48 protein-coding genes and 3 pseudogenes are annotated in these 57671 nt (G+C 59.8%); 24 read left to right on the forward strand and 27 right to left on the reverse strand.

The genetic code is table 11. The features are described 5' to 3' along the window. Window positions 1-225: 225 nt before the first annotated feature. Complete coding sequence (gene nadA, locus AC07OG_RS06360; protein WP_060539653.1) at window positions 226-1284, forward strand: quinolinate synthase NadA; 1059 nt, start codon at window positions 226-228, stop codon at window positions 1282-1284. Between the two features lie 137 nt (window positions 1285-1421). Here the strand turns inward: nadA and AC07OG_RS06365 are convergent, their stop codons facing one another. The 12 genes from AC07OG_RS06365 to arcD (AC07OG_RS06420) form a co-directional block, all read right to left on the reverse strand. After that, window positions 1422-1910 (reverse strand): RDD family protein, encoded by a 489-nt coding sequence (locus tag AC07OG_RS06365; RefSeq protein ID WP_060539654.1) that lies wholly within the window; start codon window positions 1908-1910, stop codon window positions 1422-1424. Between the two features lie 95 nt (window positions 1911-2005). Next, window positions 2006-2218 (reverse strand): cold-shock protein, encoded by a 213-nt coding sequence (locus AC07OG_RS06370; protein ID WP_007977299.1) that lies wholly within the window; start codon window positions 2216-2218, stop codon window positions 2006-2008. A gap of 405 nt (window positions 2219-2623) precedes the next feature. Next, entirely contained in the window at window positions 2624-3748 is a 1125-nt protein-coding gene (gcvT, locus tag AC07OG_RS06375) for a glycine cleavage system aminomethyltransferase GcvT (RefSeq protein WP_495066486.1), read from the reverse strand. Window positions 3749-3787: 39 nt separating this feature from the next. Further along, a complete protein-coding gene (locus AC07OG_RS06380; protein ID WP_495066487.1) occupies window positions 3788-5164 on the reverse strand; it encodes an L-serine ammonia-lyase in 1377 nt (458 codons plus the stop codon). 206 nt (window positions 5165-5370) lie between these two features. Next, complete coding sequence (gene gcvP / locus AC07OG_RS06385; RefSeq protein ID WP_495066488.1) at window positions 5371-8223, reverse strand: aminomethyl-transferring glycine dehydrogenase; 2853 nt, start codon at window positions 8221-8223, stop codon at window positions 5371-5373. A gap of 11 nt (window positions 8224-8234) precedes the next feature. Beyond that, window positions 8235-8618, reverse strand: a complete 384-nt coding sequence (gene gcvH / locus AC07OG_RS06390) for a glycine cleavage system protein GcvH (RefSeq protein ID WP_060539658.1) — start codon at window positions 8616-8618, stop codon at window positions 8235-8237. 440 nt (window positions 8619-9058) lie between these two features. After that, window positions 9059-10567, reverse strand: a complete 1509-nt coding sequence (gene gcsR, locus AC07OG_RS06395) for a transcriptional regulator GcsR (RefSeq protein WP_060539659.1) — start codon at window positions 10565-10567, stop codon at window positions 9059-9061. A gap of 200 nt (window positions 10568-10767) precedes the next feature. After that, window positions 10768-11130 carry a DUF5064 family protein gene (locus tag AC07OG_RS06400; protein ID WP_060539660.1) on the reverse strand — a complete coding sequence of 121 codons (363 nt, stop codon included), beginning with the start codon at window positions 11128-11130 and terminating at the stop codon, window positions 10768-10770. Window positions 11131-11142: 12 nt separating this feature from the next. Then, window positions 11143-12072 carry a carbamate kinase gene (gene arcC / locus AC07OG_RS06405; RefSeq protein ID WP_060539661.1) on the reverse strand — a complete coding sequence of 310 codons (930 nt, stop codon included), beginning with the start codon at window positions 12070-12072 and terminating at the stop codon, window positions 11143-11145. A 191-nt stretch (window positions 12073-12263) separates the two neighbouring features. Further along, window positions 12264-13274, reverse strand: a complete 1011-nt coding sequence (locus AC07OG_RS06410; protein ID WP_060539662.1) for an ornithine carbamoyltransferase — start codon at window positions 13272-13274, stop codon at window positions 12264-12266. A 76-nt stretch (window positions 13275-13350) separates the two neighbouring features. Next, window positions 13351-14607, reverse strand: coding sequence for an arginine deiminase (arcA, locus tag AC07OG_RS06415; protein WP_060539663.1), 1257 nt, complete (start codon window positions 14605-14607; stop codon window positions 13351-13353). 33 nt (window positions 14608-14640) lie between these two features. Then, the gene (gene arcD, locus AC07OG_RS06420) at window positions 14641-16068 is read right to left on the reverse strand and encodes an arginine-ornithine antiporter (protein WP_060539664.1); all 1428 of its coding nucleotides are present in this window, start codon (window positions 16066-16068) and stop codon (window positions 14641-14643) included. Between the two features lie 433 nt (window positions 16069-16501). Between arcD (AC07OG_RS06420) and arcD (AC07OG_RS06425) the strand changes: the two genes are divergently transcribed. Then, window positions 16502-17929, forward strand: coding sequence for an arginine-ornithine antiporter (arcD, locus tag AC07OG_RS06425; protein ID WP_060539666.1), 1428 nt, complete (start codon window positions 16502-16504; stop codon window positions 17927-17929). 316 nt (window positions 17930-18245) lie between these two features. Here arcD (AC07OG_RS06425) and AC07OG_RS06430 read toward each other — a convergent pair whose 3' ends face one another. The 8 genes and pseudogenes from AC07OG_RS06430 to gap form a co-directional block, all read right to left on the reverse strand. After that, the gene (locus tag AC07OG_RS06430) at window positions 18246-19001 is read right to left on the reverse strand and encodes a methyl-accepting chemotaxis protein (RefSeq protein WP_442962688.1); all 756 of its coding nucleotides are present in this window, start codon (window positions 18999-19001) and stop codon (window positions 18246-18248) included. A gap of 102 nt (window positions 19002-19103) precedes the next feature. Next, window positions 19104-20450, reverse strand: a pseudogene (locus AC07OG_RS06435) (methyl-accepting chemotaxis protein); the annotation flags it as partial. A gap of 136 nt (window positions 20451-20586) precedes the next feature. Continuing rightward, window positions 20587-20976: a YbaN family protein gene (locus AC07OG_RS06440; protein WP_060539668.1), complete on the reverse strand. Its 390-nt coding sequence runs from the start codon at window positions 20974-20976 to the stop codon at window positions 20587-20589. A gap of 158 nt (window positions 20977-21134) precedes the next feature. After that, window positions 21135-21737 (reverse strand): biliverdin-producing heme oxygenase, encoded by a 603-nt coding sequence (locus AC07OG_RS06445; protein WP_495066489.1) that lies wholly within the window; start codon window positions 21735-21737, stop codon window positions 21135-21137. Window positions 21738-21849: 112 nt separating this feature from the next. Next, complete coding sequence (locus tag AC07OG_RS06450) at window positions 21850-24414, reverse strand: TonB-dependent receptor (protein WP_495066490.1); 2565 nt, start codon at window positions 24412-24414, stop codon at window positions 21850-21852. A 122-nt stretch (window positions 24415-24536) separates the two neighbouring features. After that, complete coding sequence (locus AC07OG_RS06455; RefSeq protein WP_060539671.1) at window positions 24537-25502, reverse strand: FecR family protein; 966 nt, start codon at window positions 25500-25502, stop codon at window positions 24537-24539. A 111-nt stretch (window positions 25503-25613) separates the two neighbouring features. After that, window positions 25614-26132 (reverse strand): RNA polymerase sigma factor, encoded by a 519-nt coding sequence (locus AC07OG_RS06460; protein ID WP_495066491.1) that lies wholly within the window; start codon window positions 26130-26132, stop codon window positions 25614-25616. A 228-nt stretch (window positions 26133-26360) separates the two neighbouring features. After that, window positions 26361-27362: a type I glyceraldehyde-3-phosphate dehydrogenase gene (gap, locus tag AC07OG_RS06465; protein ID WP_218424596.1), complete on the reverse strand. Its 1002-nt coding sequence runs from the start codon at window positions 27360-27362 to the stop codon at window positions 26361-26363. A 220-nt stretch (window positions 27363-27582) separates the two neighbouring features. Between gap and edd the strand changes: the two genes are divergently transcribed. The 13 genes and pseudogenes from edd to AC07OG_RS06530 all read left to right on the forward strand — a co-directional run bounded on the left by edd (window position 27583) and on the right by AC07OG_RS06530 (window position 41840). After that, the gene (edd, locus tag AC07OG_RS06470; RefSeq protein ID WP_495066492.1) at window positions 27583-29409 is read left to right on the forward strand and encodes a phosphogluconate dehydratase; all 1827 of its coding nucleotides are present in this window, start codon (window positions 27583-27585) and stop codon (window positions 29407-29409) included. After that, on the forward strand, window positions 29406-30365 hold the full coding sequence (locus AC07OG_RS06475) for a glucokinase (RefSeq protein ID WP_060539675.1): 960 nt from the start codon (window positions 29406-29408) through the stop codon (window positions 30363-30365). Before edd ends, AC07OG_RS06475 begins: the two co-directional genes overlap by 4 nt. 175 nt (window positions 30366-30540) lie before the next feature. Beyond that, window positions 30541-31272: a response regulator gene (locus AC07OG_RS06480; RefSeq protein ID WP_060539676.1), complete on the forward strand. Its 732-nt coding sequence runs from the start codon at window positions 30541-30543 to the stop codon at window positions 31270-31272. After that, complete coding sequence (locus AC07OG_RS06485; RefSeq protein ID WP_060539677.1) at window positions 31262-32731, forward strand: ATP-binding protein; 1470 nt, start codon at window positions 31262-31264, stop codon at window positions 32729-32731. The genes AC07OG_RS06480 and AC07OG_RS06485 overlap by 11 nt, the downstream gene beginning before the upstream one ends. 139 nt (window positions 32732-32870) lie before the next feature. After that, window positions 32871-33044 (forward strand): annotated as a pseudogene (locus tag AC07OG_RS06490) (sensor histidine kinase); the annotation flags it as partial. Window positions 33045-33062: 18 nt separating this feature from the next. Next, a pseudogene (locus AC07OG_RS06495) lies at window positions 33063-33236 on the forward strand (sensor histidine kinase); the annotation flags it as partial. A gap of 326 nt (window positions 33237-33562) precedes the next feature. Then, window positions 33563-34822 (forward strand): D-mannose isomerase, encoded by a 1260-nt coding sequence (locus AC07OG_RS06500; RefSeq protein ID WP_495066493.1) that lies wholly within the window; start codon window positions 33563-33565, stop codon window positions 34820-34822. A 117-nt stretch (window positions 34823-34939) separates the two neighbouring features. Next, window positions 34940-36238 carry an ABC transporter substrate-binding protein gene (locus tag AC07OG_RS06505; protein ID WP_495066494.1) on the forward strand — a complete coding sequence of 433 codons (1299 nt, stop codon included), beginning with the start codon at window positions 34940-34942 and terminating at the stop codon, window positions 36236-36238. A gap of 156 nt (window positions 36239-36394) precedes the next feature. Then, entirely contained in the window at window positions 36395-37303 is a 909-nt protein-coding gene (locus AC07OG_RS06510) for a carbohydrate ABC transporter permease (protein WP_060539680.1), read from the forward strand. Then, window positions 37296-38141, forward strand: coding sequence for a carbohydrate ABC transporter permease (locus AC07OG_RS06515; RefSeq protein ID WP_218424592.1), 846 nt, complete (start codon window positions 37296-37298; stop codon window positions 38139-38141). Before AC07OG_RS06510 ends, AC07OG_RS06515 begins: the two co-directional genes overlap by 8 nt. 3 nt (window positions 38142-38144) lie before the next feature. Next, complete coding sequence (locus AC07OG_RS06520) at window positions 38145-39305, forward strand: ABC transporter ATP-binding protein (RefSeq protein ID WP_495066495.1); 1161 nt, start codon at window positions 38145-38147, stop codon at window positions 39303-39305. A gap of 207 nt (window positions 39306-39512) precedes the next feature. Continuing rightward, on the forward strand, window positions 39513-40859 hold the full coding sequence (locus AC07OG_RS06525) for a carbohydrate porin (RefSeq protein ID WP_060539683.1): 1347 nt from the start codon (window positions 39513-39515) through the stop codon (window positions 40857-40859). 114 nt (window positions 40860-40973) lie between these two features. After that, on the forward strand, window positions 40974-41840 hold the full coding sequence (locus AC07OG_RS06530) for a D-hexose-6-phosphate mutarotase (RefSeq protein ID WP_495066496.1): 867 nt from the start codon (window positions 40974-40976) through the stop codon (window positions 41838-41840). Window positions 41841-42082: 242 nt separating this feature from the next. Here AC07OG_RS06530 and AC07OG_RS06535 read toward each other — a convergent pair whose 3' ends face one another. Continuing rightward, a complete protein-coding gene (locus tag AC07OG_RS06535; RefSeq protein WP_177336938.1) occupies window positions 42083-42943 on the reverse strand; it encodes a MurR/RpiR family transcriptional regulator in 861 nt (286 codons plus the stop codon). A gap of 229 nt (window positions 42944-43172) precedes the next feature. On the opposite strand from AC07OG_RS06535, the gene zwf reads away from it, so the two are divergent. From zwf to AC07OG_RS06550, 3 genes are read left to right on the forward strand one after another with little or no spacing between them, the layout of a single operon-like run. Continuing rightward, on the forward strand, window positions 43173-44642 hold the full coding sequence (gene zwf, locus AC07OG_RS06540; RefSeq protein WP_060539686.1) for a glucose-6-phosphate dehydrogenase: 1470 nt from the start codon (window positions 43173-43175) through the stop codon (window positions 44640-44642). Next, window positions 44629-45342: a 6-phosphogluconolactonase gene (gene pgl, locus AC07OG_RS06545; RefSeq protein WP_495066497.1), complete on the forward strand. Its 714-nt coding sequence runs from the start codon at window positions 44629-44631 to the stop codon at window positions 45340-45342. The genes zwf and pgl overlap by 14 nt, the downstream gene beginning before the upstream one ends. 17 nt (window positions 45343-45359) lie before the next feature. Beyond that, window positions 45360-46025, forward strand: coding sequence for a bifunctional 4-hydroxy-2-oxoglutarate aldolase/2-dehydro-3-deoxy-phosphogluconate aldolase (locus AC07OG_RS06550; protein WP_060539688.1), 666 nt, complete (start codon window positions 45360-45362; stop codon window positions 46023-46025). A 287-nt stretch (window positions 46026-46312) separates the two neighbouring features. Here the strand turns inward: AC07OG_RS06550 and AC07OG_RS06555 are convergent, their stop codons facing one another. Together AC07OG_RS06555 and AC07OG_RS06560 are read right to left on the reverse strand one after the other, a co-directional pair. Then, window positions 46313-47494, reverse strand: a complete 1182-nt coding sequence (locus AC07OG_RS06555) for an aminotransferase class V-fold PLP-dependent enzyme (protein WP_495066498.1) — start codon at window positions 47492-47494, stop codon at window positions 46313-46315. A 33-nt stretch (window positions 47495-47527) separates the two neighbouring features. After that, the gene (locus AC07OG_RS06560; protein WP_060539690.1) at window positions 47528-47764 is read right to left on the reverse strand and encodes a DUF3820 family protein; all 237 of its coding nucleotides are present in this window, start codon (window positions 47762-47764) and stop codon (window positions 47528-47530) included. A 202-nt stretch (window positions 47765-47966) separates the two neighbouring features. Between AC07OG_RS06560 and AC07OG_RS06565 the strand changes: the two genes are divergently transcribed. Continuing rightward, entirely contained in the window at window positions 47967-48434 is a 468-nt protein-coding gene (locus AC07OG_RS06565) for a ferritin-like domain-containing protein (protein ID WP_495066499.1), read from the forward strand. Between the two features lie 134 nt (window positions 48435-48568). Here the strand turns inward: AC07OG_RS06565 and AC07OG_RS06570 are convergent, their stop codons facing one another. Further along, on the reverse strand, window positions 48569-49039 hold the full coding sequence (locus AC07OG_RS06570) for a MaoC family dehydratase (protein ID WP_060539692.1): 471 nt from the start codon (window positions 49037-49039) through the stop codon (window positions 48569-48571). 41 nt (window positions 49040-49080) lie between these two features. After that, window positions 49081-50025 (reverse strand): alpha/beta hydrolase, encoded by a 945-nt coding sequence (locus tag AC07OG_RS06575; protein WP_495066500.1) that lies wholly within the window; start codon window positions 50023-50025, stop codon window positions 49081-49083. Between the two features lie 258 nt (window positions 50026-50283). Here AC07OG_RS06575 and fadD2 point away from each other — a divergent pair, with 258 nt between their 5' ends. Together fadD2 and fadD1 are read left to right on the forward strand one after the other, a co-directional pair. Continuing rightward, complete coding sequence (gene fadD2, locus AC07OG_RS06580; RefSeq protein WP_495066501.1) at window positions 50284-51972, forward strand: long-chain-fatty-acid--CoA ligase FadD2; 1689 nt, start codon at window positions 50284-50286, stop codon at window positions 51970-51972. A 382-nt stretch (window positions 51973-52354) separates the two neighbouring features. Beyond that, window positions 52355-54055, forward strand: coding sequence for a long-chain-fatty-acid--CoA ligase FadD1 (fadD1, locus tag AC07OG_RS06585; RefSeq protein WP_218424585.1), 1701 nt, complete (start codon window positions 52355-52357; stop codon window positions 54053-54055). Window positions 54056-54368: 313 nt separating this feature from the next. Here the strand turns inward: fadD1 and AC07OG_RS06590 are convergent, their stop codons facing one another. Next, on the reverse strand, window positions 54369-54746 hold the full coding sequence (locus AC07OG_RS06590) for a hypothetical protein (RefSeq protein WP_495066502.1): 378 nt from the start codon (window positions 54744-54746) through the stop codon (window positions 54369-54371). Window positions 54747-54946: 200 nt separating this feature from the next. Between AC07OG_RS06590 and AC07OG_RS06595 the strand changes: the two genes are divergently transcribed. The 3 genes from AC07OG_RS06595 to def all read left to right on the forward strand — a co-directional run bounded on the left by AC07OG_RS06595 (window position 54947) and on the right by def (window position 56808). Beyond that, window positions 54947-55138: a CsbD family protein gene (locus AC07OG_RS06595; RefSeq protein WP_060539697.1), complete on the forward strand. Its 192-nt coding sequence runs from the start codon at window positions 54947-54949 to the stop codon at window positions 55136-55138. A gap of 168 nt (window positions 55139-55306) precedes the next feature. Beyond that, window positions 55307-56266 carry a YihY/virulence factor BrkB family protein gene (locus AC07OG_RS06600; protein WP_060539698.1) on the forward strand — a complete coding sequence of 320 codons (960 nt, stop codon included), beginning with the start codon at window positions 55307-55309 and terminating at the stop codon, window positions 56264-56266. A 2-nt stretch (window positions 56267-56268) separates the two neighbouring features. Beyond that, on the forward strand, window positions 56269-56808 hold the full coding sequence (gene def, locus AC07OG_RS06605) for a peptide deformylase (RefSeq protein ID WP_060539699.1): 540 nt from the start codon (window positions 56269-56271) through the stop codon (window positions 56806-56808). A 73-nt stretch (window positions 56809-56881) separates the two neighbouring features. Here def and AC07OG_RS06610 read toward each other — a convergent pair whose 3' ends face one another. Next, window positions 56882-57343: a GNAT family N-acetyltransferase gene (locus AC07OG_RS06610; RefSeq protein WP_495066520.1), complete on the reverse strand. Its 462-nt coding sequence runs from the start codon at window positions 57341-57343 to the stop codon at window positions 56882-56884. Window positions 57344-57671: the final 328 nt, after the last annotated feature.

Genomic DNA, 57671 nt, shown 5'->3' on the forward strand with positions numbered 1-57671 from the left:
GAGGATTTCCGGGTTTTTTTTTGCCTGCGATTTGCGCTTTCGCCGCTCCCGGCCAGCGCTGCGCCGCTCAGGCCAGAATCATCTTTTGCATCCTGCGGTTATTCTGTAGCCTTGCGCATCTTCAAAGCTCTGATGATTACTCACTCTCCCGGCGGTACCCTCAAGGGTCTGGAGCCGGGGTGTATACTCGACTTTCGCGCTTAAGCGCCTGCAGGTCTTGCGAACATGACGCAGATTTCCGAACGCCTTCTGGTTCAAGCCCACCTCGACGCCAAGCAGCCCAAGCCGCTGACCGCTGACGAAGAGGCTTACTACCGCGCCGCCATCGCTGCCGAGCTCAAGGCTCAGGACGCGGTGCTGGTCGCACACTTCTATTGCGATCCGGTGATTCAGGCTCTGGCCGAAGAAACCGGTGGTTGCGTTTCCGACTCGCTGGAAATGGCTCGCTTCGGTAATGCTCACCCGGCCAAGACCGTGGTCGTCGCCGGTGTGAAATTCATGGGCGAGACGGCCAAGATCCTCAACCCTGAAAAACGCATCCTGATGCCGACCCTGGAGGCGACCTGCTCGCTGGACCTGGGCTGCCCTGTGGACGAGTTTTCGGCGTTCTGCGATCAGCACCCGGAACGTACGGTGGTGGTCTACGCCAACACTTCGGCGGCGGTCAAGGCGCGGGCGGACTGGGTGGTGACTTCAAGCTGTGCGCTGGAGATCGTCGAGAGCCTGATGGATAACGGCGAAACCATCATCTGGGGCCCGGACAAGCACCTGGGTACTTACATCCAGCGCAAGACCGGTGCCGACATGCTGCTGTGGGACGGTGCCTGCATCGTCCACGAAGAGTTCAAATCCAAGCAGCTCGAAGACATGAAGGCGCTGTACCCCGATGCTGCCATTCTGGTGCACCCGGAGTCGCCCACTTCGGTGATCGAGCTGGCGGATGCCGTCGGCTCCACCAGTCAGCTGATTGCAGCGGCACAGAGCCTGCCGAACAAGACGCTGATCGTCGCCACTGATCGCGGCATCTTCTACAAGATGCAGCAGCTTTGCCCGGACAAGGTGTTTATCGAAGCTCCAACGGCGGGTAACGGCGCGGCGTGCCGCAGTTGCGCGCATTGCCCGTGGATGGCGATGAACACCCTTGAGCGCACGCTGAAGAGCTTGAAGGAAGGGGCGAATGAGATCTTTGTTGATCCGGCGCTGATTCCGCAGGCGATTCGGCCGTTGAAACGCATGCTTGATTTCACTCAGGCTGCGCGGATGAAACTGGCGGGGAACGCCTGAGATCTATCAGGCAGGTCGCATAAAACTGTGGGAGCGGGCTTGCCCGCGAAGGGGGCGTATCAGACGACTTTGATGTTGTCTGACACGCCCCCTTCGCGAGCAAGCCCGCTCCCACATTGGTTTGTGCTTGCTGGAAATTACTTGGTCTTCTTGGGAATGCGCACCAGCTGGGTATTGGAGTACATGTCATGCCAGCTGCGTTTTTGCTTGTCGAGCAGCGGCCAGAAGAATCCCAGGCCCACGCACAGCAACGACGCGATCGACACCACAAAGCGCAGCAGCGCCTGCCACAGGCTGATGGATGAGCCATCGGCATTCTGTACGCGGATGCACCAGACCTGCATGCCCAGCGTCTGGCCGGTATACGTCCAGAACTTGGCGAAGAAACCGAACAGCGCGAACAGCAGGATCGTCGAGAGCAACGGGTCACCGTCCAGCGCGCCAGCTTCGGTCAGGGTACGCATCCGCTCTTCGCCGATGATCGCCATCTGCACCATCTTGTAAACGCCGCTGGTAACGATCAACAGGGCCGTGCACAACAGGAAGTCATAGAACATCGCAGCCAGACGACGACCCAGGCCAGCGGCGGGAAAGTCGCCCTGGGGAGTAAGCAGGTGTTTCGACATGGCGGGCTCTCGGCGAAAAAAGAAGCCATTTTACGGATTTACGCGCACAAAAAAGCCCCTGATGTCAGCATCAGGGGCTTTTTCGTTACAGAAGATTAGGCTTCTGCTTGTACTTCGTCAGCCTGCATGCCTTTCTGGCCCTGCACAGCGATGAAAGTCACTTTCTGGCCTTCTTTCAGGCTCTTGAAGCCGTTGCCCTGGATGGCGCGGAAGTGGACGAACAGATCCGGACCGCTTTCAGGAGTGATAAAACCAAAACCTTTCTCGTCGTTAAACCACTTGACGGTACCGCTCTGACGTTGGGACATTTCTTATTTCCTTTGACGCAAAAATTGATGACAGTCTCTTTCTCATGAAAGAGTACTGGGGCTGGTTGCAGGAGAGTAAGAAGACGTCGAACGGGATGTAGCTAACTTGTAGGCTACTGCCCAGGTCACGATTCCAAGCGACCCATGCAAACACAGTGAACAAACTCTACGCCAACTACGGGAGTAAAAACAAGCCCCCGCGAGGGCCCGTATTTGCTCAGGTTGATGGCATTTAGTCAGTTCACTAGTGGAGCCTTATTCACTAACGTTGTTCAATTGTTTTCGATCGTTATAAGCAAAGTTCATAATCGAAGCTTAGAGCTAAAACCATGCACTATTTTATGGCGATTGCGTTACACATTAGTGCGCTGTTAACGCAATCGCGTTACTTATAGGAACAATTAATCAGCCACGGTAGTAGCGTTGTGGAACAAATGGCATTTTGCTTACAACCAAAGGCACCTTTTTCCCACGTACGATCGCCCACACGGGAGTGTCCAGCGCAGTGTAGGCGCTGTCGACGTAACCCATGGCCAGCGGCGCGCCCAAGGTCGGTCCGAAACCACCGCTGCAGACGCTGCCGATGATCTCGCCCGCTTCATTGACGATCTCGGCGCCCTCACGCACCGGGGTGCGCTCCTGCGGTAACAGGCCGACACGCTTGCGGCTGACACCTGATTGTTGCTGAGCGAACACGTTTTCGGCGCCAGGGAAGCCACCGGCCCGCGCGCCATCGGCACGGCGAGGTTTGGAGATCGCCCACAGCAGGCTGGCTTCGATTGGCGACGTTTCGGTGTTCATGTCGTGGCCGTACAGGCACAGGCCCGCTTCCAGACGCAGGGAGTCGCGTGCGCCCAGGCCAATGGCAGCCACTTCCGGTTCAGCCAGCAGCGCGCGAGCCAGCGCTTCAGCATTGGCGGCCGGCACGGAGATTTCGAAACCGTCTTCACCGGTATAACCCGAGCGGCTGACGAAGCAGTCCACACCCAGCAGTTTCACCCGGGCGAACTGCATGAAGGTCATTTTTGCAGCTTCTGGTGCCAGACGCGCCAGCACGGTGACCGCCGCCGGACCTTGCAGGGCGAGCAGCGCACGTTCTTCGAACAGCGGCTCAATGGTGCACTGCTCGCCGATGTGTTGGCGCAGGTGCGCCAGGTCCTGATCCTTACAAGCGGCGTTGACCACCAGGAACAGCTCGTCGTTGCCCAGGTTGGCGACCATCAGGTCGTCAAGGATGCCACCGGTCTGGTTGGTGAACATGGCGTAGCGCTGCATGCCCACCGGCAGGTCGATGATGTCCACCGGCACCAGGGTCTCCAGGGCCTTGGCAGCGTTGGCACCGGTCAGGCGGATCTGGCCCATGTGCGAGACATCGAACAGCCCGGCTTGATCACGGGTGTGCTGGTGTTCCTTCATCACGCCCAACGGGTATTGCACGGGCATGTCATAGCCGGCGAACGGCACCATGCGCGCACCGAGTTCGATGTGCAGAGCGTGCAGCGGGGTTTTCAACAGTTGTTCGGTGGACATATTCAGCTCCTGAAAAAGTGTGCAGACGTGGTGAGCACATCAGCACTCGATAATGTTGACCGCCAAACCGCCACGGGCGGTTTCCTTGTATTTGCTTTTCATGTCGGCGCCGGTCTGGCGCATGGTGCGAATGACCTTGTCGAGGGAGACGAAGTGTTGCCCGTCGCCGCGCAAGGCCATGCGCACGGCATTGATGGCCTTGACCGAACCCATGGCGTTGCGCTCGATGCAGGGCACCTGCACCAGTCCGCCGATCGGGTCGCAAGTCAGGCCGAGGTTGTGTTCCATGCCGATTTCCGCGGCGTTCTCCACTTGTTGCACGGTGCCGCCGAGCACCTCGCACAAGGCACCGGCGGCCATGGAACAGGCAACGCCGACTTCACCCTGACAGCCGACTTCGGCGCCGGAGATCGAGGCGTTTTCCTTGTACAGAATGCCGATGGCCGCAGCGGTCAGCAGGAACCGCACCACGCCGTCGTCAGTCGCGCCGGGGATGAAGCGCATGTAGTAATGCAGTACCGCCGGAATGATCCCGGCCGCGCCGTTGGTCGGTGCCGTGACCACGCGCCCGCCATTGGCGTTTTCTTCGTTGACCGCCAGGGCGTAGAGGTTGACCCAGTCCAGCACCGACAGCGGATCGCGCAAGGACGATTCCGGGTTCTTGCACAATTGTCGGTGCAGCGCGGCGGCCCGGCGCTTGACCTTCAGGCCACCGGGCAGGATGCCTTCGTTACGGCATCCGGCCGCAACGCAGTCTTGCATGACTTGCCAGATGTTCAGCAGGCCGGCACGGGTTTGCGCTTCCGGGCGCCAGGCGCTTTCGTTGGTCAGCATCACCTGGCTGATCGACAGTCCGTATTTGACGCAATGACCGAGAAGATCCTTGGCGCTCTTGAACGGGAAGGTCAGGGGCGTGGCGTCTTCGACGATACGGTCGGCGCCGGCGGCGTCTTCATCGACGACAAAACCACCGCCCACTGAGTAATACTCGCGGCTGCGGATTTGCAGGCCTGCGGCGTCGAACGCGCGGAAAATCATGCCGTTAGGGTGATAAGGCAGGGGTTTGCGAATCATCGCCAAGTGTTCTTTCTCGTTGAACGCAATGCTGTGTTCACCGAGCAGGTTCAAGCGTGCGTTGCTGCGAATCTCTTGCAGGCGCGCAGCGACGGTTTCCGTGTCTACGGTATCCGGGTGTTCGCCTTCCAGGCCCAGCAGCACGGCCTTGTCACTGCCGTGGCCCTTGCCGGTGGCGCCGAGCGAGCCGTACAGCTCGACTTTGACGCAGGCGGTTGAGGTCAGCAGGTTCTCGCGACGCAAGCCTTCGACAAACCGCACAGCCGCGCGCATCGGGCCGACGGTGTGGGAACTGGAGGGGCCGATGCCAATCTTGAACAGGTCGAACACGCTTAACGACATGGTTGTTCTCCGGTTTCTTGTTATTGGATATCGACGCAAATCTTGTGATGAGACTGGACCCTGTGGGAGCGGGCTTGCTCGCGAAGGCGGCGTAACAGGCAGCACATCCGGCGCCTGACACACCGCCTTCGCGAGCAAGCCCGCTCCCACAAGGGGAAGGCGGTGTTCTTGACAGTGGGGGCGAGTAAACCCACCCCCTCATTCGTTTAAGCGTAGCTTTCGATCGACGGGCAGGCGCAAACCAGGTTGCGATCGCCAAACACGTTGTCGACGCGACCGACCGGCGGCCAGTACTTGCCTTCGATCAACGACGCTACCGGGTAAACCGCTTGCTCACGGCTGTACGGATGCGTCCACTCGCCAACGATTTCCGCTGCGGTGTGCGGGGCGTTCTTCAGCGGGTTGTCGTCCTTGTCCAGGGTGCCGTTTTCCACCGCGCGGATTTCTTCGCGAATGCGGATCATGGCGTCGCAGAAACGATCCAGTTCTTCCTTGGACTCGCTTTCGGTCGGCTCGATCATCAGTGTGCCGGCCACCGGGAACGACATGGTCGGGGCGTGGAAGCCGAAATCGATCAGGCGCTTGGCGACGTCATCAACACTGATGCCGCTGCTGTCTTTCAACGGACGCAGATCCAGGATGCATTCGTGCGCCACCAGGCCATTGCTGCCGGTGTACAGCACTGGGTAATGCTCTTCGAGGCGACGGGAAATGTAGTTGGCATTGAGGATCGCCAGCTGCGAAGCGCGCTTGAGGCCGGCGCCACCCATCATACGAATGTACATCCAGGTGATCGGCAGAATGCTCGCGCTGCCGAACGGTGCCGCGCACACAGCGCCTTCCTTGCGTGCCATGTGGGCGTGGCCCGGCAGGAACGGAGCCAGGTGCGACTTGACGCCGATCGGGCCGACGCCCGGGCCGCCACCACCGTGTGGAATGCAGAACGTCTTGTGCAGGTTCAGGTGCGACACGTCGCCGCCGAACTTGCCTGGTGCACAGAGGCCGACCATCGCGTTCATGTTGGCGCCGTCGATGTACACCTGGCCGCCGTTGTCATGAATGATGCCGCAGATTTCGCGGATGCCTTCTTCGAACACGCCGTGGGTCGACGGGTAGGTGATCATCAGCGCGGCGAGGTGTTCGCGGTGCTCGATGGCCTTGGCGCGCAGGTCTTCGATGTCGACGTTGCCTCGGGCATCGCAGGCGGTCACGACAACGCGCATGCCGGCCATTTGGGCGGTGGCCGGGTTGGTGCCGTGGGCTGACGACGGGATCAGGCAGATGTCGCGGCGGTCTTCGCCACGGCTCTGGTGATAGGCGCGAATCGCCAGCAGACCTGCGTATTCGCCTTGGGAACCGGCGTTAGGTTGCAACGAGATCGAGTCGTAACCCGTGGCGGCGCAGAGCATCGCTTCCAGTTCATCGGTCAACTGCTGGTACCCAGCACTTTGCTCGGCTGGGGCGAATGGGTGCAGGGCACCGAATTCGGCCCAGGTCACCGGGATCATTTCGCTGGCGGCGTTGAGTTTCATGGTGCACGAACCCAGCGGGATCATGGTGCGATCCAGTGCCAGGTCCTTGTCCGCCAGTTTGCGCAGGTAGCGCATCAGCTCGGTTTCCGAGTGATAGCGGTTGAACACCGGGTGGCTGAGGATTGGCGACTGACGCACCAGGGCGGCCGGCAGAGTGCTGGCGACCGAGGCGGCGAGGGCGGCGAAGTCCGGCAGTGCCTTACCGTCGGCGAAGATTGCCCACAGGGTTTCGATGTCGGACTGGGTAGTGGTTTCGTCCACCGACAGACCCAGGCGTTCGCCATCGACCACACGCAGGTTGATGCGCTGGGCACGAGCCTGGTCGTGCAGGGCAGCAGTGTTGGCAGCGGTGGCGAGGGTCAGGGTGTCGAAGAAGCTTTGCTGCTCGACGTTCAGGCCCAGGGCGGTAAAGCCTTTGGCCAGGATCGCGGTCAAGTGATGCACGCGATTGGCGATTTGGGTCAGGCCTTTGGGACCGTGGTACACGGCGTACATGCTGGCGATGTTGGCCAGCAGTACTTGCGCGGTGCAGATGTTGCTGGTCGCTTTTTCACGACGGATGTGTTGTTCGCGGGTCTGCATGGCCAGGCGCAGGGCCGGCTTGCCGAAACGGTCCACGGAAACACCGACCAGACGGCCCGGCATGTCGCGCTTGAACGCATCTTTGGTGGAGAAGTACGCCGCGTGCGGGCCACCGAAGCCCAGCGGCACGCCGAAACGTTGGGCGCTGCCGATAGACACGTCGGCGCCGAATTCGCCCGGCGGGGTCAGCAGGGTCAGGGCCAGCAGGTCAGCCGCCACGGCCACCAGCGCGTTGGCGGCGTGGAAGCGCTCGGTCAGTTCGCGGTAGTCGAACACGTCACCGTTGCTGGCCGGGTATTGCAACAGGGCGCCGAAGAAGGCGCTGACATCAGTCAGTTCGTGCTCGTCGCCGACAACCACGTCGATGCCCAGCGGCTCGGCGCGGGTGCGCAGTACGTCGAGGGTTTGCGGGTGGCAATGCACGGAGGCGAAGAACTGGTGGCTGCCCTTGTTCTTGCTCAGGCGCTTGCAGAAGGTCATGGCTTCGGCAGCGGCAGTGGCTTCGTCGAGCAGGGAGGCGTTGGCGATCGGCAGGCCGGTGAGGTCGCTGATCAGGGTCTGGAAGTTCAGCAGCGCTTCGAGACGGCCCTGGGAAATTTCTGGCTGGTATGGGGTGTAGGCGGTGTACCAGGCCGGGTTTTCCAGGAGGTTGCGCAGGATCGGCGAAGGCGTGTGGGTACCGTAGTAGCCCTGGCCGATGTAGGTCTTGAACAGTTGGTTCTTGCCGGCGATGGCCTTGATCGAAGCCAGCGCGTCGGCTTCGCTCAAGCCGTCTTCCAGGCCGAGCACGCTGGTGCCCTTGATGGTGTCGGGAATGACGCTGGCGCTCAGGGCTTCCAGGGAGTCGAAACCCAGGCTGTTGAGCATCGCTTGTTCGTCACCGGCGCGAGGGCCGATGTGACGGGCGATGAATTCGTTGGCGGTTGTCAGGTTGACTTGAGTCATGTCAGTGCTCCTCAGGCTTCGGCTTGGGCTTTGATCAGGCGGTCGTAGGCGTCCTGATCGAGCAGTTGAGCGACAGCCGAGGCGTCGCTTGGCTGAAAGCGGAAGAACCAGCCTTCGCCCAGCGGATCTTCGTTGACCAGCTCAGGGTTGGCGTCCAGCGCCGGGTTCACTTCCAGCACTTCGCCGTCCAGGGGCATGTATACGCCACTGGCTGCTTTGACCGATTCCACGGTGGCGGCTTCGGCGCCTTTGTCGTAGGACTGCAGCTCCGGCAGTTGAACGAAAACCACGTCGCCCAGGGCGTTCTGTGCAAACGCGGTGATGCCGACAGTTACGCTGCCGTCAGCTTCGGTGCGCAGCCATTCGTGATCTTCAGTAAAACGCAACTCGCTCATGGAAACTCCTGGGGGCCAGACTGGTCTGGTGGATGCTATTGAATGCTGGGGCGGTGCCCGGTTATGCAGGAGTACATAGCAAGAATGCGGCCAGCCTTGATAAAAACGTTATTAATCAATTACTTATAAGTATGTGTCGGGCGGAAAAATTCAATCACTGTAGCGAAATCGATACGGCGCGGGCACGAGAAGAAAGCTGAGGCGGATCAAAGCCTTGCACAGCCGTGATCGGGGAGAGCTGTAGCGATATCGTTCCGCTGTAGCGCTTTCAGTACAGGTGGAGGTCGCTTTTGGAGAGATTTTCCGACGGGACACAGAACCTGTGGGAGCGGGCTTGCTCGCGAAGGCTGTGTGCCAGTCAACATATTCGTCGACTGATACACCGCCTTCGCGAGCAAGCCCGCTCCCACAGGGTTCGCGTGAATCAGAGATGAACGGTTTCAGGCCTTGTTGGGAATCCCGTACTTGCGCAGCCGATGGGCGATAGCGGTGTGGGAGGTTTGCAGGCGGTTGGCCAGTTGGCGGGTCGAGGGGTAGCTGGCGTAGAGTTTTTCCAGCAGGGTTTTCTCGAACTCCTCCATGGCCTGTTCCAGGCTGTCGACTTGCTGGTCGTTCTGGCGGGCCACCGAGGTGCCGGCGATGTCGAGGTCGCCGATGTCCACCAGAGTGCTTTCGCAAATGGCCGCGGCGCGGAAGATCACGTTCTGCAACTGCCGCACATTGCCCGGCCAGCGATTACCCAACAACGCCGGATAGGTGCCCGGTGCCAGGCGGCAGACCGGGCGCTGGATTTGTGCGCAGGCCTGCTGCATGAAATGGCGGGCCAGCAGCAGAATGTCCTGGCCGCGTTCACGCAGTGGCGGAACCTCGACATTGAGCACATTGAGGCGATAGAACAGGTCTTCGCGGAACTGGCCTTCGCTGACCATTTTTTCCAGATCGCGGTGGGTTGCGCTGAGGATCCGCACGTTGACCTTGACCTCGCGATCACCGCCAACCCGGCGAAAACTGCCGTCGTTGAGAAAACGCAGCAGTTTCGCCTGCAAATACGGCGACATCTCGCCGATCTCGTCGAGAAACACCGTGCCTTGGTTGGCCAGTTCCATCAGCCCCGGCTTGCCTCCCCGTTGCGCGCCGGTGAAGGCGCCCGGGGCATAACCAAACAGCTCGCTCTCGGCGAGGTTCTCCGGCAACGCCGCACAGTTCAACGCCAGGAATGGTGAACTGTGGCGTGCGCTGATGGCGTGGCAAGCGCGGGCCACCAGCTCTTTGCCGGTGCCGGTTTCGCCCTGAATCAGCAGCGGTGCATCGAGGGCCGCTACGCGCTGGGCGCGGGCCTTGAGGGTGCGGATCACCGGGGATTCGCCGAGCAGCGCGTCAAACCCTTCGGCATGATCATGGTGCAACGCCGACAGGCGCTCGCCGATGCGGTTCGGTTGATACAGGGTCAGCAGGGCACCGGCATCGGTGATTGGCGTGGCGTCGAGCAGCAAGGTCTGGCCGTTGACGGTGATTTCCCGCAACGGCAGGCGGAAGCCCTGTTCGAGCAACGCGTCAAGCAAGGCCGGGTCGTTGAACAATTCAGCGATGCTTTCCCCGGCCGGTTCACGGCCGTACAGGGCGATCAATGCCGGGTTGGCCAGCAACACCTTGCCGGCACTGTCCAGCGCCAGCACCGGGTCGGTCATGGCCGCCAGCAAGGCATCGAGCTGCAAATGCCGACGCTGGCCGGGCAGGATATCCACCACCGTCACCGCTTGTACGCCGCGCACGCTGAACAGGGCATCGCGCAGCTCTTCGAGGACTTGCGGGCTCAGGGTCGGGGCGTCGATGTAGACATTGGGCGGAACCATCTCCACCGCATCCAGATTGAGATTGCGCCCGCCGAGCAGGGCCAGGACTTCCTGGGTGATACCGACGCGGTCGATGAAGCTGACGTGGATACGCATGGGGCGTTTTTGGTTCTGAGGTGCGGAGGGTGGCAATTATGCCTTGGTGCGCAGGGAAGGTGAAATTCAGCGCAGGACTTGGGGGGGGTGATACGACCCATGTGGGAGCGGGCTTGCTCGCGAAGGCGGTGTGTCAGTCACTATCTGAATCGACTGGCACACCGCCTTCGCGAGCAAGCCCGCTCCCACAAGGTCGGGGGTTATTCGAAGTGCTCGGGGTTTACCGGGTCGCCGGATTTCATGTTCAGCTGCTCCCGGATGTCTTCAAACATCATGTCGTAATGCTTGTGTACCGACGCAATGGTGCTCTTCTCCTTGGGAATGCCGTACTTCTCGGCGATTTTTGTCACGTTGTTGGCGAAGTTGTACGCTTCCTCCTTGGGCAGGAAGAACGGCTCGCTCATGTCCTTGCCCTGAATGTTGCCATGCATGGTGAACTGGATGCCTTTGTCCCCTTTGGGGCCCTTACTGACTTCGTAGTCGATGTGCAGGTTGTAGCTGACATCATCCGGGGTCAGTGCGTGACGCTCGATGTGTAAATGACCTGGCTCAAACTGTGCCATAGACGTCTCTCCTTATGAGTAAGTAATGCCAGGTGTCGCTGTGCTGATTCGGGTGCCGGCGGTGCCCTGGACGATGGCTTCAATGTCCGAGAGTGAGCCGATGACCGCGACTTTTCCAGTATGGCGCGCAAATTCGCAGGCTGCCTGCACCTTCGGCCCCATGGAGCCTGCGGCGAAGCCGAGTTTTTCCATTTCATCCGGGTGAGCCTGGACGATGGATTTCTGCGTCGGTTTGCCAAAGTCGACAAATGCAGCGTTGACGTCGGTGGCAATTACCAGCAAATCGCCTTCAAGCTGTTCGGCCAACAGCGCCGAGCACAGGTCCTTGTCGATCACCGCTTCCACGCCCTCGAGCTTACCGGGGCTGGTATACATGGTCGGGATGCCGCCACCGCCGGCGCAGATCACGATGCTGCCTTTTTCCAGCAGCCACTTGATCGGGCGGATTTCGAAAATTCGTTTCGGTTTCGGGCTGGCGACCACTCGGCGATATTTATCACCGTCCGGGGCGATGGCCCAACCTTTTTCGGCGGCCAGTTGTTCTGCTTCGTCCTTGGCATACACCGGGCCGATGGGCTTGGTGGGATTCTTGAACGCCGGGTCGTCGGCATCGACTTCGACCTGGGTCAGCAGGGTCGCGAAGGGCACTTCGAAGTCCAGCAGGTTGCCCAGTTCCTGTTCGATGATGTAGCCGATCATGCCTTCGGTTTCAGCGCCGAGCACGTCCAGCGGATAGGGTGAAACCGGGGTATAGGCCGCCGCTTGCAGTGACAGCAGGCCTACTTGCGGACCATTGCCGTGGGCAATGACCAGTTGGTTGCCGGGATGGATCTTGGCGATCTGCTCGGTGGCAATGCGGATGTTGGCGCGCTGGTTGTCAGCGGTCATGGGCTCGCCCCGGCGGAGCAGGGCGTTACCGCCCAGAGCAACGACGATACGCATGGTGCATGTCCTTCTAAGCAAAGAGTTTGCAAGTAACGCGGTCTCCCGGTTGAAATCGGGCCAGTGTGGGAGCGGGCTTGCTCGCGAATGCGATGTATCAGAAAACAATGATGTTGACTGACACTGCGCATTCGCGAGCAAGCCCGCTCCCACATTTGACCCTTTTACTTCAGTGGGAGCCGAATCAGCCGTTAGAGGTCAGCCAGGGTCGACACCAGAATCGCCTTGATGGTGTGCATGCGGTTTTCCGCTTGCTCGAAGGCGATGCAGGCCGGCGACTCGAACACGTCATCGGTCACTTCGATGCCGTTCTTCAGGTTCGGGTACTGCTCGGCAATCTGTTTGCCGATCTTGGTGTCGCTGTTGTGGAACGCCGGCAGGCAGTGCATGAACTTGGTGCGCGGGTTGCCGGTGGCTTTCATCAGTTCGGCATTGACCTGATACGGCAGCAGTTGCTGAATGCGCTCGGCCCAGGCTTCAACCGGTTCGCCCATGGAGACCCAGACGTCGGTGTGAATGAAGTCCACGCCCTTGACCGCGGCTTTCGGGTCTTCGGTGAGGGTGATGCGGGCGCCGCTTTCTTCACCGTACTTTTTGCAGCGGGCTACCAGGTCGTCCAGCGGCCACAGGGCTTTCGGCGCGCAGATGCGCACGTCCATGCCGAGCTTGGCGCCGATCAGCAGCAGCGAGTTGCCCATGTTGTTGCGCGCGTCGCCCAGGTACACGTAGCTGATCTCATGGATGGGCTTGTCGGCGTTTTCACGCATGGTCAACACGTCGGCGATCATCTGGGTCGGGTGGTATTCATCGGTCAGGCCGTTGAACACCGGCACGCCGGCGAACTTGGCCAGCTCCTCGACGATTTCCTGCTTGAAGCCACGGTACTCGATGGCATCGTACATGCGCCCCAGCACGCGGGCGGTGTCCTTCATGCTTTCCTTGTGACCGATCTGCGAGGAGTTCGGGTCGATGTAGGTGACGTTGGCGCCCTGGTCGTAGGCTGCAACTTCGAACGCACAGCGGGTGCGGGTCGAGGTTTTCTCGAAGATCAGTGCGATGTTGTTGCCTTTGAGGTGTTGCTGCTCGGTGCCGGTGTACTTGGCGCGTTTGAGGTCGCGGGACAGGTCGAGCAGGTAGCGCAATTCGCGAGGGGTGTGGTGTTCCAGGCTCAGCAGATTGCGGTTATGAATATTGAACGCCATTTTGCTTCTCCTAAAAAGTATCGGTTGTCCCCCTGGCCGCGCTTGCTTTGGGGCAGCGCGGGCCAAGGTTGTCAGGTTAGTAGTCGATCGGGTCGCGGATGATCGGGCAGGTCATGCAGTGACCGCCGCCACGGCCGCGGCCGAGTTCTCCGGCGCTGATGGTGATCACTTCCACACCTGCCTTGCGCAGCAGGGTGTTGGTGTAGGTGTTGCGGTCGTAGCCGATGACCACGCCCGGTTCCACCGCCACCACGTTGTTGCCGTCGTCCCATTGCTCGCGTTCGGCGGCGAAGCTGTTACCGCCGGTTTCAACCACACGCAGCTCCTTGAGGTTGAGTGCCTTGGCCACGGTGTCGAGGAAGTTGGTTTCCTCGCGACGAATGTCGATACCGCCCGGCTTGCTTTCGTCGGGACGCAGGGTGAAGGCGACGATCTGGTTCACCACTTCCGGGAAAACGGTTACCAGGTCGCGGTCGCAGAAGCTGAAGACGGTGTCCAGGTGCATTGCCGCGCGGGATTTCGGCAGGCCGGCGACTATCACTTTCTCTACGGCTTTTTTCTGGAACAGATTCACCGCCAGTTGGGCGATGGCCTGGCGCGAAGAGCGTTCGCCCATTCCGATCAACACCACGCCGTTGCCGATAGGCATCACGTCGCCACCCTCCAGGGTGGAGTTGCCATGATCCTGGTCCGGGTCGCCGTACCAGATCTCGAAATCGGCTTTGGTGAACTCGGGGTGGAATTTGTAGATGGCGGTGGTCAGCAGGGTTTCCTGACGGCGTGCCGGCCAATACATCGGGTTGAGGGTAACGCCACCATAGATCCAGCAGGTGGTATCGCGGGTGAACTGGGTGTTGGGCAGCGGTGGCAGAATGAAGCTGGTGTGGCCGAGGAAGTTGCGGAACATCTCGATGGCCTTGCCACCGAAGCTGTCCGGCAGATCGTCACCGGAGACGCCGCCGATCAGGAACTCGGCGATATGGCGCGGCTCCAGGCTGCGCAACCACGAGTTGGTTTCATTGATCAGGCCAAGGCCCACCGAATCCGGGGTGACCTTGCGTTGCAGAATCCAGTCCAGGGCCTCGGGGATGGCGACGATATCGGTCAGCAGGTTGTGCATTTCCAGCACGTCGATATTGCGTTCACGCATTTTGGTGACGAAGTCAAAGTGGTCGCGCTTGGCTTGTGCCACCCACAGCACATCGTCAAACAGCAGTTCGTCGCAGTTGTTCGGGGTCAGCCGCTGATGGGCAAGTCCTGGGGAGCAAACCATGACTTTGCGCAGTTTGCCGGCTTCGGAATGGACGCCGTACTTAACTTTTTCCGTGGTCATTTCAGTGATCCTCCAGATGACAAAACAGTTGCATTACAGGGTCAGGAAGCCGTCATAGAGTCCGTAGGCCGCCACCAAGGCGCCCACGACGACTGCGGCGAACATAAGCTTCTCGACGTTGGTGAAAACCGGTTTGTTGAGTTCCAGCTTGGCCTTGGCGAACAGGATCACGCCGGGGGCATAGAGCAAGGCGGAGAGCAGCAAGTACTTGATACCGCCGGCATACAGCAGCCAGACCGCATAGATCAGGGCTACGGCGCCAATGATCAGGTCCTTGCGCCGCTGGCCCGCGGCGCCTTCATAGGTTTCACCACGCACTGCCAGCAGCAGGGCATAGGCCGCAGACCACAGGTAAGGCACCAGAATCATCGAGGTGGCGAGGTAGATCAGCGACAGGTAGGTACTGGCGGAGAACAGCGTGATCACCAAAAACACCTGGACCATGGCGTTGGTCAGCCACAGGGCGTTGACCGGTACGTGGTTGGCGTTTTCCTTGCGCAGGAACTCCGGCATGGTGTGGTCCTTGGCTGCGGCGAACATGATCTCCGCGCACAGCAGTACCCAGGACAACAGTGCACCCAGCAGCGAGATGATCAGGCCGACGCTGATCAGTATCGCGCCCCAGGGACCGACGATATGTTCCAGTACGGCGGCCATGGACGGGTTCTGCAGTTTGGCCAGTTCCGGCTGAGTCATGATGCCCAGCGACAGCACGTTCACCAGCACCAGAAACAGCAGCACGGTAACGAAGCCTATTACCGTGGCTTTACCCACGTCGCTGCGTTTTTCCGCGCGGGCGGAAAAGATGCTTGCGCCTTCAATGCCGATGAACACCCACACGGTGACCAGCATCATCTTGCGCACCTGATCCATCACGCTGCCCAGGTCCGGGTTTTTCAAGCCCCAGATGTCAGCAGTGAAGATATCCAGCTTGAACGCGAACAGGGCAATCAGCATGAACAACAGCAGCGGTACGATCTTGGCGACGGTGGTCACCAGGTTGATGAACGCCGCTTCCTTGATCCCCCGCAGCACGAGGAAGTGCACGGCCCAGAGCAACACCGACGCACCAATCACAGCTGCTACGGTGTTGCCTTCGCCGAAAATCGGGAAGAAATAACCCAGGGTGCTGAACAGCAGCACGAAGTAGCCCACGTTGCCCAGCCAGGCACTGATCCAGTATCCCCAGGCGGACGAGAAACCCATGTAGTCGCCGAAGCCGGCCTTGGCGTAGGCGTAGACCCCGCCGTCCAGATCAGGCTTGCGGTTGGCCAGCGTCTGAAAGACAAACGCGAGAGTCAGCATGCCGACGGCGGTGATTGCCCAGCCAATCAAAATCGCGCCGACATCAGCACTGGCGGCCATGTTCTGTGGCAGAGAAAAGATCCCGCCACCAATCATCGAACCAACGACCAGCGCCACCAACGCGCCGAGTTTCAGTTTTCCGGGAGCTTCCGACATTGCATGACTCCATGCGGGAGAAAAGAGACAGCAGACTAGGTCTGTTAGCCATTCAAACAACTGATTCAGATCAGTGCTTGTTCACATTCCGTTGCTAACTCCGAGACGTTGCCACGCGCTGGAGCGACTCGCTGAAATGCCTGTTCCAGAGGCCTCTGTAGTGTTTGCTAAACTTTTTATAGTTACCGCGATTAATGAAGCTAGTTCTTTTTGGTTAATCCGCAAATTTTCCCGGATCTCTAGTACAAATTCGGCATGCCTGCAGAAAATGTTTGAAGAAAAAATTATAAGAGTGTTTTTTCTGAGATTGTTTTTATATAAAGAGCTTTGGTTGGCGTTATTCGATAAAGGTTATTACGCTTCCCTACATAGTTAACGCCCGTTATATGACGATTTTGCGGCGCCTTGCCGCTCCCCGGGATCTGGAGACCGCATGTCGCAACCGACGCAAAAACTTCGCCTGAACGCATTGATCGCGCTGGTGGTGGGGTCAATGATTGGCGGCGGGATCTTTTCTCTGCCACAGAACATGGCGGCCCGCGCCGATGCCGGTGCGATCCTGATCGGCTGGGCGATCACCGCCGTTGGCATGCTGACCCTGGCCTTCGTGTTCCAGACCCTGGCCAATCGCAAGCCCGAGCTGGACTCCGGGGTGTATGCCTACGCCAAGGCCGGGTTCGGCGACTACCTGGGGTTTTCCTCGGCCTGGGGCTACTGGATCAGCGCCTGGCTGGGTAACGTGGGCTACTTCGTGCTGCTGTTCAGCACCCTCGGTTATTTTTTTCCGGTGTTTGGCGAAGGCAACACACCAATCGCCATCGCCTGCGCTTCGTTGTTGCTGTGGACCGTGCATTTTGTGGTGATGCGCGGAATCAAGGAGGCGACGTTCATCAATCAAGTGACCACGGTGGCCAAGATCGTGCCGCTGATCATGTTCATCGTCATTGCCGCCGTGGCGTTCAAGGCGGACATCTTTACCCGGGACATTTGGGGCCACAGCAATCCGGAGTTTGGCAGCGTGATGGACCAGGTGCGCCACATGATGCTGGTCACCGTGTTTGTATTCATCGGGATCGAAGGCGCCAGCGTCTATTCAGCCCGGGCAGAGAAACGTTCGGACGTGGGGCGGGCGACGGTCATCGGATTTATCGGAGTGCTGGCGCTGCTGGTGCTGGTGAACGTGCTGTCACTGGGGATCATGAGCCAGCCGGAGCTGGCGAAGCTGCAAAACCCGTCGCTGGCCGCCGTGCTGGAGCATATCGTCGGCCCGTGGGGTGCACTGCTGATCAGTGTCGGTCTGGCGATTTCACTGTTGGGTGCCCTGTTGTCCTGGGCACTGCTGTGCGCCGAAATTCTCTTCGCCACGGCGAAAGACAAAACCATGCCGGCGTTCCTGACCCGGGAAAACGCCAACCATGTACCGGTCAATGCATTGTGGCTGACCAATGGGATGATCCAGCTGTTCCTGCTGATTACGCTGTTTTCCGCCGGTACCTACACCAGCCTGATCTACCTGGCATCTTCGATGATTCTGGTGCCGTATCTGTGGTCGGCGGCCTACGCGTTTTTGCTCAGCGGGCGCGGCGAAACCTACGAACAGGCTGCGGTCGAGCGCAGCAAGGACCTGGTGATTTCCGCCATCGCCCTGGCCTACGCCGTGTGGTTGCTGTATGCCGGCGGATTGAAGTATCTGCTGCTCTCGGCGTTGCTGTATGCCCCCGGGGTGATCCTGTTTGCCAAGGCTCGACACGAGCAGGGCAAGCCCCTGTTCACCCTCGTGGAGAAAGGCATATTTACCTGTGTGATCAGCGGCGCGGGCCTGGCGGCCTACGGCTTATATAGCGGCTTGTTGAGTTTATGAGGTTGCGGCTGGCCTGCCAGCCGGCCCGGGATAGGCCGGCGGTTTTTTTCGTTGAAGGTCGGACCGCCGCATTGCCCCGTTGGACTACGCAGTAGTCCCAGATTACTGTTTTGGGGCCGCTTCGCGACCCAACGGGGCGATGCGGCGTTCCGACAAGCCCCCTCGCCACACAAGCCAGCTCCCACATGTGCCTCGTTAATGCGATTGATGAACGACGCTAATTGCTGTGGGGGCTGGCTCGCTCGCGATGGATTCAGGTGCGAGCGTTCATTGTCGGAGCGCCCCCCGGAGCAAGCTTGCTCCTGCCAACCCGCCGTTAAACCCGGAACTGATCCATCAGTTTCATCTGGTGCGTGGTCAGGGCGTTTAGCTGGCCGCTGATCTGCGCCGATTCGGTGGCCTGGCCGGTCAGGGTTTCGGTGACGGTGCGGATCGCCGAGACGTTGCGGTTGACCTCTTCGGCCACGGCGCTTTGCTGTTCAGCGGCACTGGCGATCTGCAGGTTCATGTCGCTGATCACAGTAACGGCGTCACTGATTTTGCCCAGAGCCTGAACCGCCTGCTGGATCTGTCCGGCATTGCTGTGGGCCTGGCTCTGGCTCGAATGCATGGTAGCGACGACACCGCGGGTGCCGCTCTGGATGCGTTCGATCACCAGGCGAATTTCTTCGACCGAATCCTGGGTACGCTTGGCGAGATTACGCACTTCGTCGGCGACCACCGCAAAACCGCGACCACTTTCACCGGCGCGGGCAGCTTCGATCGCCGCGTTGAGTGCCAGCAGATTGGTTTGTTCGGCGATGCTGCGAATCACTTCCAGGACCGAGCCGATCTGTTCGCTGTTGACCGCCAGCGCTTCGACCTCCGTCACCGCCTTGCTGACTTCGTTGGCCAGTTGATTGATGTCATGGGTGCTGCGCTCGATGATCGACATGCCGTCGCGCGCCGACTGATCGGCACCCCTGGCGGCATTGGCGGCGTTCGACGCACTGTTGGCAACGTCATGGGCCGTGGCGCTCATTTCGTTGGACGCGGTGGCCACCTGGTCGATTTCGCGGAACTGTACCTGCATGCCTTCGCTGGTCTTGCGGGCGATTTCCGAAGATTGGTCGGCGGTGCCGCGGGCGTCGGTGATGCTCTGCTTGATCTGCGCGATGGTCGGTTGCAGCTTGTCGAGGAAGCGGTTGAACCAACTGACCAGTTCGCCCAGTTCGTCTTTCTTGCTGTAATGCAGGCGCTGGGTCAGGTCACCGTCGCCGCTGGCAATCGCCTTGAGCATTTGCGCCACGCTATCAATTGGCCGGGTGACGCCGGACGCGGTGAGCCAGATCAGCAGCAGGCCGACCAGACCGGCAGCGATCGCCACCGTCAATGCTTTGATCGTACCGCTTTGCTGAGCGTCATCGAGCACCGCTTGCAGCTTCTGCGAGTCGGCAAGCAGCATCTGCTTGGGCAGGTCGATCACCACGGCCCAGGGTTTGGCGTCAGGAATCGGGCTGACCGGGTATACCGCGCGGATCAGGTCTTCCTGATGCAGAATCTTCGGCGCACCGTGACCGAGTGATTGCAGAATGTCCTGCCCTTGAGCACCGAGGGTATCGCCGATGCTCTTGCCTACTTTTCCGGCGTCGACGCTGTAGGCGGCCAAAACGCCAGTGCCGGAGACGATGAGCATGTGCCCGGCGCCGTTGAACAGTTCCCGCTGAGAATTGACGACAGCTGCTTGCAGGACATCGAGGGCGATGTCGATGCCGACCACACCGATCGCCTTGCCATCCACCAGCAGCGGCACGGAAATGCTGGTCATCAACACTTCCTTGTCACCAACGGTATCGGAATAAGGGTCGAGCAGGCAGGTTCGTTTGCTGTCCCGCGGGCAGGTGTACCAGACGTTGTATGGTGTACCGCTGAGATTCAGGGTGGTTTTGGTCAGGTCCTCCTCGACCATGATTGTGTTCAGCGCGTTCCCCCCGGCACGGCTCCAGTAAGTGGCGAAACGACCCGCCTCGTTGGATTGACGGGCTGCGTCGTCGACGAATTCACTGTCCTTGCCGTCCAGGCCATTGGGTTCGAACGCCAGCCAGATCCCCAGCACTTTGCCGTTGCGCTCGAAAGCGCTTTTGAGGCTCTGGTTCAACTCTTCACGCAGGGCGCCGGGCTCAAGGGCGCGCTTGGCGGCCAGAGCGCGCAGGTCCTGGATCTGATCGGCCAGTGCGGTCACCACGGTCAGGGTTTCACCAAAGGCTTTCTGCACCCGCACCGCTTGTCCGGCAGCCTTGGCCTGGAGCAGATCCTGCACGCTGGCGGTGAGCATTGTGCTGCTGGAATCACTGACCAGTTTGTCGTTCTGATCGGTCTGGTAGATGTTCATGCCCACTATCAATGCGACTACACCCAGCAGGCACAGACCGGACAGCAAGACGATTTTCAGGCGGATGGACAGTGAGTCGAACATAGGGCGAACTCGCGGATGAATGAAGGGTTGGCCGTGAGCCGTTGCGGCTCCACACGCTAAATCCATTTAGCGCCATTCAATGCTCATCGGCTTGACAGTGAGGTTGCATGAGTCGCGTCCCGATGAACGGTAACAGTTGATCGTTTGCGCGGAAAAATGTGCCGAAATGAGGATAGAAAACGAGTAAAAATCGCGGTGGGGTTCAGGAGGGTTGCGGCAGCGATTCCGGACGTGACCAGATCCACAGATTGCCCAGGCTCATGCCGGCGATGGCCAAGTAAACCGGCCAGCCGTGATCGAGCATCACCAACATCACCGTGGCGCACAGCAGCATGCTGACCGTGGCGCTGATCTTTGCCCGGCGCGTGATGATCTTGCCGTTGCGCCAGTTAATGAGGATGGGGCCGAACAGACGATGGTTTTCCAGCCAGGCGCTCAGGCGCGGCGAACTTCGGGTAGCGGCCCAGGCGGCCAGCAGGATGAACTCGGTGGTCGGCAGGCCGGGAATGACGATGGCGATCAAGCCGATGCCGAGGCTGACGTAAGCCAGCAAGCCGAAGAGCAGGCGGGTGAGTTTTGAGGTGGCGGGCATGGGCTCAGAGGAGTCGGGCTTGATCGGAATGCTACAGACTTGAACCAGCCCCTGTGGGAGCGGGCTTGCTCGCGAAAGCGGTGTATAAGTCAACATCTTCACGGGCTGACACACCGCTTTCGCGAGCAAGCCCGCTCCCACAAGGGGAAGGTGTCGGGTCAGGCGGCTTCGGTGGTGTACGCCTGCTCGAGCAACACGGTAAAGCGGTTGAACGCGTCGATCGCACCTTGTTCCACTTCAGCTTCTTCCTCGGCGCTGAACTGGAGGCCATCAAGGGTCTTGATAAAGCGCTTCCAGCCTTCAGCACGACCGCCGGCCGGTTCGCCGAGGTGTCGGGCGCCGAAGGTGTCGCTCAGGCCAAGGCTCACGGCACGCTTGATCAGGAACGCGGCGCCCAGCTTCGAGCCCTCCGATACAAAGATCCAGCCCAGTGCCCGGGCTCTGCTCGGGTTGTGCAATGCACCGGCGACGGGGGCCGGCACTTCGGTGTCCAGGTCCGCGAGGTCAGCCTTGGCCGCCTCGGCGCGGCAACGGGCCGGCAGGTCCGGGACTATCGCGGTGAGTTCAGCATCGTTGTACAGCGACACCAGCTCCGACTGGAACAGATACTGCGCCACCACGAAGCGGGCGAAGTTGGCCTGGGTTTCGAACGGCGAGTGGGCTTTGACCAGGGCGTCGAGTTTGCTGTGCGGTTCGTGGGTGATCTGGTTCAAACGTTGCGAACGCAGGTTGGAGCGTTGAGCGGTGTCCTGGGTGGTCATGGCAAATCCTTGGGAAAGAAGAGGCGCTTGGTAACGAGACGAATAAGCTGGCGCCTGACAGTAAAAAATCCCCGGCGGGCGGTTTCCTCAACCGCCGCCGGGCGCGACCGGATCAGATATCCCAGATCAGGTTGATCGCGAAGTTGCGACCCGGCTGGGTCAAGCGATCCAGGTTGGCCGGTTGCGTCACCGAGGCTTCGCCGACACTGTCGTAGCCGCGCACGTCATCCCACAGCCAGTACTTCTTGTCGGTCAGGTTGTAGACGCCGCCGCTGACGGTCACATCGTCGGTCACCTTGTAGAAGGCGCTCAGGTCCACAATGCCGAAGCCCGGGGTCTTGAACTGGGTGCTGGTGCCGTCCGGGGTCTTGAAGCTGCTGCTGTCGACGCGATCTTTTTTCTTCACCAGGGTCCAGCTGAGCAGGCCGCCATAGTTGTCCTGGTCGTAGCCGAGGCCGAACACGCCGGTCAGCGGGTTGACGCTGTTAAGCGGCTCACCGTTGTCGTCATTGCGACCGTAGGCATAGGCCACCGAGCCCTGGGTATACAGACCCTGGGGTGCGCCGAAGGCATCGAGGTTCAGGCGGCCCTTGATTTCAGCGCCCTTGATGGTGGCGTGTTTGATGTTGTTGCTCTGGAAAGTCATCTCGGTGTAGCCGGGAGTGATGGCGTTCTCGTCGATGAAGTCGCGGTATTTGTTGTAGAACACCGCCACATCGAAGGTGCCCGCTTCGAACTGGCCACGCAGGCCGGTTTCATAACTCTTGCTCTTTTCCGGTTCCAGATCCGGATTCGGTGCGACCTGATAGCCGCCGGCGAGGTTTTCGAACCGTCCATACAACGCCTTGGCGGTTGGTGTACGGAAGCCTTCTGCGTATTGGCCGTACCAGGTGTAGTGATCGTCGAAGCTGTAGGTGGTGCCGAATTTCGGCGACAGTCGATGCCAGGTTTTGGTTTTGTCGCTCACTTCGCCGTTACGGCTCTGGTCGGCGGTGGCCAGGAACTCGTCGGTAATATGCGGCTTGAGTTCGGTGTAGTCGTAGCGGGCGCCGGGCAGGAAGGTCCAGTTGCCCCAACTGATCTGATCCTGGGCAAACAGGCTATAGCTGTTGATGGTCGGGTCCGGGAAGTCGCTGGCGGGTGTCAGCGTGTCGGCAGCGCTGGGTGCACCGATGAGCCGGCAGGCTCCCGCTACGGTCAGGCAGGTGCCGGTACCGGTACGCAAACCGGTGACTTTGTCCTGCTTGATGGTGGTGCCGTAAGTCACGAGATGGTCGGTGTCGGCGATGGCAAACGACTTGTCAGCCTGGGCATCGAATACCCATTGGCGATCTTTGTAATTGGTATCGCGGTTACGCAGCACTGTTCGAGATGGCGCGTAGATTTCTTCGGTGCTCTGGTCGGTCTTGGCGATCTGGTAGTTCAGCGACCACTTGATGTTGTCGGCCAGTGCGCTGTCCAGACCGAAGCTGTGCTGCAGGCCAAAGCGTTCGCGGGTGATGGTGTCGTTGCCGGTGCGAGCTTTATAGAAGCCGAAACCGCGTCCGGCGTTGAACGGGCCGCCCACAGCGCTCAACTGATTGGTATCGCGGTCATCCTTGTACTTCTCGTACGTCAGGCCGAAGCGTGCGTCGTCTGCGTAATTCCAGCCCAGCTTGGCCAGTACGTTGGTTGTGCGTACGTCCTGGGGGTTGGCTTCGGTGCGGTTCAGGCCCGTACCGCCGGTTTCACCATAGGACTCTGTTTCATGGCCGTTGCGCTGACTGAGGTGTAACAAGCCATCGAACTCGCCGGTGCGGCCAGCCACTGTGCCGGAGGTCAGCCAGCTGTCGTCGGCCGAGCTATAGCCGGTTTTCAAACGCGCGCCGACATCCTTGCCAGGTTTGATGATGTCGTCCGGATCCAGTGTGTAGTAGCTGACCGCACCGCCAATGGCATTGCTGCCATACAACACGGACGCAGGGCCGCGAAGGATCTCCACGCGCTTGACGATTTCCGGGTCGACATAGTTGCGGTTGGTCTGGGCGTAGGGGCCGTTGAAGAAACTGTCGGGTACTTGTACCCCGTCGATCTGGGTCAAGACGCGGTCACCATCGATGCCGCGAATGTTGTAACCGCTGATACCGGCGCGCTGGCCTGTGCCGCCCACCGACACACCAGGTTCGTAGCGCACCAGTTCCTTGATGGTATTGACGTTGTTGCGGTCGAGATCTTCGCGGGTGTAGACGGAGACCGTACTCGGCACGCTGTTCACATCTTGCTCATTACGGGTGGCACTGATGGTCACCTGTTGCAGATTGAGCGTGCTGCTACCGCTGCGCTTTTCCAGGACAATGCTGTTACTGCCCAGTTTGCGATAACTCAGGTCGGTTCCCACCAACAGGCGCTCCAGGGCCTTGTCCGGTGACAGAGAGCCGCGCACACCCGGTGAGGCCACACCTTGTGCCAGCTCGGCGGAAAATCCGACCTGCCAGCCTGTTACCGCAGTAAATGCATTGAGTGCTGACACCAGTGATTGCTGGGGAATGGCGAACGCGTAGTCGCCCATTTTGCGGGTCTGCTGTTCGGCGGTGGTGGCGGCCATCAGCGACGGGGCACCGGCCATCAGGATGGCCGCGGTCAACAGCGACAGCACGCGCGAAGGTGAAGAGGCTGGGCGGGTAAGGCGAGAGGACATCGATAGCGCTCCGTGTCGCACGAATCTTTATAGGTGCTGATTGGCATGCTGAGATGCGAATCAATTGCATTGGCTATAACGAGACGTACGGCGTTTGGCTATCGAGTAAAAATAATTCTCATTCAGTTAAGAATGACCAGGGCCGGGTATTCCTGGAGTTTTGCCGAGGTGATGTGGGCCAGCGAGCGAACCACGTCCAGCGGTTGGTCGAGGCGGTAGTTGCCGGTCACGGCGACATTGGCCAACTGTTCGTTGTTGTTGATGATCCAGCCGGGGTAATAGCGACCAAGTTCGGCCAGCACCTGGTTCAACGGGCAGTTTTCAAACACCAGTCGACCCTGGACCCAGGCCAGTTCGGTGGCGGCATCGAGTTTGGTCGGCCGGTCAAAGCCGTTGGGGCCGATGCGGATACTTTCCCCGGCGCTCAAGCGCAGCCGCGCATTGTCACGGGTGGCACGCAAGTCGACATCGCCACGTTGCACCCTGACCTGCGCCACGCCGTCGAGGTAACGCACGGCGAACGCAGTGTCGTGAACGCTGGCCTTGACCGGCCCGGCGTCGATTTCCAGAGGCTGGCTTCGGTTGGCCTGCACTTCGAAAAACGCTTCGCCCTGATACAGGCGGGCAATCCGTTGTTGATCGTTGATGGTGCTGGAAAACGCCGTGCTGGTATTGAGCAGGACCTTCGAGCCGTCTTCCAGCTGCAGGCGCTGGCGCTCGCCGACCACGGTCAGGTGATCGGCCTGCAGGCGCACCGGCAGGTTGCTGAAACTGAACAGTCCGAGTATCAACACGGCGGCAGTGGCCAGCGGTTTCCAGTGCGGATGCAGGCGCCTGAGCAGGGTGACTTTCGCTGGAAGCACCGCCAGGTTTTGCGCGCACTGCGCTACTTGCGGGCCATCCCAGAGCGCCTGGGCCTTGGCGAATGCCTGTGCATTCAACGGATCGGCGTCCAGCCATGCCTGGAACTGGCGGGTCTGCTCCTCGTCGGGTTTGCCGAGCACGATGAGCCAGTCCAGGGCCTGATCCATCGCAGTTGCGGCGTCCTGTGCCTGGGCGGGCGCAGGGGAGCGGTGGTTGTCCGTCACGGTGTTTCCTCGGCAGTGTCTGTGCACGGCTGTTTTTAGTGAGGCGTAAGGGTAGCAAAGCCCGATTATCAGCGCAGGCGATCCCGGCAGATAGCGAAAAGACCTACAGAATCAGTCGCCATTCAAACGTTCGGCAACGCCGATGCAAATCGACATGATCAGTTTCAGCTCTTTTTGCACGGTGCTCAGCGACACGTTCAACTCGTCGGCGATTTGCTGATAACTGTGCCCGTGCAAGCGGCTGAGGATGAATATCTGCTGCTGGCGGACGCTGAGTTCACTGAGGCTCAGGTTCAGGCGCTCCAGCAGTTGCTCGGCATGGGCGGCGTCTTCGGCGCAGCTGGCAGGGGCGGCGACGCTGTGCATCACTTCCTGGGGAACGTCTTCGACCATGGTGCGCGAATGGATGCGGCGGGCGCGCAGATGGTCCAGCGCCAGGTTGCGCGCCGTCTGGAAGACGAAGGGCTCGAGATGATCGATCGCCCGTTCGCTGAGCGCCCGGGTGACCCGCAGGTAGGTTTCCTGCAACAGGTCCTCGGCGGTGCTGTGATTGTTGACCATCCGTTCCAGCGTGCGCAGCAGGGTCGCGCGCTGGGCGAGGAAAACGTGGTTGAAGCGCGATTGACTCACGGGGGAACCTGATCCATTTCGATTTGAATGATAATGCTTATCATCCGCTTCGGTGGTCAAGCACAGATTTGTGAAAGACTACGCACCCCTGTAGGAGCGAGCCTGCTCGCGATGAGTGCGAAGGCACCGCGTGCCTCCAGGCAGCACGTGTAATCGTTAGCGACCATCGCGAGCTTGCTCGCTCCTACAGGATTTTTGTGGGAACGAGCCTGCTCGCGACAGGTAAAGTCATTGCGCGTTACACAGCGCCAGGCAGTTATCGAGCATGCGGTTGGAGAAGCCCCATTCGTTGTCGTACCAGGCCAGTACCTTGAGCAGCTTGCCGCTGACCTTGGTGTGGTTGGCGTCGAAAATCGACGACAGCGGGTTGTGATTGAAGTCGCTGGAGACCAGCGGCAGGGTGTTGTAACCCAGGATCTTGGAGTGCCGGCTGGCTTCTTTCATCAGCGCATTGACCTCGTCAGCCGTTGCGTCGCGCTTGAGCTGCACGGTCAGATCCACCAGCGACACATTGATCACCGGTACGCGCACCGCCATGCCGGTCAGCTTGCCTGCCAGTTCCGGCAGCACCAGGCCGACCGCTTCAGCGGCGCCGGTCTTGCTCGGGATCATGTTCTGGGTGGCGGAGCGGGCGCGGTACGGGTCGCTGTGGTAAACGTCGGTCAGGTTCTGGTCGTTGGTGTAGGCATGAATAGTGGTCATCAAGCCGCTTTCGATGCCCAGTTCCCGATGCAGCACCTGCGCCACCGGGGCCAGACAGTTGGTGGTGCACGAAGCATTGGAAATAATCTGGTGCGACTGGCGCAGAATGTCGTGGTTGACCCCGTAAACCACGGTGGCGTCGGCGCCCTTGGCCGGGGCCGAGATGATCACTTTGCGCGCGCCGGCCGTAATATGCGCGGCGGCTTTGGCCCGGTCGGTGAACAGACCGGTGCATTCGAATACGACATCTATCTTTTCCGCGGCCCAAGGCAGGTCGGCCGGGTTGCGAATCGCGCTGACGGCGATGCGGTCGCCGTTGACTGTCAGGCTCTCCTGGTCGTGCTGAACATCGGCTTCGAACGTGCCGTGAACGGTATCGTATTTCAGAAGATGCGCGTTGATCGCGCTGTCGCCCAAGTCGTTGATGGCGACGATCTGCAGGTCCTGGCGATAGCCTTGGGTATAGAGTGCTCGCAGGACGTTACGACCGATGCGGCCAAAGCCATTGATTGCGATTCGAAGAGTCATTGAACAGCGCCGCCGTAATTTTGTTGTTGGAATTACAAGATTATTCGCAAAAAAATAGAAAACAAGCGTTTTTAATGGCAATATTTTATTCAATCTACAACGAGTGACCTGAATAAACTGGTCCGACCGATCAAGAAAACCGTCTGTCATTGCATCGACACCCGGCTTTGATCAGCATAGACAATCAGGTCGCCACATCCGTTAGCCTGGAGTTCTACACATGCATCCCCGCGTCCTTGAGGTCACCGAACGGCTTATCGCCCGTAGCCGCGCCACGCGTGAGGCTTACCTTGCGCTCATTCGCGGTGCGGCCAGCGACGGTCCGATGCGCGGCAAGCTGCAATGCGCCAACTTCGCGCATGGCGTGGCCGGTTGCGGCACCGAAGACAAGAACAGCCTGCGGATGATGAACTCCGCGAACATTGCGATTGTTTCGTCATATAACGACATGCTCTCGGCGCACCAGCCGTACGAAGTGTTCCCTGAGCAGATCAAAAAAGCCTTGCGCGAAATCGGCTCGGTCGGTCAGTTCGCCGGTGGCACCCCGGCCATGTGCGATGGCGTGACCCAGGGCGAGCCGGGCATGGAGCTGAGCCTGCCGAGCCGCGAAGTGATCGCGCTGTCTACTGCCGTGGCCTTGTCCCACAACATGTTTGACGGCGCACTGATGCTCGGCATCTGCGACAAAATCGTGCCGGGCCTGATGATGGGCGCTTTGCGCTTTGGTCATCTGCCGACGATTTTCGTGCCGGGCGGGCCGATGGTCTCGGGCATTTCCAACAAGCAGAAAGCCGATGTGCGCCAGCGCTACGCCGAAGGCAAGGCCAGTCGCGAAGAGCTGCTGGAGTCGGAAATGAAGTCCTACCACAGCCCCGGCACCTGTACCTTCTACGGCACTGCCAACACCAACCAGTTGCTGATGGAGGTCATGGGCCTGCACTTGCCCGGCGCGTCCTTCGTCAACCCGAACACGCCATTGCGCGATGCCCTGACTCGCGAAGCGGCGCATCAGGTCACGCGCCTGACCAAGCAGAGCGGCGATTTCATGCCCATCGGCGAAATCGTCGACGAGCGCTCGCTGGTCAACTCGATCGTCGCCCTGCATGCCACCGGTGGCTCGACCAACCACACCCTGCACATGCCGGCGATCGCCATGGCGGCGGGCATCCAGTTGACCTGGCAGGACATGGCCGACCTCTCCGAGGTGGTGCCGACCCTGAGCCACGTCTACCCGAACGGCAAAGCCGACATCAACCATTTCCAGGCCGCCGGCGGCATGTCGTTCCTGATCCGCGAACTGCTGGAAGCCGGGTTGCTCCACGAAAACGTCAACACCGTGCTGGGTCATGGCCTGAGCCGCTACACCAAGGAGCCGTTCCTCGATAACGGCGAGCTGGTATGGCGCGAAGGCCCGACCGAAAGCCTCGACGAAAGCATTCTGCGTCCGGTCGCTCGCGCGTTCTCGCCCGAAGGTGGCCTGCGGGTGATGGAAGGCAATCTCGGTCGTGGCGTGATGAAGGTGTCCGCCGTTGCCCTGGAAAACCAGATCGTAGAAGCACCGGCCATGGTGTTCCAGGATCAACAGGACCTGGCCGATGCCTTCAAGGCAGGCTTGCTGGAGAAGGACTTTGTTGCCGTGATGCGCTTCCAGGGCCCGCGTTCCAACGGCATGCCGGAGCTGCACAAGATGACGCCGTTCCTTGGCGTGCTGCAGGATCGCGGCTTCAAGGTGGCGCTGGTGACCGACGGGCGCATGTCCGGCGCTTCGGGGAAAATCCCGGCGGCCATTCATGTCAGTCCCGAAGCTTATGTGGGCGGCGCTTTGGCACGGGTGCAAGAGGGCGATATCATCCGCGTCGATGGCGTCAAAGGCACTCTTGAACTCAAGGTGGACGCCGAAGAATTTGCAGCGCGTACGCCAGCCATGGGCCTGTTGGCCAACAACATCGGCAGCGGACGCGAACTGTTTGGTTTCATGCGCATGGCCTTCAGCTCGGCGGAGCAGGGCGCCAGCGCCTTTACTTCTGCCCTGGAGACGCTTAATTGAAACTGGCTTTGGTTGGTGACATCGGTGGCACCAACGCTCGTTTTGCGTTGTGGAAAAATCAGCAACTGGAATCGGTCCAGGTGTTGGCGACGGCAGATTTCGCCAGCCCGGAGCAGGCGATCAGCCTCTACCTGAGCGGGCTGGGCCTGGCGCCGGGGTCGATCGGCTCGGTGTGTCTGTCGGTGGCAGGCCCGGTGAGCGGCGATGAATTCAAGTTCACCAACAATCACTGGCGCTTGAGCCGCAAGGGTTTTTGCCAGACCTTGCAGGTTGAGCAACTGTTGCTGGTCAACGATTTCTCGGCCATGGCATTGGGCATGACCCGCTTGCAGCCGGGTGAGTTTCGCGTGGTTTGCGAAGGTACGCCGGAGCCATTGCGCCCGGCGGTGGTGATCGGTCCGGGCACTGGCCTGGGCGTGGGTACGTTGCTTGACCTTGGCGAAGGGCGCTTCGCGGCGTTGCCGGGGGAGGGTGGTCACGTCGATCTGCCTTTGAGCAGCCCACGGGAAACCCAGTTGTGGCAGCACATCTTCAACGAGATCGGCCATGTCAGTGCGGAGACTGCCTTGAGCGGTGGTGGCTTGCCGCGTGTGTATCGGGCCATCTGTGCGGTGGACGGCCATGAACCCGTTCTCGAAACCCCGGAGGCGATCACCGCTGCCGGGCTGGCTGGCGACCCGATTGCCCTGGAAGTGCTTGAGCAGTTCTGCTGCTGGCTCGGCCGCGTGGCCGGCAACAACGTACTGACCACAGGTGCGCGCGGTGGCGTGTACATCGTTGGCGGAGTGATTCCGCGGTTCGCCGATTTTTTCCTCGAGAGCGGTTTCGCCCGGTGCTTTGCCGACAAGGGTTGCATGAGCGATTACTTCAAGGGCATTCCGGTGTGGCTGGTGACAGCACCGTATTCCGGCTTGATGGGCGCAGGGGTAGCGTTGGAGCAATCAATCCCGGCCTGAAACACGATCAAAATGTGGGAGCGGGCTTGCTCGCGAAGGCGTCGTGTCAGTGATATCAATATCGCCTGGCACGACGCCTTCGCGAGCAAGCCCGCTCCCACAGTTGTTTCTGTGGTGTCTGTGAAATCGATGCTTAAGGCATAATCCGCCCAATTCAAACAACAAGGACGCCTCCGTGAGCTCAGTCAACAAGTCGATTTTGTTGGTCGATGACGATCAAGAGATACGCGAGTTGCTGGACACCTACCTGACTCGCGCCGGGTTCCAGGTACGCACTACGCCCGATGGCGCCGGTTTTCGCCAGGCGCTGAACGAGGCGCCGAGCGATCTGGTGATCCTTGATGTGATGCTGCCGGACGAAGACGGCTTCAGCCTGTGTCGCTGGGTTCGTCAGCACCCGCGCCAGGCCCAGGTACCGATCATCATGCTCACCGCCAGTTCCGACGAAGCCGATCGCGTCATCGGCCTGGAACTGGGCGCCGACGACTACCTCGGCAAACCGTTCAGCCCAAGAGAGCTGCAGGCAAGGATCAAGGCATTGCTGCGCCGTGCCCAGTTCGGCCAGGAGCGTAACGGCGGTGAGGTGCTGGCCTTCGATGACTGGCGCCTGGACATGGTCAGCCATCGTCTGTTCCACGTCGACGGCGAAGAAGTGATTCTCTCCGGCGCCGATTTTGCCCTGCTGAAACTATTCCTCGATCACCCCCAGGAAATCCTCGATCGCGACACCATCGGCAACGCCACCCGCGGCCGGGACCTGATGCCCCTGGACCGTATCGTCGACATGGCGGTCAGTCGCCTGCGCCAGCGTCTGCGCGACACCGAAAAACCGCCACGGCTGATCCGCACCGTGCGTGGCAGTGGCTACCAACTGGCAGCCAATGTGGTTGCCAGCAATGGCCACTGAGTTTCTGCGCACACTCGCGGCCAAGGTACCGATGCCGCGTTCGCTGCTCGGGCGCATGTTGCTGTTGACCTTGCTGGCGGTGTTGTTTGCCCAGACGTTGTCGAGCGTGATCTGGGTCTCGCAATTGCGCGCCACGCAGCTTGAAGGCCTGGTCACCAGTGCGCGCAGCCTGGCGCATTCGATGACCGCCAGCGTCAGTTACTTCCGTTCGTTGCCGGTGGCGTTTCGGCCCTTGGTGCTCGACCAATTGCGCAGCATGGGCGGCACCCGGTTCGTGGTGACGCTCAACGACAAACCGCTGGGCATGGAATTGCTCCCGATCACCCCGCGCAAAGAGGCGGTGATCAACGCAGTGGACCAGGTATTGCGCCAGTCCCTCGGCCAGGACACGGACATTTCGGTGGCCTTCGTCAGCCCCGAAGACCTGCGGATTTTCAATGGCGGCCTGAAACTCGACGAACTGCCGCGCTCCTGGGCGCATTACGCGCTGACCCTGGAGCCGGTGAATCCGCCAGTGCTGGTCACGCAGATCCAGATGGCGCCGGGGGAATGGCTGTACATCGCCTCGCTGATGCCCGAGCCCTACACCAGCCTTGAAGAACAGGGCCTGCCAGCGCAGCAGGTATGGTTCATCTTCCTCACCAGCGGCTTTCTGCTGTTGTTCATTGGCTTGCTGGTGCATTGGCAGAGCCGGCCGCTCAAGCGCCTGGCGCGGGCGGCGCGGGATTTGTCACTGGGGGCTGACGTTGAACCGGTGGCCGAGGGCGGCGGCAGTGAAGTGGTCGAGGTCGGGCGTGCCTTCAACACCATGCGCGAGCGGATCAGCCGTTATCTGACCGAGCGCAGCCAGTTGTTCAGCGCGATTTCCCACGACCTGCGCACACCGATTACCCGCCTGCGCCTGCGGGTCGAACTGCTCGAAGATGAAAAGCTGCAAGCCAAGTTCGGCCGTGACCTGGATGAGCTGGAACTGCTGGTCAAGGGTGCGCTGCAATGTGTGAAAGACACCGATATTCACGAAAACATCGAGCCGGTGGATCTCAACCACGTGCTCGATTGTCTGGTGGAACCGTATCTTGCACCCAACGGTAATGGCCGCGTCACCCAGCAAGGGCGGGCGCTGGCGGCGTATCCAGGCAAACCCCTGGCGCTCAAGCGCTGTATCGGCAACCTGATCGACAACGCCTTGAAGTACGGGCAGAACGCGCACCTGCACATCGATGACGATGACAGTGCGTTCATTCTGCATGTCGATGATGAAGGTCCGGGTGTGCCGGAGCAGCGACTGGAGCAGGTCTTCGAACCGCACTTCCGCCTGGCCGGGCAACAGCAGGGGTATGGGTTGGGGCTGGGCATTGCGCGCAACATTGCCCATAGCCATGGGGGTGAGGTGAGTTTGCAGAATTTGCGCGAAGGTGGGTTGCGGGTGACCTTGCAGTTGCCTCGCAGCGTTGACTAGCCCTGTGGCGAGGGGGCTTGCCCCCGTTGGAGTGCGAAGCGCTCCCAAATCGGCCGCCATGTTTTATCTGAAGAAACGAGTTGCCAGGTTTGCGACTGCTGCGCAGTCGAGCGGGGGCAAGCCCCCTCGCCACAGGTCATTGGAGCAGGTCTTCGAACCGCACTTCCGCCTGGCCGGACAACAGCAGGGTTATGGGCTGGGGCTGGGCATTGCGCGCAACATTGCCCATAGCCATGGGGGTGAGGTGAGTTTGCAGAATTTGCGCGAGGGGGGGTTGCGGGTGACGTTGCAGTTGCCTCGCAGCGTTGACTAGCCCCCTCGCCACAGGTCATTGGAGCAGGTCTTCGAACCGCACTTCCGCCTGGCCGGGCAACAGCAGGGTTATGGGCTGGGGCTGGGCATTGCTCGCAACATTGCCCATAGCCATGGAGGCGAGGTGAGTTTGCAGAATTTGCGCGAGGGTGGGTTGCGGGTGACGTTGCAGTTGCCTCGATCGGTGGATTGAGTTTTCGAAGTTTGTGTTTAATCCGAAATCGCTGCCCTCACCCTAGCCCTCTCCCGGAGGGGGAGGGGACCGATTGGGGGATGCTCCAAAATCCATCGACCTGAAATTTTTGTAGCGAATCCATAATCGACTCGATCTTTCAGGTCGATGGAGAGCATCAGACACCTCGGTCGGCTCCCTCTCCCTCCGGGAGAGGGTTGGGGTGAGGGTGCTTTTAAAAAGCGATTTGTCACTGCATGGTGACAATCCATGCCCCCTTCGTTACAAGCCCGCCACCCCCCGTTGTTTAGACTGCCCTCCAGTCATAACAACAAAAAAGGCACCCCATGGACACCTTCCAACCCGCTTTCAGCACGTGGCTGAACGCCCCGGCCCACCAGCAATGGCTTGCCACCGAAGGCCTGCGTCTGCTGGCTTTCGCCAAGGCATCAAGGCTCCCTGAAGGCTTCGGCAACCTCGACGAGAAGGGTCGTCTCGCGCCTGACGCGCAAGCCCAGACCATGAACACCGCGCGCATGACCCACAGCTTTGCCATGGCCCACATCCAGGGCCTGCCAGGGTTTGCCGAGCTGGTGGATCACGGTATCAACGCGCTTCGCGGGCCGTTACGCGACGCGGTGCATGGCGGCTGGTTTGCCGTTGCCGAACATCGAGACGGCAACACCGGCAAGAACGCCTACCTGCATGCCTTCGTGGCGCTGGCCGCCAGTTCCGCGGTGGTCGCGCAACGCCCCGGTGCGCAAGCCTTGCTCGATGATGCCATCGATATCATCGACACTTATTTCTGGAGCGAAGAAGAGGGCGCGATGCGCGAGTCTTTCAATCGCGACTGGAGTGAAGAGGAGGCGTACCGAGGCGCCAACAGCAACATGCACGCCACCGAAGCCTTCCTCGCCCTGACCGATGTCACCGACGACAACCGCTGGCTGTGCCGCGCCCAGCGCATCGTCGAGCGGGTGATTCACGAGCTGGCGGCGGCCAACGACTACCTGGTGGTCGAGCATTTCGATCGCGACTGGCAGCCACTGCGCGACTACAACCACGACAACCCTGCCGACGGTTTCCGTCCCTACGGCACTACACCGGGTCACGGCTTCGAGTGGGCGCGGCTATTGCTGCACCTCGAAGCGGCACGGGTACGCGCCGGCATGCTCACTCCGGGCTGGCTCGCCACAGACGCGCAAAAACTTTTCGAGAACAACTGCCTGCACGGCTGGAATGTCGATGGCGCCCCAGGGATTGTCTACACCCTCGACTGGGACAATCGCGCGGTGGTCCGCCATCGTCTGCACTGGACCCATTGCGAAGCCAGCGCTGCCGCCAGTGCCCTGCTCAAGCGCACCGGCGATGAGCAGTACGAGCAGTGGTATCGACAGTTCTGGGCGTTCTGTGACAGTCATTTCATCGACCGTTGCGATGGCAGCTGGCACCACGAACTCGACCCGCAAAACCGTCCCAGTGCCGATATCTGGCCCGGCAAACCCGACCTTTATCACGCCTGGCAAGCGCTGCTGATTCCGCGTCTGCCTCTCGCGCCAAGCATGGCCAGCGCCTTGGCGCAGTTGTCCCAGAGCGGTTCTATGTAACCATGCTGTGACATTCACGCGTCCCTTCGTTACCTGCGCGGGGATGACTCCTGTTTAAAATCCTATGCAGCGCAAGCACCAGACTTGCATGCATAACAACAAGAAAGGTACTTCTAGATGAATGCGATTTCTCGCCTCGCTACTGTCATTTCTCTCGCCTCCCTGTCTGCGCTCCCTCTCAGTGTGCTTGCCGCCGAATCCAAAGGTTCCGTGGAAGTCGTTCACTGGTGGACCTCGGGTGGTGAAAAGGCAGCGGTCGATGTGCTCAAGGCCCAAGTCGAAAAAGACGGGTTCGCCTGGAAGGACGGCGCAGTCGCCGGCGGTGGCGGTTCCACGGCCATGACCGTACTCAAGAGTCGCGCCGTAGCAGGCAATCCGCCTGGCGTTGCGCAAATCAAGGGTCCGGACATCCAGGAATGGGGCAGCACTGGCCTGCTCAGCACCGACGCGCTGAAAGACGTTTCCAAGGCGGAAAACTGGGACGGCCTGCTGTCGAAGAAAGTCTCCGATACCGTGAAGTACGAAGGTGATTACGTCGCCGTGCCGGTGAACATTCACCGCGTCAACTGGCTGTGGATCAACCCTGAGGTGTTCAAGAAAGCCGGGATCGACAAGGCCCCGACTACCCTCGAAGAATTCTATGCCGCCGGTGACAAGCTCAAGGCCGCCGGCTTCATCGCGCTTGCCCACGGCGGTCAGCCTTGGCAGGACAGCACCGTATTTGAAGACATTGTGTTGTCGGTGATGGGTGCCGATGGCTACAAGAAAGCCCTGGTCGACCTGGATCAGAAAACCCTCTCGGGCGCCGAGATGACCAAGGCTTTCACCGAGCTGAAAAAGATCACCACCTACATGGACCCGAACCGTGCCGGTCGTGACTGGAACATTGCTGCCGCCGAAGTGATCAACGGCAAGGCCGGCATGCAGATGATGGGCGACTGGGCGAAGAGCGAGTGGACTGCCGCGAAGAAAGTAGCGGGCAAGGACTATCAGTGCGTGGCCTTCCCGGGCACCGAAAAAGCCTTCACCTATAACATCGACTCCCTGGCGGTGTTCAAGTTGAAAGCTGATCGCAAGGGCGACATCGCCGCACAGCAGGACCTGGCCAAGGTCGCGTTGGGCACCGACTTCCAGAAAGTCTTCAGCATCAACAAAGGCTCGATCCCGGTTCGCACCGACATGCTCAACGAAATGGACAAGCTCGGTTTCGACTCCTGCGCACAAACCTCTGCCAAGGACTTCCTGGCGGACGACAAAAACGGCGGCCTGCAACCGAGCATGGCGCACAACATGGCCACCACCCTGGCTGTGCAAGGCGCGATCTTCGACGTGGTCACCAACTTCATGAACGACAAGGACGCAGACCCGGCCAAGGCCAGCGCCCAACTGGCGTCGGCTGTCAAAGCTGCCCAGTAATTCCTGACACAGCCTGACCCAATGTGGGAGCGGGCTTGCTCGCGAATGCGCACTGACATTCAACATTGATGTCGATTGCCACACCGCTTTCGCGAGCAAGTCCACTCCCACAGGGGATCACTGTGTCGGTTCATTCCCTTCACCTGGATTATCCCGATGAGCTCTGTGGCGGTTTTCAGCAAAGCCTCACCGTTCGATGCGCTGCAACGCTGGTTACCCAAGTTGGTACTCGCGCCGAGCATGCTGATCGTGTTGGTTGGTTTCTACGGTTACATCATCTGGACGTTCATTCTGTCCTTCACCAATTCCAGCTTCATGCCGAGCTACAAGTGGGTCGGCCTGCAGCAATACATGCGCCTGATGGACAACGACCGCTGGTGGGTCGCGAGCAAGAACCTGGCGCTGTTCGGCGGCATGTTCATCGGTATCAGCCTGGTGCTGGGCGTGTTCCTCGCGGTGCTGCTGGACCAGCGCATTCGCAAGGAAGGCTTCATCCGCACCGTGTACCTGTACCCGATGGCGCTGTCGATGATCGTCACCGGTACCGCGTGGAAATGGCTGCTCAACCCAGGCCTGGGCCTGGACAAGATGCTGCGTGACTGGGGCTGGGAAGGCTTTCGTCTCGACTGGCTGGTGGATCAGGATCGCGTGGTTTACTGCCTGGTGATCGCCGCCGTCTGGCAAGCCTCAGGCTTCGTCATGGCGATGTTCCTCGCCGGCCTGCGTGGTGTCGATCAGTCGATCATCCGTGCCGCGCAAGTCGACGGTGCGAACCTGCCGACCATCTACCTGAAGATCGTGCTGCCGAGCCTGCGCCCGGTGTTCTTCAGCGCCTTCATGATCCTTGCGCACATCGCGATCAAGAGCTTCGACCTGGTCGCGGCGATGACCGCCGGTGGCCCTGGCTACTCGTCCGACCTGCCGGCGATGTTCATGTATTCCTTCACCTTCAGCCGTGGCCAGATGGGCATCGGTTCGGCCAGCGCCATGTTGATGCTCGGCGCCGTGCTGACCATCCTCGTGCCGTACCTGTACTCCGAGCTGCGAGGCAAACGCCATGACTAATCAACTCGGAAAACCAGCCCTGAGCCTGAGCCGCATCGCCATCTACGCAACCCTGTTGCTGGCCGCTGCGGTGTACCTGATCCCGCTGATCGTTATGCTGCTGACCAGCTTCAAATCCCCGGAAGACATCCGCACCGGCAACCTGCTGAGCTGGCCGACCGTGATCGACGGCATCGGCTGGATCAAGGCCTGGGACGTGGTCGGCGGCTACTTCTGGAACTCGGTGAAAATCACCGTGCCGGCAGTTTTGATCTCGACCTTCATCGGTGCCATGAACGGCTACGTGCTGTCGATGTGGCGCTTCCGTGGTTCGCAGCTGTTCTTCGGCCTGTTGCTGTTCGGTTGCTTCCTGCCGTTTCAGACGGTGCTGCTGCCGGCCTCGTTCACCCTCGGCAAGCTCGGCCTGGCTAACACCACCACGGGCCTTGTGCTGGTGCACGTGGTCTACGGCCTGGCGTTCACCACGCTGTTCTTCCGCAACTACTACGTGAGCATTCCGGATGCGCTGGTCAAGGCCGCAAGGCTCGATGGCGCGGGCTTCTTCACGATCTTCTGGAAGATCCTGCTGCCGATGTCGATTCCGATCGTGATGGTCTGCCTGATCTGGCAGTTCACCCAGATCTGGAATGACTTCCTGTTCGGCGTGGTCTTCGCCAGTGGCGATGCCCAGCCAATTACCGTGGCCCTGAACAACCTGGTCAACACCAGCACCGGGGCCAAGGAATACAACGTTGATATGGCCGCCGCGATGATCGCCGGGCTGCCGACACTGCTGGTCTACATATTCGCTGGCAAGTATTTCCTGCGTGGGCTGACGTCCGGCGCGGTCAAGGGGTAGAAGATGGCAACTCTCGAATTACGCAACGTCAACAAGACTTACGGGCCGGGTTTGCCGGACACCCTGAAGAACATCGAACTGAAGATCGATGACGGTGAGTTCCTGATTCTGGTCGGCCCGTCCGGTTGCGGTAAGTCCACATTGATGAACTGCATCGCCGGCCTGGAAACCATCAGCGGCGGCGCGATCCTGGTGGACGACGCCGACATCAGCGGCATGAGCCCGAAAGACCGGGACATCGCCATGGTGTTCCAGTCCTACGCGCTGTACCCGACCATGAGCGTGCGCGACAACATCGCCTTCGGCCTGAAGATTCGCAAAATGCCGATCGCAGAAATCGACGAAGAAGTCGCTCGGGTATCCAAACTGCTGCAGATCGAACACCTGCTCAGCCGCAAGCCCGGCCAGCTGTCCGGTGGCCAGCAACAGCGCGTGGCGATGGGCCGTGCGTTGGCGCGGCGGCCGAAGATTTATCTGTTCGACGAACCGCTGTCCAACCTCGACGCCAAGCTGCGGGTCGAGATGCGCACCGAAATGAAACTGATGCACCAACGCCTCAAAACCACCACGGTCTACGTGACCCACGACCAGATCGAAGCCATGACCCTGGGCGACAAAGTGGCGGTGATGAAGGACGGGATCATCCAGCAGTTCGGCACGCCGAAGGATATCTACAACAACCCGGCCAACCTGTTCGTGGCGAGCTTCATCGGCTCGCCGCCGATGAACTTCATCCCCCTGCGCTTGCAGCGCAAGGACGGCCGTCTGCTGGCGCTGCTCGACAGCGGCCAGGCCCGTTGCGAGTTGCCGCTGGGCATGCAGGACGCCGGTCTTGAAGACCGCGAAGTGATCCTCGGCATGCGCCCGGAGCAGATCGTGCTGGCCAATGGCGAAGCGAACGGTCTGCCGACCATTCGCGCCGAAGTCCAGGTCACCGAACCGACCGGGCCGGACACCCTGGTCTTCGTCAACCTCAATGACACCAAGGTCTGCTGCCGCCTGGCACCGGATGTTGCGCCAGCCGTTGGCGAGACCCTGACCCTGCAATTCGATCCGGCGAAAGTGCTGCTGTTCGATGCCAAGACCGGGGAGCGCCTGGGGGTGGCCGGTGTACCGAAAGCCGAGCCGCACGCTGCCAACGTTACCCAGTTCAAGGGCAGATAAAGATCAAAAACTGTAGGAGCGAGCATGCTCGCGATGGTCGTCAACGATGACGCTGGAAACCTGACACCCCGCGGCGTTTTTGGGTTTCTCGCGAGCATGCTCGCTCCTACAGAGGGGGATATGCGGTGCGCGGCCTGTCGCGCATCGCAACTGATGTAACCGCGTTAGAAAAAGAAAAGTTAATAACAAAAAAACGAGGATTTAGGGATGACGAAGAAGAACAACGCTCAGCTTATCTGCCAGTTGTCAGCGGTAGCGGCAATGATGCTGGCCGGCAGCGTGCACGCAGCTGATGCGTTCAGTGCCGACTCCGAATGGATGACCGGTGATTGGGGTGGCGAGCGGACCAAGCTGATCGAGCAGGGTATCGACATCAAGATGGACTATGTCGGCGAAGTCGGCGGCAACCTCCATGGCGGCTTCAACGACGACAAGACCGCGCGTTACGCCGACCAGTTCGGCCTGGGCGCGGCACTGGACCTGGAAAAACTGTTCGGCTGGGACAACACCCAGGCCAAGATCCAGCTCACCAACCGTAACGGTGAGAACATCTCCAACGACCGCATCGGCGACCCGCGTGCCGGCACCTTGAGTTCCTCCCAGGAAGTCTACGGCCGTGGTCATATGGTTCGTCTGACCCAGTTGTGGATCAAACACCAGTTCCTCGACGGCAAACTGGACGTCAAGGCCGGTTACTTCGGTGAAGGCGAAGACTTCAACACCTTCCCTTGCGAGTTCCAGAACCTGGCGTTCTGCGGCTCCCAGGTGGGTAACTGGGCCACCAACATCTGGTACAACTGGCCGGTCATGCAGGCCGCTGTCCGGGTGAAGTACAACTTCTCGCCTGAGTGGTATGCGCAGATCGGCGCGTACAACCAGAACCCGTCGCAACTGGAGCACGGTAACGGCTTCAAGCTCAGCGGCAGCGGTACGGAAGGCACGGTGTTGCCGGTCGAACTGGTCTGGTTGCCGAACCCGAACAGCCTGCCGGGCGAATACCGTGTCGGTTACTACAAAAGCACCGCCAGCGCCGATGACGTCCTTAAAGACGACAACGGCAATGATGCGGCAACCAGCGGCAACGCCTATCGCAGCCACAGCAGCAAGCACGGTTACTGGTTCGTTGCCCAACAGCAACTCACCAGCCATAACGGTGACAAGTCTCGCGGTCTGAACATTGCGGCCAACGCCACTTTCCACGACAAGGACACCAACTTCGTCGACAACTACCAGTCGCTGATGTTTGTGTATAAAGGGCCGTTCGACGCCCGTCCGAAAGATGACATGGGTATCGGTTTCTCGCGTATTCACGTTAACGAAGACGTGAAGAAAAACTCCGAGCTGGTCAACGCTGGCAACGGTGTCACGGACTACGAGAACCCACTGTTCGCACCACTGCGTGACACCGAGTACAACTACGAGCTCAACTACGGTTTCCATGTAACCAACTGGCTGACCGTGCGTCCTAACCTGCAATACATCACCCATCCAGGCGGTGTGGAAGAAGTTGATGACGCGCTGGTGGCCGGCCTGAAAATTCAGTCGGTGTTCTAACGCTGTTGCGATAAGCTCCCCCTCTATGTGCGCATTTTTGCGGGCAGCCCAGGCTGTCCGTTTTTTTTTGCGGGGAGCGCACCCCGGTGACGATGTTTTTCAGGACAGTGGCACATGCTTGAGCATCCGCTACAACGCTTCTTCAAAACCCTGCGTGAACGACCGGTGTTTGCGTGGGAGCGCTATCAAATGCGCGATGTGCTGGTGATCGATCATCCGCTGTGTCAGGCAGTGTTCAGTCGGCAGGGGGCGCAGTTGCTGCACTTCCAGCCCAAGGGGCAGAAACCCTGGCTGTGGTGCGCGGCGAAGTGGCCGCAGGTCGGTGCCATTCGTGGTGGTGTGCCGGTGTGCTGGCCATGGTACGGCCGGCATCCGAGCGAAAACGCCTGGCCGTCCCATGGCTGGGCGCGGTTGCTCGACTGGAAGTTGCTCGACAGCAATAGCGACGACGATGGCGTGCGCCTGCACTGGCAATTGAAGTTATGCGACTGGCAGGTTGACCTGCACGCGCATCTGGGTGAACGCATGGATCTGCGCCTGAGCACTGAACATCAGGACGACATGCCGTGCCAGCTGAGCCAGGCTTTGCACGCCTATTGGCGTATTGGTGATGTCGGTGAGGTAGCGCTGTCTGGGCTTGAAGGTGCGCAGGGTTATGACCAGTTGAGCCGGCAGGTTTGTCAGCAGGAAGGCGAGTTGCGGGTCGATGGGGGTTGTCAGCGGGTGTTCCAGCATGACGGTGAATTGCAGTTAAACGACCATGCCTGGGACCGGGCGTTGTGCATTGATACCGGGGATACGGCAGACACGGTGGTGTGGCATCCCGGCTCGCGGCCGTTGCTGGGGGTGAGCTGGAACGAGATATCCGAGTTTGTTTGCGTGGAGGCGGCGAGTGGTGGGACTGACAGCCTGAGCCTGGCGCCGGGAGAGCGGGCGCATTTGAGTTTGCAGGCGCGGGTGGGGGCGCAGGTGTGTCAGTGAGGTGCGGCCCTCACCCTAGCCCTCTCCCAGTGGGAGAGGGGACTGACCGAGGTGTCTTGCGTTATACATCGACCTGAAAGCTCGAGCTGAACTCAGGTTCTGAAAGGCATTTGACCAGCTCGCTCCACATTGACCTGTATGCCCGGTCGAACTCAGGTTTTGAAAAGCATGATATCGGCTCCCTCTCCCTCCGGGCGGCCCGACGTTTCGGGAGGGCTGGGGTGAGGGCAGCTTTTGAAACCTCAGTTGAACTCATCCCCTACCGGATACCGGCTGGCATTCAAACTCTCCTTGATCTTGCGCAGATGCGGCTGGAAATCCACTCCACGACGCAAGGTCATACCAGTAGCGAGCACATCGAGCACCGTCAGCTGAATGATCCGCGAGGTCATCGGCATGTAGATGTCGGTGTCTTCCGGCAGCGGAATGTTCAGGCTCAGGGTACTGGCCTTGGCCAGTGGTGAATTCTCGGCGGTCAGGCCCAGCACCGACGCGCCGTTTTCCCGGGCGATGCGCGCCACTTCCACCAGTTCGCGGGTGCGCCCGGTGTAGGAAATGATCACGAACAACTCGCCGGTATGCGCCACCGAGGCAATCATGCGCTGCATCAATACATCGGCATGGGCGGTGACGGCGAGGTTGAAGCGGAAGAATTTGTGTTGCGCATCCAGCGCCACCGGGGCCGAGGCGCCGAGGCCGAAGAAGTGGATTTGCCGGGCCTGGATCAGCAGGTCGACGGCGCGGCTGATCAGGTTCGGGTCCAGCGCCTGGCAGGCGCTGTCCAGCGATGCGATGGCGCTGCCGAAGATTTTCCGGGTGTAGGCCTCAGGGTTGTCATCGGCTTCCACGGCCCGGCTGACGTACGCCGCGCCGCTGGCCAGGCTCTGGGCCAGTTGCAGCTTGAGCTCGGGATAGCCGCTGACGCCGAACGAACGGCAGAAGCGGTTGACCGTCGGTTCGCTGACTGAAGCTGCCTGGGCGAGGGCGGCAATACTGAACCGGGTGGCCTGCTGCGGGTTGAGCAGGATCACCTCGGCGACTTTGCGTTCGGCCTTGTTCAGCTCTTCAAGGCGATTCTGGATTTGTTCCAGTAAATTTCGCACGCGGTCCATATGAGTTTCCTTGATTCACCGGCGTGGATAAAGCGCGCGGCTAATGCAAAAAGGGCCTTTGGTGAGGCCCGTAACGGTGGCCTATCCTACTGTTGGCTCCGACTGACCACCACTCGGAATCTGTATTTTGCGAAAATGTTGTGGTTATTACTACATTTTCCCTTGAGTGATGCCTTGAAAAAAGGTATTTGTAGCTTAACTTGATAAAAGAACAAACATCATGCTCTCGATTACGGTTGAACCGTGTACCTTTGCCTTGTTCGGTGCCCTCGGCGATCTGGCGCTGCGCAAGCTGTTTCCGGCCCTCTATCAACTTGATGGCGCAGGCCTGTTGCACGAGGACACGCGAATCATCGCCCTGGCCCGTGAGCCAGGCACCGAGCAGGAGCACCTGGCGTTCATCGCCAGCGAGCTGCGTCGCTACGTCGGCGCCAAGGACCTGGACGAAGCCGTGGTCGAGCGTTTTCTGGCGCGCCTGAGCTATCTGCACGTCGATTTTCTCGAGGCCCGGGACTACGTGGCCCTGGCCGAAGCGGCCGGCAGTGCGCAACGGGTCATCGCTTATTTCGCCACGCCAGCAGCGGTGTACGGCGCGATCTGCGAAAACCTGGCCAAGGTTGGCCTTTCGGAAAACACCCGGGTGGTCCTGGAAAAACCTATCGGTTCGGACCTGGAATCCTCGCGCAAGGTCAACGACGCCGTAGCGCAGTTCTTCCCGGAGAACCGCACCTACCGCATCGATCACTACCTGGGCAAGGAAACGGTGCAGAACCTGATCGCCCTGCGTTTCGCCAACAGCCTGTTCGAAACCCAGTGGAACCAGAATTACATTTCCCACGTGGAAATCACCGTGGCGGAAAAGGTCGGCATCGAAGGTCGCTGGGGTTACTTCGACAAGGCCGGTCAGCTGCGGGACATGATCCAGAATCACCTGCTGCAACTGCTCTGCCTGATCGCCATGGACCCGCCGGCGGACCTGTCCGCCGACAGTATCCGCGACGAGAAGGTCAAGGTCCTCAAGGCACTGGCACCGATCACCCCGGAAGGCCTGAGCACACAAGTGGTTCGTGGCCAGTACATCGCCGGCTACAGCGAAGGCAAACCGGTGCCGGGTTACCTGGAAGAACCCAATTCCAACACCCAGAGCGACACCGAAACCTTCGTCGCCCTGCGGGCCGATATCCGCAACTGGCGTTGGGCCGGCGTGCCGTTTTACCTGCGTACCGGCAAGCGCATGCCGCAGAAGCTGTCGCAGATCGTCATTCACTTCAAGGAACCGTCGCACTACATCTTCGCCCCCGAACAGCGCCTGCAGATCAGCAACAAGTTGATCATCCGCCTGCAACCGGACGAAGGCATTTCCTTGCGCGTGATGACAAAAGACCAAGGCCTGGACAAGGGCATGCAGCTGCGCAGCGGTCCGTTGCAGCTGAATTTTTCCGACACCTGGCGCAGCGCACGGATTCCCGATGCCTACGAGCGGTTGTTGCTGGAAGTGATGCGTGGCAATCAGAACCTGTTTGTCCGTAAAGATGAAATCGAAGCCGCGTGGAAGTGGTGTGACCAGTTGATCGCCGGGTGGAAAAAATCCGGTGATGCGCCCAAGCCGTACGCGGCCGGGTCCTGGGGGCCAATGAGCTCCATTGCTCTGATCACGCGGGACGGGAGGTCGTGGTATGGCGATATCTGATTTGCAACTGCCGCAGGGTGTCAGCGCCCACGGCTACAAAAGCCCACAGCTGCTGGCCGAAGGCCTGGCACTTAACGTGGTCCGACAACTGAGCGAGGCGATCGACGCCAAGGGGACTGCAACCCTGGTGGTGTCCGGTGGACGCAGCCCGGTGGCGTTTTTCCAGCACCTGGCCAAGCAGGCGCTGGACTGGTCGAACGTGGTGATCAGCCTGGCGGACGAGCGCTGGGTACCGGTCGAGCACGCCGACAGTAACGCTGGCCTGATCAAGCGTTACCTGCTGCAGGGACCGGCGGCCAAGGCCCGGTTTCTGAGCCTGTACAGCGCCAGCGCCAACCTCGAACAGGCGGCCGAGCAGGCCGACCGTTTGCTCTCTGAGTTGCCGGTTATCGACGTGCTGGTGCTGGGCATGGGCGATGACGGGCACACCGCGTCGCTGTTCCCCGACAGCCCGAATCTTGTTGAGGCTTTGAAAGAAGACGGCGTGCGTCGCTGCTGGCCAATGCTGGCGCCGACCGTGCCGCATCAGCGCCTGACCATGAGCCGTGCGCTGCTGGCATCGGCCAGGCACAAGATTCTGTCGATTAGCGGGCAGTCCAAACTGTCCACCCTCAATACCGCACTGGCCGGTGACGATGTCGCCGCAATGCCGATTCGCGCGTTTCTGCAACCTACGTTAGAGATTTACTGGTGCCCATGAGCCAAGGAACAGCCGCTATGACAATCCCTTCCCCGACCGTTTCCATGGCGGATAAAGTTGCCCTGATCGACAGCCTCTGCGCCAAGGCGCGGATCCTGCCGGTGATTACCATCGCTCGCGAGCAGGACGTTCTGCCGCTGGCCGATGCCTTGGCGGCCGGCGGCCTGACCGCCCTGGAAGTGACCCTGCGCTCGCAGTTCGGCCTCAAGGCCATCCAGATTCTGCGCGAGCAGCGTCCGGAACTGGTGACCGGTGCCGGCACCGTGCTCGATCGCCAGATGCTGGCTGCAGCCGAAGCGGCTGGCTCGCAATTCATCGTCACCCCGGGCATTACCCGCGATCTGCTGGAAGCCAGCGTCGCCAGCCCGATCCCGCTGTTGCCTGGCATCAGCAACGCATCGGGCATCATGGAAGGCTACGGTCTGGGTTATCGCCGCTTCAAGCTGTTCCCGGCTGAAGTCAGTGGCGGTGTAGCGGCCATCAAGGCCCTGGGCGGACCGTTTGGCGAAGTGAAATTCTGCCCGACCGGTGGTGTGGGGCCTGGCAATATCAAGAGCTACATGTCGTTGAAAAACGTCATGTGCGTGGGCGGTAGCTGGATGCTTGATCCGGAGTGGATCAGGAACGGCGACTGGGCCCGCATTCAGGAATGCACCGCCGAGGCCTTGGCGCTGCTGGACTGAGTGCTTCACCCGACACTTCGTTGTGTGTACTACGGCTTTACGGTGCGCTTGGTCGGCGCACCGTTTTTTTTTGCCCGTAAATAACCCGCAGGAAATTTTATTTCGCCTGACCCGCCGCCATCGCGGGCAAGCCCGCACAGGTTTGTAATGCTAGCCGCGATCATTGTAGGAGCGAGCATGCTCGCGAAAAAATCAAGGGCGCTGCTGCGCATCTGGTTTACGCGTCACCGTTCATAACCATCGTCGGAACGCCACCCGGAGCCGGCTCGCTTTTGCAGTGAGGGGGATCAGCACAGTTCTTTGAGTGCCGTGATCAACTGCGTCATGTGCTCGGCAGTGGTGGTCAGTCCTGGGGTAATGCGGATGCACGGCCCGCACGCCGCGCCACTGCGCACCACGGTGAACAGGTTGTAATCACTGAGCAGCCGTTCGACCATCACCTGCTGATCGGCCTGTGCGGTAAAACGCATTGAGGTAATGCCGCAATACAACCGTGGGTCAGCCGGCGTCAGCACCTCGATACCCGGCAGCTCGCGCACTTCGCGCACCCACAGATTGCGCAAGTACTTGAGGCGCGCGCCCTTGGCAGCCGCGCCACCCATGGCGTGATGCTCTTCGAGCACCAGCGGCAACGTCAGCAACGCTGGAATGTTGGGTGTGCTGTACGGGGTACGGGCGCGGATGTCGGTGGCCGGGAAATGCATTTCGCCCATGTCCGGGTCGATATCCGCCAGGCGCTCGGGAGCGATATAGAGAAAGCCCAGGGTCAGCGGCGCGCCGATCCATTTGTGCAGGTTGTAGGCGGCGAACGCGATGCCCAGTTCCTCGAGATCGAATTCGAACTGGCCCAGCGCATGGGCGCCGTCGAGGATCACATCGATACCTTGTTCTTTCGCGGCGCCGGCAATGGCCTGCACCGGCATCACCAGGCCGGTGCGGTGGGTGACGTGGGTCAGCGCCATTAACTTGAGGCGCGGATAGCGGGCGAATGTTTCCCGGTAAGTGGTGAGGAGGGTGTCGAAACTGGCAGGGTGCTGGTGTTCGATCTCGATCACCTCGACACCGCGATGTTTCGCCAGCCAGCGCATGGCGCTCTTGACCGTGTCGTATTCCAGATCGCAAATCAGCACCTGGTCGCCCGGTTGCAGTCGATTGTAGTTGCGGATCAGCGCCTGCAGGCCGTCCGAGGCGTTGCGGGTCAGGGCGACGGCCTCGCCGGGCATGCCGATCAAGTTGGCCACCAACGCCTGTATTCTCAGACTATCGCCCTGTTCGAATCGCTGACGAACATGCACCGAATTACCTCGGTTGATCAGCTCGATGTTGTGCAGATATTCCTCGACCACCGTGCGCGACATGCGCCCGAAGTAACCGTTCTCCAGGTTGATCGGGCCGCGTTCGACATCGTAGCGGTCGGCAAAGGTCCGCCAGAAGGCTTCATCACGGGCACGGCGGGTGTTATCAGGCATGGGGCTACTCGATGAGGGGGGCGGGGCAGTGCATCAGTGGCGCGGGGCAGGCTTGCCATGTTTGGCGCGCAGCGGTTCCAGCAAGTCCGACAAGCCGTTGTGATCTATTTCCTGCATCAAGGCCAGCAGGCCTCCCAATTCTCCATGGGGAAAACCCTCACGGGCGAACCAGTTCAGGTAGGGGCCAGGCAGGTCTGCGATGATTCGACCCTTGTATTTGCCGAAGGGCATTTGCCGGGTTATCAGCAGTTCGAGTTTTTCAGGGTTCATCGCTTGGTCATCTTGATTCGGTCAGTCTGAAAATACAGGCATTCTGCATGCAGGCCAATTGACAGTTCATGCAAAAAAAACGGATACAGATTTTTCATTGAAACATAACTTGTTGATAAATAAGGAATATATAAAAGAATCCAAGCTGGCATGCAGGGTGCACTACTCATTGCATCTTTCATCAACCGCAAGGAATTGAAAAATGACCGACATGAATAAAGAAGCCATCTCTGTACTCAACGACCTGATTGAAACCAGCAAGGACGGTCAGGAAGGGTTCAAGACTTGCGCCGAAGACATCAAGCAGCCTGATCTCAAAAGCCTGTTTGTTCAACGTTCCGCCGATTGCGCCACCGCAGCAAGCGAGTTGCAAGCGGCCGTGCGTTCGATGGGCGGTGATCCGGAAACTTCCACCAGCGTCAGTGGCGACTTGCACCGTCGCTGGGTCGACGTGAAGGCGATGTTTACCGGCAAGGATGAAGAAGCCGTGTTGAACGAAGCCGAACGCGGCGAAGACCATGCGCTGAAGGCATATCGCGAAGCCATGGAAAAAATCAACAAGCACAACCTGGTAGGTATTCGTGACCTGGTTGAACGTCAGTATCACGGCGTGCAGCGCAATCACGACCAGGTGAAAGCCCTGCGTAATCAGGCTCGTGCGCGCTCGTAAGCGTTCACCGCTTGTAAAAAAAAACGCCAGCTAGCCTGGCGTTTTTTATTGGGTGGGCAGCCAATGCGACGGCAACTGTGGCGAGGGGCTTGCCCCTTTATCCACAAAGCCCTCTGGCAACAGCCAACCACTGGTCAACCAATACTGATTGCCGGCAGCGTCGTCAGCGTCACGCTCTGCTGTTTGCGTGGTGCGAGGATTTCCGCCTCGCCGTCCACCACCAGCTCATCGCGTTGGTTGAACACGCGGGTGGCGATGCGTACGCGAAACTTCGGCAGTTTTTCGAGGATTTCCAGGCGTACGGTCAGGGTGTCGCCAATTTTCACCGGCTTCTGAAAACTCATGGTCTGGCCGATGTAAATGGTGCCTGGCCCAGGCAGTTCGCAGGCTACCGCAGCACTGATCAGCGCACCGCTGAACATGCCGTGGGCGATGCGCTCCTTGAACATGGTGCCAGCGGCGTACTCGGCATCCAGATGCACCGGGTTGTGGTCGCCGGACATCGCTGCGAACAATTGAATGTCGCGCTCCTCAACGGTCTTGCTGAAGCTGGCGGTCTGGCCCACTTCGAGGGCTTCGTATGGGGTGTTGGTAACCTGGGTCATCTGTCTCAATTCCTGTGACGAACAAAAAAATCCACAAAAAACTATTCGCAGCGGTGTGGTCGCGGCGTACTCAAGGCCAGCTCGATCCAGTTCAGCACATCGGCGACGACCTCATCGCGGTTGGTTTCGTTGAACAGTTCGTGGCGTGCCTGGGGGTAAATGGTCAACTGCAGGTGCTGGCTGCCGGCTGCACGCAACGCATTGGCCAGATCAGTCAGACGTTTGCCATCGCTCACCGGATCACATTCGCCGCCGATCACCAGCAACGGCAGCCCCGGATCGATCTGCGCGAGATTGGACGCTTTGCTGATTTGCTGCAACCCACCGAGCAAATCTATCCACAGCTGATTGGTGCAGCGAAAGCCGCAGAGCGGATCGTTGGCGTACAGGTCGACTTCTGCCGGATCGCGGCTGAGCCAGTCGAACGCGGTGCGAGCAGGTTTGAATTTTTTGTTGAACGAGCCGAATGACAGCCATTCGATCAATGCGCTGCGCCCCTTCGGGCCCTGGCGCAGGCGTTCTAAACGGGCGATTTGCCGCGCCGCGCGATACAGCGCCACGGGCTGGAAATTCGAGCCACTGAGAATCGCCCCATGCAGGCTGGCGCTGTGGTGCAGCAGGTAGGCTTGAGCAATGTAGCTGCCCATGCTGTGTCCCAGCAGCACGATCGGCACACCGCGATGTTGTTGGCCCAGGTGCTGGTTGAGGCTCGCCAGGTCGCTGACCACCTTGCACCAGCCATCATCGTCGGCGAAATGCCCCAGCGTTCCGGTTTCGGCAGTTTTGCCATGTCCGCGCAGGTCCGGCGCGCATACGCCATAGCCGTGTGCGCAGAGTTTTTCCGCCAGTCGCCTATAGCGACCACTGTGCTCGGCCATGCCGTGGGCCAGCAGAATCACTGCCTTGAGACCGCCTTCGGGCAGCCACTGGTTGACGTACAGACGGCAGTGGTCACTGGTGGTCAGCCAGAAAGTGTCGTGGATCATCGCGATTCCTTTGCATGGGCTGCGACTGGGAAACAGCCTGGTTGCTTTATATAGCCCATCCTTCACGGGGCGTCTGATCAGGCTACCCCACGGCGGGAAGATTCACACGATCAATGACGACTGTGGGCATATTTGCCTGAATCGTCATAACTGCTAGTGTCCGTGGAGCTCCGCTTTTCGCTTTCTGCTTTTTGAGGGATCACAGAGAAATGACAGAAAAGCGGCCCCGGATAGATTCAGGTAAAGAGGACAAGAACAATGCAACCTGATTTCTGGAATGACAAACGCCCGGCCGGCGTGCCCCTGGACATTGATCTGGGCGCCTACAAGTCGGTGATCGAGGTGTTCGAGCGTTCCTGCAAAAAGTTTGCTGACCGCCCTGCGTTCAGCAACATGGGCGTCACCCTGACTTACGCCGAACTGGAACGCTACAGCGCCGCCTTCGCCGGTTACCTGCAAGCCCATACCGACCTGGTGCCGGGCGATCGCATTGCGGTACAGATGCCTAACGTCCTGCATTATCCGATCGCGGTGTTCGGCGCCTTGCGTGCCGGGCTGGTCGTGGTCAACACCAACCCGTTGTACACCCCACGGGAAATGCGTCATCAGTTCAAGGACTCCGGGGCCCGGGCGCTGGTGTACCTGAACATGTTCGGGCAGAAAGTCCAGGAGGTGCTGCCCGACACCGATATCCAGTACCTGATCGAAGCGAAAATGGGTGACCTGATGCCCGCTGCCAAGGGTTGGCTGGTCAACACCCTGGTCAGCAAAGTGAAGAAAATGGTCCCGGAGTATTCCTTGCCCCAGGCCATTTCCTTCAAAAGCGCGCTGCGCTCGGGCCGGGGCCTGGGCATCAAACCGCTGAAAGTCAGCCTCGACGACATCGCCGTACTGCAATACACCGGCGGCACCACCGGCCTGGCCAAGGGTGCGATGCTCACCCACGGCAACCTGGTGGCCAACATGCAGCAGGTGCGGGCGTGCCTGGAACAGTTCGGCAGTGATGGCCAGCCACTGTTGCGCGAAGGGCAGGAGGTGATGATCGCGCCGCTGCCGCTGTACCACATCTATGCGTTCACGGCCAATTGCATGTGCATGATGGTGTCGGGCAATCACAACGTGCTGATCACCAATCCGCGGGACATTGGTGGCTTCATCAAGGAACTGAAAAACTGGCGGTTCTCGGCGCTGTTGGGGCTCAACACGCTGTTTGTCGCGCTGATGGAGCATCCGGATTTCAAGACCCTGGACTTCTCCACGCTCAAACTCACCAACTCCGGTGGCACTGCGCTGGTCAAGGCGACGGCTGAGCGCTGGGAGCAGTTGACCGGTTGCCGCATCACCGAAGGCTACGGCCTGACCGAAACGTCGCCGGTGGCCTGCACCAACCCCTACGGTGGTCAATCGCGGCTCGGCACGGTCGGCCTGCCGGTACCGGGCACCACGCTGAAAGTCATCAATGATGAGGGCGTCGAGCAAGCTTTGGGTGAGCGCGGCGAGTTGTGCATCAAGGGCCCGCAAGTCATGAAGGGCTATTGGCACAAACCCGAAGCCACCGCCGAGGTGCTGGATGCCGAGGGCTGGTTCAAGTCCGGTGACATTGCGGTGATCGACCCGGACGGTTTCGTGCGCATCGTCGATCGCAAGAAGGACATGATCATCGTCTCGGGTTTCAACGTGTACCCGAACGAGATCGAGGATGTGGTCATGGCGCATCCCAATGTCGCCAACTGTGCGGTCATCGGCGTGCCCGACGAGCGCTCGGGGGAGGCGGTGAAGCTGTTCGTGGTCGCCCGTGAGGCCGGGGTCAGCCTTGAGGAGCTGAAGGCTTACTGCCAGGAAAACTTCACGGCGTATAAAGTCCCCAAGCACATCGTACTGCGCGAGTCGTTGCCGATGACGCCGGTGGGCAAGATTCTGCGGCGGGAGTTGCGTGATATCGCCTGATCGGTGAATGGCCGCGCTTTGCGCGGATCGCGGGCAAGCCACGCTCCCACAGGTTTCGTGTCGTTCACTGCATTGTGAGCACGCAGAACCTTTGGGAGCGTGGCTTGCCCGCGATGTTTTTGAGGCGGGATAAGCCGCTATTTACTGGGCTTTCAGAGCTTTATAGAATTTTTGCTCTAAAATGACTGTTTGTTATTCTTGAGTCACAAATGTGACCGTAGAGGCCGCTTTTGGCTCTAGTCGACCCTTGGCAAAGCTGCTACTCTCGGCGCGCTTTGTGACTTCTCGGCCTGGATAAAAGCCAGATTTACCAATGACCAAACACCAATAATAATCGCATCAAATGCGGTGCTGAATTCGCGTTGCTGAGGAGTGGGCTTCCATGAACGAAGACTTTTGGAAGGATAAGTACCCAGCTGGGATTGCTGCCGACATCAATCCAGACGAGTATCCGAATATTCAGGCAGTGTTGAAGCAATCCTGCCAACGCTTCGCCAACAAACCGGCATTCAGCAACCTGGGCAAGACAATCACCTACGGTGAACTGTACGAATTGTCCGGTGCCTTTGCCGCTTACCTGCAACAGCATACCGACTTGCAGCCTGGCGATCGAATCGCCGTGCAACTGCCTAACGTATTGCAGTACCCGGTTGCCGTCTTCGGTGCTATCCGCGCCGGGCTGATCGTGGTCAACACCAACCCGCTGTACACCGCGCGGGAAATGGAACACCAATTCAACGACTCCGGTGCCAAAGCCCTGGTCTGCCTGGCCAACATGGCGCACCTGGCAGAAACCGTAGTGCCGAAAACCGGCGTCAAGCACGTGATCGTCACCGAAGTGGCCGACTTGTTGCCGCCGCTCAAGCGCCTGCTGATCAATAGCGTCATCAAGTACGTGAAGAAGATGGTGCCGGCCTATCACTTGCCAAAAGCCGTCAAGTTCAACGACGTGCTGAGCAAAGGCATGGGCCAGCCGGTGACTGAAGCCAATCCGGCCAGCGGTGACGTCGCGGTACTGCAATACACCGGCGGCACCACCGGCGTTGCCAAGGGTGCGATGCTGACCCACCGTAACCTGGTGGCGAACATGTTGCAGTGCAAGGCGCTGATGGGCTCCAACCTCAATGAAGGTTGCGAGATCCTGATCACGCCACTGCCGCTGTATCACATCTATGCGTTCACCTTTCATTGCATGGCAATGATGCTGATCGGCAACCACAACATCCTGATCAGCAACCCGCGCGACCTGCCGGCGATGGTCAAGGAACTGTCGAAGTGGAAGTTCAGCGGCTTTGTCGGTCTGAACACCTTGTTCGTGGCCCTGTGCAACAACGAAGGCTTCCGCAAGCTGGATTTCTCGGCGCTGAAAGTCACCCTGTCCGGCGGCATGGCCCTGCAACTGGCGGCGGCCGAGCGCTGGAAAGCGGTCACCGGTTGCGCGATCTGTGAAGGTTACGGCATGACCGAAACCAGCCCGGTGGCGACAGTGAATCCAATCCAGAACATCCAGATCGGCACCATCGGTATCCCGGTTCCATCGACCCTGTGCAAAATCATCGACGATTCCGGCGTCGAACAGCCGATGGGTGAAATCGGTGAACTGTGCGTGAAAGGTCCGCAGGTGATGAAGGGCTACTGGCAGCGCCAGGACGCCACTGATGAAATGCTCGACAGCGAAGGCTGGCTGAAGACCGGTGACATCGCGTTGATCCAGGCCGATGGTTATTTGCGCATTGTCGATCGCAAGAAAGACATGATCCTGGTCTCCGGTTTCAACGTTTACCCGAACGAGCTGGAAGACGTGCTGGCAACCCTGCCTGGCGTGCTGCAATGCGCGGCCGTCGGCATACCGGATGAGAAGTCGGGCGAGGCGATCAAGATTTTCATCGTCGCCAAACCGGGTGTGACCCTGACCAAGGAGCAAGTGATGGAGCACATGCGCGCCAACGTCACCGGCTACAAGGTCCCGCGCGCCGTGGAGTTCCGCGATGCGTTGCCGACGACCAACGTTGGCAAGATTCTGCGTCGTGAGTTGCGCGATGAAGAGTTGAAGAAGATCAACGCGAAGAAAGCCACCGCGTAAAACAAAAAGCCCCGCAGAAGCGGGGCTTTTTTGTTGGTGCTCGGCTCACCCCAACCCTCCCGAAACGTCGGGCGCCCCAAGGGGGAAAGGGAGCCGATCCCCATGAACTTCAACACTTGAGTTGGACTCGAGATTTCAGGCTGAAGCATCTCTGCCAAGCAATGCACTTCATCACTAGCGTTCGACTCGGACTTTCAGGTCGAAGCAACTTGCGCAAACAACCCGGTCGGTCCCCTCTACCTCTGGGAGAGGGCTAGGGTGAGGGCTGGATCTAAAGTTGAAATACTTTGCCAGGGCAACCCTCAACCCGTCATCACTGCTTGAACGGCGCGAAATTCACATTGGTCCCCGCCGGACGCATGTCCTGCAGATAAGAGTCCTTGTCCGCACTCAACTCCAGGCTCAACGCAGCCTTGCGCTTGCCCTCGTTACGCACCACCAGGCCCTCGAGCTTCTCGCGCAAGAACACCGTCGGCACTTTCAGGTGCAGCAGCTCGTCGGTGTCGGGCGTGTGCATCAGCAGGTGAATCCACTCGTACTGACCAATGGCCAGGCGCGCGACCGGGATATCGAACCACCAGATGTTGCGGTTGCGGTTCAAATCGGTGAAGTGGCAGTTGTTGACGCCAAGCACAGCACCGCCAAGTTCCTGGTTTCTGCGGGCAATGGCCTGCTTTTTATCGAGTTTCATAACATTCCTACGGGATTGGATCTTCAGCGCCATGGCCTGAATACGTTGCGCATTCTCAGGGGTTGGCCGAAAAACATAAAGCCCAACCTGAGCGGATCGATGAAATGTCGCAGTGAAAATAAATGAAACTCCCCGCAATCGCCTTCGGTCAACCCTGTGTAACCACTTTTCCTCCATTGAATGTTTGCAGGAGAAATACCATGAGCAGCACAGGCGATAAGGTAAAAGGCATGGCCAACGAAGCAGCCGGTAACGTCAAGCAAGGCGTCGGCAAGGCCACCGGTAATGACAAGCTGCGCGCCGAAGGCGTCGTACAGGAAAAGAAAGGCGAAGCCCAGCAAGCGGTCGGTAAAGCCAAGGATGCTCTGAAGAAGGGTGTCGACGAGGCTTGATCCAGCCTTTGAGCAGTCAGAAACGGCCATCCGCGGATGGCCGTTTTTGTGTCAGCCTGAACTTGCGACCGGAAATTGTTTCAAAGTCGCCAATTGGGCTACTTTGATGTAGAAAACGGCCCTTGAGTCGCCACGACTTCCACCCGATTGCGGCGAAAGGAGACGCTAATGATTTTTCCGGACATGAAAAACCTGCCCTTGCATCGTGTGATGCTGCGCACGGTCACCGAGTTCGTCGACGACGAAATGTCGACCTATGCCTCGGCGCTGGCCTATCAAATGCTGTTTTCGCTGTTTCCGTTCATTCTGTTCCTGATCGCCCTGATCGGTTTTCTGCACCTGCCGGACTTCTTTTCCTGGCTGCGCCTGCAATCGGAGCTGGTTCTCCCACCCCAAGCGCTGGAACAGGTCAACCCGGTGATCGACCAGTTGCAGCAGTCCAAGGGCGGCCTGCTTTCGGTGGGTATCGTGATTGCCCTGTGGACGGCCTCGGCCGGCGTGCGGCTGATGATGAGCGCGATGAACGCCGCCTACGACGTGGTCGAAGGCCGCCCGATATGGAAGCGCTTTCCGCTGTCGATCATCTACACCGTGGGCATTGCCGGCATGCTGCTGATCGCCGCTGCGCTGATGGTGCTGGGGCCACAGGTAATGGGCTGGATCGCCTCGCAAGTCGGCCTCGAGGATTTCATCGTAACCCTGTGGACCATCGCCCGTTGGCCGGTGATCGTGATCTTGCTCATGGTCGCGGTGGCATTGATCTATTACGTCATGCCCGATGTGAAGCAGGAATTTCGTTTCATCACCCCAGGCTCTGTACTGGCGGTGGTGGTGTGGATCATCGCCTCCCTGGGCTTCGGGCTGTACGTTAAGGAGTTCGCCAACTACAACGCCATGTATGGCAGTATCGGGGCGATCATTGTGCTATTGCTGTACTTCTACATTTCCGCCGCCGTACTGCTGCTCGGCGCCGAGATGAATGCAGTGATCGAGCACATGTCCAACGAAGGCAAGGAGCCAGGGGAGAAAGTCCCCGGCGAACACGGTCCGGGCCATGAGCCTAAACACCACGTGTCGGGATTGGGCCGCGATCACTCGCTCAAGCCGACCACCACAGACGAAGCCTGAGCATGATTCGTGAAATCCTGAAAATGGGTGATGAGCGCCTTCTGCGCATCGCCCCGCCGGTACCGGCCGAAATGTTCGACAGCCCGCAACTGTGGCAACTGATCGATGACATGTTCCAGACCATGGAAAGCGTTGGCGGGGTAGGACTTGCCGCGCCGCAAATCGGCGTCGACCTGCAATTGGTGATCTTCGGTTTCGAGCACAGCGAGCGTTACCCGGACGCCGAAGCAGTGCCGCAGACGATCCTGATCAATCCGTTGATCACACCGCTGAACCCGATGCTGGAAGAGGGCTTCGAAGGCTGCCTGTCAGTGCCCGGGCTGCGTGGCGCGGTGGATCGTTATCAGCACATCCGTTATGAAGGTTTCGACCCCAAGGGCGAGCCTGTGGTGCGCGTTGCCAGCGGCTTTCATGCGCGGGTGGTGCAGCACGAATGCGATCACCTGATCGGCCGCCTGTACCCGTCGCGCATCACCGATTTCAGCAAGTTCGGCTTTACCGAAGTAATGTTTCCGGATATGGATCCCAACGCCGACGACTGACACAGTTCCCAAGCCCGACACAAAAACCTGTGGGAGCGGGCTTGCTCGCGAATGACGGTGTGCCAGTCACCATTCATATTGACTGCGCCACCCCATTCGCGAGCGAGCCTGCTCCCACAGTGGCGCAGGGCTCCAGCCCCATCGCAATCATCGGCTTGCTGCGCGCATAGCGGCTCAACCGCTCAACCATCGCGTAGGGCATCTGCGGATCGAAACTGAAGCCACGACGCTCATAAAACCCACGCAAATCCGGATGACAGAACAGCCATACCGGCTGTTCAACATCCTTCACCGCCGCGGTAATCAACGCAGCGGCAACGCCCTGTTCACGACAGGCCGGGTCGACGAACAACCCGGTCAACCAATGCCCGCCCGCCACCGGTCGCAAACACAGCGCGGCAACGATTTCATCCCGGCGCGCCACCCACAGTTGAGCATCGCGGACCGCTTTCATCGACGATTGCTGGGCGCGATAAAACTTGTTCATCAACGGCCATAAAGGCTCGTCGAGCCGGGTGTACTGGGTATTGGGCATGGTCTTGGACAGTCGGTACATAAAGCGGGTGATTATAAAAGAACGCAGGCCCGAGGATAGGTGTATACCTGATCTCACATCCCTATGAGTGGAGTACGCATCATGTCCAAAGGCCTGGATTCAAAGAAGTCGGCGAAGAAAAAACCGGTGAAAACCGCCATTGAAAAGCGCGCGGACAAGAAAGCCAAGAAAGTGGGCGTGTTCGGGCACTGATTGCGCACTGACTGATCGCTCCCATCGTGTGTGGGAGCGATTCTCCTGAAAAAATCTGCAGGATTTGCCAAGGCCATCGCACGCATTCAACATCCCTGTGAGCTGAAACAGCGCC

Source organism: Pseudomonas sp. GW821-FHT09H03, assembly GCF_059415945.1.

Excerpts from the sequence above, each read along its gene's own strand:
- AC07OG_RS06440 (WP_060539668.1), bottom strand. The coding sequence starts at position 20,976 with ATGCCCGCCACCTCAAAACTCACCCGCCTGCTCTTCGGCTTGCTGGCT.
- pgl (WP_495066497.1), top strand. The coding sequence starts at position 44,629 with ATGGCGATATCTGATTTGCAACTGCCGCAGGGTGTCAGCGCCCACGGC.
- fadD2 (WP_495066501.1), top strand. The coding sequence starts at position 50,284 with ATGCAACCTGATTTCTGGAATGACAAACGCCCGGCCGGCGTGCCCCTG.
- arcA (WP_060539663.1), bottom strand. The coding sequence starts at position 14,607 with ATGACCACGGAAAAAGTTAAGTACGGCGTCCATTCCGAAGCCGGCAAA.
- AC07OG_RS06560 (WP_060539690.1), bottom strand. The coding sequence starts at position 47,764 with ATGAACCCTGAAAAACTCGAACTGCTGATAACCCGGCAAATGCCCTTC.
- gap (WP_218424596.1), bottom strand. The coding sequence starts at position 27,362 with ATGACTCTTCGAATCGCAATCAATGGCTTTGGCCGCATCGGTCGTAAC.
- arcD (WP_060539666.1), top strand. The coding sequence starts at position 16,502 with ATGTCGCAACCGACGCAAAAACTTCGCCTGAACGCATTGATCGCGCTG.
- zwf (WP_060539686.1), top strand. The coding sequence starts at position 43,173 with ATGCTCTCGATTACGGTTGAACCGTGTACCTTTGCCTTGTTCGGTGCC.
- AC07OG_RS06510 (WP_060539680.1), top strand. The coding sequence starts at position 36,395 with ATGAGCTCTGTGGCGGTTTTCAGCAAAGCCTCACCGTTCGATGCGCTG.
- arcC (WP_060539661.1), bottom strand. The coding sequence starts at position 12,072 with ATGCGTATCGTCGTTGCTCTGGGCGGTAACGCCCTGCTCCGCCGGGGC.
- AC07OG_RS06555 (WP_495066498.1), bottom strand. The coding sequence starts at position 47,494 with ATGCCTGATAACACCCGCCGTGCCCGTGATGAAGCCTTCTGGCGGACC.
- fadD1 (WP_218424585.1), top strand. The coding sequence starts at position 52,355 with ATGAACGAAGACTTTTGGAAGGATAAGTACCCAGCTGGGATTGCTGCC.
- AC07OG_RS06485 (WP_060539677.1), top strand. The coding sequence starts at position 31,262 with ATGGCCACTGAGTTTCTGCGCACACTCGCGGCCAAGGTACCGATGCCG.
- AC07OG_RS06550 (WP_060539688.1), top strand. The coding sequence starts at position 45,360 with ATGACAATCCCTTCCCCGACCGTTTCCATGGCGGATAAAGTTGCCCTG.
- AC07OG_RS06565 (WP_495066499.1), top strand. The coding sequence starts at position 47,967 with ATGACCGACATGAATAAAGAAGCCATCTCTGTACTCAACGACCTGATT.
- edd (WP_495066492.1), top strand. The coding sequence starts at position 27,583 with ATGCATCCCCGCGTCCTTGAGGTCACCGAACGGCTTATCGCCCGTAGC.
- arcD (WP_060539664.1), bottom strand. The coding sequence starts at position 16,068 with ATGTCGGAAGCTCCCGGAAAACTGAAACTCGGCGCGTTGGTGGCGCTG.
- gcvP (WP_495066488.1), bottom strand. The coding sequence starts at position 8,223 with ATGACTCAAGTCAACCTGACAACCGCCAACGAATTCATCGCCCGTCAC.
- AC07OG_RS06365 (WP_060539654.1), bottom strand. The coding sequence starts at position 1,910 with ATGTCGAAACACCTGCTTACTCCCCAGGGCGACTTTCCCGCCGCTGGC.
- AC07OG_RS06445 (WP_495066489.1), bottom strand. The coding sequence starts at position 21,737 with ATGACCACCCAGGACACCGCTCAACGCTCCAACCTGCGTTCGCAACGT.
- AC07OG_RS06590 (WP_495066502.1), bottom strand. The coding sequence starts at position 54,746 with ATGAAACTCGATAAAAAGCAGGCCATTGCCCGCAGAAACCAGGAACTT.
- AC07OG_RS06505 (WP_495066494.1), top strand. The coding sequence starts at position 34,940 with ATGAATGCGATTTCTCGCCTCGCTACTGTCATTTCTCTCGCCTCCCTG.
- AC07OG_RS06610 (WP_495066520.1), bottom strand. The coding sequence starts at position 57,343 with ATGCCCAATACCCAGTACACCCGGCTCGACGAGCCTTTATGGCCGTTG.
- AC07OG_RS06430 (WP_442962688.1), bottom strand. The coding sequence starts at position 19,001 with ATGCAGGTACAGTTCCGCGAAATCGACCAGGTGGCCACCGCGTCCAAC.
- AC07OG_RS06575 (WP_495066500.1), bottom strand. The coding sequence starts at position 50,025 with ATGATCCACGACACTTTCTGGCTGACCACCAGTGACCACTGCCGTCTG.
- AC07OG_RS06380 (WP_495066487.1), bottom strand. The coding sequence starts at position 5,164 with ATGTCGTTAAGCGTGTTCGACCTGTTCAAGATTGGCATCGGCCCCTCC.
- gcvT (WP_495066486.1), bottom strand. The coding sequence starts at position 3,748 with ATGTCCACCGAACAACTGTTGAAAACCCCGCTGCACGCTCTGCACATC.
- AC07OG_RS06525 (WP_060539683.1), top strand. The coding sequence starts at position 39,513 with ATGACGAAGAAGAACAACGCTCAGCTTATCTGCCAGTTGTCAGCGGTA.
- AC07OG_RS06370 (WP_007977299.1), bottom strand. The coding sequence starts at position 2,218 with ATGTCCCAACGTCAGAGCGGTACCGTCAAGTGGTTTAACGACGAGAAA.
- AC07OG_RS06520 (WP_495066495.1), top strand. The coding sequence starts at position 38,145 with ATGGCAACTCTCGAATTACGCAACGTCAACAAGACTTACGGGCCGGGT.
- AC07OG_RS06515 (WP_218424592.1), top strand. The coding sequence starts at position 37,296 with ATGACTAATCAACTCGGAAAACCAGCCCTGAGCCTGAGCCGCATCGCC.
- AC07OG_RS06530 (WP_495066496.1), top strand. The coding sequence starts at position 40,974 with ATGCTTGAGCATCCGCTACAACGCTTCTTCAAAACCCTGCGTGAACGA.
- AC07OG_RS06595 (WP_060539697.1), top strand. The coding sequence starts at position 54,947 with ATGAGCAGCACAGGCGATAAGGTAAAAGGCATGGCCAACGAAGCAGCC.
- AC07OG_RS06600 (WP_060539698.1), top strand. The coding sequence starts at position 55,307 with ATGATTTTTCCGGACATGAAAAACCTGCCCTTGCATCGTGTGATGCTG.
- def (WP_060539699.1), top strand. The coding sequence starts at position 56,269 with ATGATTCGTGAAATCCTGAAAATGGGTGATGAGCGCCTTCTGCGCATC.
- gcvH (WP_060539658.1), bottom strand. The coding sequence starts at position 8,618 with ATGAGCGAGTTGCGTTTTACTGAAGATCACGAATGGCTGCGCACCGAA.
- AC07OG_RS06410 (WP_060539662.1), bottom strand. The coding sequence starts at position 13,274 with ATGGCGTTCAATATTCATAACCGCAATCTGCTGAGCCTGGAACACCAC.
- AC07OG_RS06500 (WP_495066493.1), top strand. The coding sequence starts at position 33,563 with ATGGACACCTTCCAACCCGCTTTCAGCACGTGGCTGAACGCCCCGGCC.
- AC07OG_RS06450 (WP_495066490.1), bottom strand. The coding sequence starts at position 24,414 with ATGTCCTCTCGCCTTACCCGCCCAGCCTCTTCACCTTCGCGCGTGCTG.
- AC07OG_RS06400 (WP_060539660.1), bottom strand. The coding sequence starts at position 11,130 with ATGGCACAGTTTGAGCCAGGTCATTTACACATCGAGCGTCACGCACTG.
- nadA (WP_060539653.1), top strand. The coding sequence starts at position 226 with ATGACGCAGATTTCCGAACGCCTTCTGGTTCAAGCCCACCTCGACGCC.
- AC07OG_RS06570 (WP_060539692.1), bottom strand. The coding sequence starts at position 49,039 with ATGACCCAGGTTACCAACACCCCATACGAAGCCCTCGAAGTGGGCCAG.
- gcsR (WP_060539659.1), bottom strand. The coding sequence starts at position 10,567 with ATGCGTATCCACGTCAGCTTCATCGACCGCGTCGGTATCACCCAGGAA.